The sequence below is a fragment of the Altererythrobacter sp. genome, assembly GCF_050299635.1.
In the GTDB taxonomy this organism is placed as follows: domain Bacteria; phylum Pseudomonadota; class Alphaproteobacteria; order Sphingomonadales; family Sphingomonadaceae; genus Erythrobacter.
The window spans coordinates 1-56,134 of sequence record NZ_JBNKWF010000017.1; the positions used below are offsets into that span (position 1 = coordinate 1).

The 56,134-nt window shown below is 59.7% G+C and carries 55 protein-coding genes, 2 tRNA genes and 1 pseudogene (1 of these 58 cut by a window edge); 37 read left to right on the forward strand and 21 right to left on the reverse strand.

Going from position 1 to position 56,134, the window contains the following annotated elements:
* Positions 1-818 precede the first annotated feature (818 nt).
* The 3 genes from ACQY6C_RS10010 to ACQY6C_RS10020 all read left to right on the forward strand — a co-directional run bounded on the left by ACQY6C_RS10010 (position 819) and on the right by ACQY6C_RS10020 (position 3,933).
* Positions 819-2,039 (forward strand): argininosuccinate synthase, encoded by a 1,221-nt coding sequence (locus tag ACQY6C_RS10010; protein WP_427968327.1) that lies wholly within the window; start codon positions 819-821, stop codon positions 2,037-2,039.
* A gap of 822 nt (positions 2,040-2,861) precedes the next feature.
* Positions 2,862-3,338 (forward strand): septal ring lytic transglycosylase RlpA family protein, encoded by a 477-nt coding sequence (locus ACQY6C_RS10015; protein WP_427968444.1) that lies wholly within the window; start codon positions 2,862-2,864, stop codon positions 3,336-3,338.
* 52 nt (positions 3,339-3,390) lie between these two features.
* Positions 3,391-3,933, forward strand: a complete 543-nt coding sequence (locus ACQY6C_RS10020; protein ID WP_427968329.1) for a MarR family transcriptional regulator — start codon at positions 3,391-3,393, stop codon at positions 3,931-3,933.
* An 11-nt stretch (positions 3,934-3,944) separates the two neighbouring features.
* Here the strand turns inward: ACQY6C_RS10020 and eno are convergent, their stop codons facing one another.
* Positions 3,945-5,225 (reverse strand): phosphopyruvate hydratase, encoded by a 1,281-nt coding sequence (gene eno / locus ACQY6C_RS10025; protein ID WP_427968331.1) that lies wholly within the window; start codon positions 5,223-5,225, stop codon positions 3,945-3,947.
* Positions 5,226-5,399: 174 nt separating this feature from the next.
* Between eno and ACQY6C_RS10030 the strand changes: the two genes are divergently transcribed.
* The 6 genes from ACQY6C_RS10030 to ACQY6C_RS10055 all read left to right on the forward strand — a co-directional run bounded on the left by ACQY6C_RS10030 (position 5,400) and on the right by ACQY6C_RS10055 (position 8,120).
* A complete protein-coding gene (locus ACQY6C_RS10030) occupies positions 5,400-5,969 on the forward strand; it encodes a hypothetical protein (protein WP_427968332.1) in 570 nt (189 codons plus the stop codon).
* A 24-nt stretch (positions 5,970-5,993) separates the two neighbouring features.
* Positions 5,994-6,434 carry a phage holin family protein gene (locus ACQY6C_RS10035; RefSeq protein WP_427968333.1) on the forward strand — a complete coding sequence of 147 codons (441 nt, stop codon included), beginning with the start codon at positions 5,994-5,996 and terminating at the stop codon, positions 6,432-6,434.
* Positions 6,431-6,763 (forward strand): hypothetical protein, encoded by a 333-nt coding sequence (locus ACQY6C_RS10040; RefSeq protein WP_427968334.1) that lies wholly within the window; start codon positions 6,431-6,433, stop codon positions 6,761-6,763. Before ACQY6C_RS10035 ends, ACQY6C_RS10040 begins: the two co-directional genes overlap by 4 nt.
* 45 nt (positions 6,764-6,808) lie before the next feature.
* Complete coding sequence (locus ACQY6C_RS10045) at positions 6,809-7,288, forward strand: hypothetical protein (protein WP_427968335.1); 480 nt, start codon at positions 6,809-6,811, stop codon at positions 7,286-7,288.
* A gap of 104 nt (positions 7,289-7,392) precedes the next feature.
* A complete protein-coding gene (locus ACQY6C_RS10050) occupies positions 7,393-7,623 on the forward strand; it encodes a DUF4170 domain-containing protein (protein ID WP_427968337.1) in 231 nt (76 codons plus the stop codon).
* 29 nt (positions 7,624-7,652) lie between these two features.
* Positions 7,653-8,120, forward strand: a complete 468-nt coding sequence (locus ACQY6C_RS10055; RefSeq protein WP_427968446.1) for an N-acetyltransferase family protein — start codon at positions 7,653-7,655, stop codon at positions 8,118-8,120.
* Between the two features lie 14 nt (positions 8,121-8,134).
* Here the strand turns inward: ACQY6C_RS10055 and greA are convergent, their stop codons facing one another.
* The 4 genes and pseudogenes from greA to carA form a co-directional block, all read right to left on the reverse strand.
* Positions 8,135-8,611, reverse strand: coding sequence for a transcription elongation factor GreA (gene greA, locus ACQY6C_RS10060; protein ID WP_427968339.1), 477 nt, complete (start codon positions 8,609-8,611; stop codon positions 8,135-8,137).
* A gap of 120 nt (positions 8,612-8,731) precedes the next feature.
* Positions 8,732-12,054, reverse strand: a pseudogene (carB, locus tag ACQY6C_RS10065) (carbamoyl-phosphate synthase large subunit).
* Positions 12,054-12,329: a hypothetical protein gene (locus tag ACQY6C_RS10070; protein WP_427968341.1), complete on the reverse strand. Its 276-nt coding sequence runs from the start codon at positions 12,327-12,329 to the stop codon at positions 12,054-12,056. The pseudogene carB and the gene ACQY6C_RS10070 overlap by 1 nt, the downstream one beginning before the upstream one ends.
* 86 nt (positions 12,330-12,415) lie before the next feature.
* On the reverse strand, positions 12,416-13,597 hold the full coding sequence (gene carA, locus ACQY6C_RS10075; protein WP_427968343.1) for a glutamine-hydrolyzing carbamoyl-phosphate synthase small subunit: 1,182 nt from the start codon (positions 13,595-13,597) through the stop codon (positions 12,416-12,418).
* Positions 13,598-13,756: 159 nt separating this feature from the next.
* Between carA and ACQY6C_RS10080 the strand changes: the two genes are divergently transcribed.
* From ACQY6C_RS10080 to ACQY6C_RS10120, 9 genes are all read left to right on the forward strand, one after another.
* On the forward strand, positions 13,757-14,221 hold the full coding sequence (locus ACQY6C_RS10080; protein WP_427968345.1) for a GatB/YqeY domain-containing protein: 465 nt from the start codon (positions 13,757-13,759) through the stop codon (positions 14,219-14,221).
* Positions 14,222-14,286: 65 nt separating this feature from the next.
* Positions 14,287-16,167 carry a DNA primase gene (dnaG, locus tag ACQY6C_RS10085; protein WP_427968347.1) on the forward strand — a complete coding sequence of 627 codons (1,881 nt, stop codon included), beginning with the start codon at positions 14,287-14,289 and terminating at the stop codon, positions 16,165-16,167.
* A 9-nt stretch (positions 16,168-16,176) separates the two neighbouring features.
* Positions 16,177-18,207: an RNA polymerase sigma factor RpoD gene (gene rpoD, locus ACQY6C_RS10090; RefSeq protein WP_427968349.1), complete on the forward strand. Its 2,031-nt coding sequence runs from the start codon at positions 16,177-16,179 to the stop codon at positions 18,205-18,207.
* Positions 18,208-18,280: 73 nt separating this feature from the next.
* A complete protein-coding gene (rpiB, locus tag ACQY6C_RS10095; protein WP_427968350.1) occupies positions 18,281-18,718 on the forward strand; it encodes a ribose 5-phosphate isomerase B in 438 nt (145 codons plus the stop codon).
* A 15-nt stretch (positions 18,719-18,733) separates the two neighbouring features.
* On the forward strand, positions 18,734-20,038 hold the full coding sequence (gene glyA, locus ACQY6C_RS10100; RefSeq protein WP_427968352.1) for a serine hydroxymethyltransferase: 1,305 nt from the start codon (positions 18,734-18,736) through the stop codon (positions 20,036-20,038).
* Positions 20,039-20,049: 11 nt separating this feature from the next.
* On the forward strand, positions 20,050-20,283 hold the full coding sequence (locus tag ACQY6C_RS10105) for a hypothetical protein (RefSeq protein WP_427968354.1): 234 nt from the start codon (positions 20,050-20,052) through the stop codon (positions 20,281-20,283).
* Complete coding sequence (gene nrdR / locus ACQY6C_RS10110) at positions 20,284-20,748, forward strand: transcriptional regulator NrdR (RefSeq protein ID WP_427968356.1); 465 nt, start codon at positions 20,284-20,286, stop codon at positions 20,746-20,748. It begins immediately after the preceding gene.
* A 4-nt stretch (positions 20,749-20,752) separates the two neighbouring features.
* On the forward strand, positions 20,753-21,481 hold the full coding sequence (locus tag ACQY6C_RS10115; RefSeq protein WP_427968358.1) for an RNA methyltransferase: 729 nt from the start codon (positions 20,753-20,755) through the stop codon (positions 21,479-21,481).
* A 71-nt stretch (positions 21,482-21,552) separates the two neighbouring features.
* Positions 21,553-21,897, forward strand: a complete 345-nt coding sequence (locus ACQY6C_RS10120) for a hypothetical protein (RefSeq protein ID WP_427968360.1) — start codon at positions 21,553-21,555, stop codon at positions 21,895-21,897.
* A 21-nt stretch (positions 21,898-21,918) separates the two neighbouring features.
* On the opposite strand, the gene ACQY6C_RS10125 is transcribed toward ACQY6C_RS10120, so the two are convergent.
* A complete protein-coding gene (locus tag ACQY6C_RS10125; RefSeq protein ID WP_427968361.1) occupies positions 21,919-22,230 on the reverse strand; it encodes a chorismate mutase in 312 nt (103 codons plus the stop codon).
* A gap of 207 nt (positions 22,231-22,437) precedes the next feature.
* On the opposite strand from ACQY6C_RS10125, the gene rpsD reads away from it, so the two are divergent.
* Entirely contained in the window at positions 22,438-23,052 is a 615-nt protein-coding gene (rpsD, locus tag ACQY6C_RS10130) for a 30S ribosomal protein S4 (protein ID WP_427968363.1), read from the forward strand.
* A 63-nt stretch (positions 23,053-23,115) separates the two neighbouring features.
* Here the strand turns inward: rpsD and ACQY6C_RS10135 are convergent, their stop codons facing one another.
* The 9 genes from ACQY6C_RS10135 to ACQY6C_RS10175 all read right to left on the reverse strand — a co-directional run bounded on the left by ACQY6C_RS10135 (position 23,116) and on the right by ACQY6C_RS10175 (position 31,983).
* A complete protein-coding gene (locus ACQY6C_RS10135; RefSeq protein ID WP_427968365.1) occupies positions 23,116-24,825 on the reverse strand; it encodes an alpha/beta hydrolase family protein in 1,710 nt (569 codons plus the stop codon).
* A 395-nt stretch (positions 24,826-25,220) separates the two neighbouring features.
* Entirely contained in the window at positions 25,221-26,345 is a 1,125-nt protein-coding gene (tgt, locus tag ACQY6C_RS10140) for a tRNA guanosine(34) transglycosylase Tgt (RefSeq protein ID WP_427968367.1), read from the reverse strand.
* Between the two features lie 20 nt (positions 26,346-26,365).
* A complete protein-coding gene (locus tag ACQY6C_RS10145; protein WP_427968369.1) occupies positions 26,366-27,133 on the reverse strand; it encodes an ABC transporter permease in 768 nt (255 codons plus the stop codon).
* Positions 27,133-28,077 carry an ABC transporter ATP-binding protein gene (locus ACQY6C_RS10150; RefSeq protein WP_427968370.1) on the reverse strand — a complete coding sequence of 315 codons (945 nt, stop codon included), beginning with the start codon at positions 28,075-28,077 and terminating at the stop codon, positions 27,133-27,135. The genes ACQY6C_RS10145 and ACQY6C_RS10150 overlap by 1 nt, the downstream gene beginning before the upstream one ends.
* A gap of 9 nt (positions 28,078-28,086) precedes the next feature.
* Positions 28,087-29,115, reverse strand: coding sequence for a tRNA preQ1(34) S-adenosylmethionine ribosyltransferase-isomerase QueA (queA, locus tag ACQY6C_RS10155; RefSeq protein ID WP_427968372.1), 1,029 nt, complete (start codon positions 29,113-29,115; stop codon positions 28,087-28,089).
* Between the two features lie 40 nt (positions 29,116-29,155).
* Positions 29,156-29,824 (reverse strand): peptidylprolyl isomerase, encoded by a 669-nt coding sequence (locus ACQY6C_RS10160; protein ID WP_427968373.1) that lies wholly within the window; start codon positions 29,822-29,824, stop codon positions 29,156-29,158.
* Positions 29,825-29,925: 101 nt separating this feature from the next.
* A complete protein-coding gene (gene coaD / locus ACQY6C_RS10165) occupies positions 29,926-30,438 on the reverse strand; it encodes a pantetheine-phosphate adenylyltransferase (protein WP_427968448.1) in 513 nt (170 codons plus the stop codon).
* A 382-nt stretch (positions 30,439-30,820) separates the two neighbouring features.
* Positions 30,821-31,726, reverse strand: coding sequence for a polyprenyl synthetase family protein (locus ACQY6C_RS10170; RefSeq protein WP_427968375.1), 906 nt, complete (start codon positions 31,724-31,726; stop codon positions 30,821-30,823).
* Between the two features lie 5 nt (positions 31,727-31,731).
* The gene (locus tag ACQY6C_RS10175; RefSeq protein ID WP_427968377.1) at positions 31,732-31,983 is read right to left on the reverse strand and encodes an exodeoxyribonuclease VII small subunit; all 252 of its coding nucleotides are present in this window, start codon (positions 31,981-31,983) and stop codon (positions 31,732-31,734) included.
* Positions 31,984-32,120: 137 nt separating this feature from the next.
* Between ACQY6C_RS10175 and ACQY6C_RS10180 the strand changes: the two genes are divergently transcribed.
* The 3 genes from ACQY6C_RS10180 to ACQY6C_RS10190 are packed head-to-tail and all read left to right on the forward strand — an operon-like array spanning position 32,121 to position 35,466.
* Positions 32,121-32,801 carry a hypothetical protein gene (locus tag ACQY6C_RS10180; RefSeq protein ID WP_427968379.1) on the forward strand — a complete coding sequence of 227 codons (681 nt, stop codon included), beginning with the start codon at positions 32,121-32,123 and terminating at the stop codon, positions 32,799-32,801.
* Between the two features lie 10 nt (positions 32,802-32,811).
* Positions 32,812-35,058 (forward strand): phosphoribosylformylglycinamidine synthase subunit PurL, encoded by a 2,247-nt coding sequence (gene purL, locus ACQY6C_RS10185; RefSeq protein WP_427968381.1) that lies wholly within the window; start codon positions 32,812-32,814, stop codon positions 35,056-35,058.
* A gap of 3 nt (positions 35,059-35,061) precedes the next feature.
* The gene (locus ACQY6C_RS10190) at positions 35,062-35,466 is read left to right on the forward strand and encodes a hypothetical protein (RefSeq protein WP_427968383.1); all 405 of its coding nucleotides are present in this window, start codon (positions 35,062-35,064) and stop codon (positions 35,464-35,466) included.
* Positions 35,467-35,470: 4 nt separating this feature from the next.
* Here the strand turns inward: ACQY6C_RS10190 and ACQY6C_RS10195 are convergent, their stop codons facing one another.
* Complete coding sequence (locus ACQY6C_RS10195) at positions 35,471-36,265, reverse strand: Coq4 family protein (RefSeq protein ID WP_427968385.1); 795 nt, start codon at positions 36,263-36,265, stop codon at positions 35,471-35,473.
* Between the two features lie 111 nt (positions 36,266-36,376).
* On the opposite strand from ACQY6C_RS10195, the gene ACQY6C_RS10200 reads away from it, so the two are divergent.
* Together ACQY6C_RS10200 and ACQY6C_RS10205 are read left to right on the forward strand one after the other, a co-directional pair.
* A complete protein-coding gene (locus ACQY6C_RS10200) occupies positions 36,377-37,048 on the forward strand; it encodes a nitroreductase family protein (protein ID WP_427968387.1) in 672 nt (223 codons plus the stop codon).
* 30 nt (positions 37,049-37,078) lie between these two features.
* Complete coding sequence (locus tag ACQY6C_RS10205) at positions 37,079-37,669, forward strand: hypothetical protein (RefSeq protein ID WP_427968388.1); 591 nt, start codon at positions 37,079-37,081, stop codon at positions 37,667-37,669.
* On the opposite strand, the gene serB is transcribed toward ACQY6C_RS10205, so the two are convergent.
* Positions 37,666-38,562: a phosphoserine phosphatase SerB gene (serB, locus tag ACQY6C_RS10210; protein WP_427968389.1), complete on the reverse strand. Its 897-nt coding sequence runs from the start codon at positions 38,560-38,562 to the stop codon at positions 37,666-37,668. The genes ACQY6C_RS10205 and serB overlap by 4 nt on opposite strands.
* On the opposite strand from serB, the gene miaA reads away from it, so the two are divergent.
* The 4 genes from miaA to ilvC all read left to right on the forward strand — a co-directional run bounded on the left by miaA (position 38,555) and on the right by ilvC (position 43,067).
* The gene (gene miaA, locus ACQY6C_RS10215; protein ID WP_427968391.1) at positions 38,555-39,517 is read left to right on the forward strand and encodes a tRNA (adenosine(37)-N6)-dimethylallyltransferase MiaA; all 963 of its coding nucleotides are present in this window, start codon (positions 38,555-38,557) and stop codon (positions 39,515-39,517) included. The genes serB and miaA overlap by 8 nt on opposite strands.
* 140 nt (positions 39,518-39,657) lie before the next feature.
* Entirely contained in the window at positions 39,658-41,403 is a 1,746-nt protein-coding gene (locus ACQY6C_RS10220) for an acetolactate synthase 3 large subunit (RefSeq protein ID WP_427968392.1), read from the forward strand.
* A gap of 13 nt (positions 41,404-41,416) precedes the next feature.
* Positions 41,417-41,932, forward strand: coding sequence for an acetolactate synthase small subunit (gene ilvN, locus ACQY6C_RS10225; RefSeq protein WP_427968450.1), 516 nt, complete (start codon positions 41,417-41,419; stop codon positions 41,930-41,932).
* 115 nt (positions 41,933-42,047) lie between these two features.
* Entirely contained in the window at positions 42,048-43,067 is a 1,020-nt protein-coding gene (ilvC, locus tag ACQY6C_RS10230; protein ID WP_427968394.1) for a ketol-acid reductoisomerase, read from the forward strand.
* A 59-nt stretch (positions 43,068-43,126) separates the two neighbouring features.
* Here ilvC and ACQY6C_RS10235 read toward each other — a convergent pair whose 3' ends face one another.
* Positions 43,127-44,110 carry an MBL fold metallo-hydrolase gene (locus tag ACQY6C_RS10235; RefSeq protein ID WP_427968396.1) on the reverse strand — a complete coding sequence of 328 codons (984 nt, stop codon included), beginning with the start codon at positions 44,108-44,110 and terminating at the stop codon, positions 43,127-43,129.
* Between the two features lie 232 nt (positions 44,111-44,342).
* Between ACQY6C_RS10235 and ACQY6C_RS10240 the strand changes: the two genes are divergently transcribed.
* The 4 genes from ACQY6C_RS10240 (at position 44,343) to ACQY6C_RS10255 (ending at position 49,769) form a co-directional block, all read left to right on the forward strand.
* Entirely contained in the window at positions 44,343-45,491 is a 1,149-nt protein-coding gene (locus ACQY6C_RS10240; protein WP_427968398.1) for an alpha-hydroxy acid oxidase, read from the forward strand.
* 222 nt (positions 45,492-45,713) lie between these two features.
* Positions 45,714-47,390, forward strand: coding sequence for a 2-isopropylmalate synthase (gene leuA, locus ACQY6C_RS10245; RefSeq protein WP_427968400.1), 1,677 nt, complete (start codon positions 45,714-45,716; stop codon positions 47,388-47,390).
* A gap of 247 nt (positions 47,391-47,637) precedes the next feature.
* Positions 47,638-48,687: an amidohydrolase family protein gene (locus ACQY6C_RS10250; protein ID WP_427968402.1), complete on the forward strand. Its 1,050-nt coding sequence runs from the start codon at positions 47,638-47,640 to the stop codon at positions 48,685-48,687.
* Positions 48,688-48,782: 95 nt separating this feature from the next.
* The gene (locus ACQY6C_RS10255; RefSeq protein ID WP_427968404.1) at positions 48,783-49,769 is read left to right on the forward strand and encodes an NAD(P)H-dependent flavin oxidoreductase; all 987 of its coding nucleotides are present in this window, start codon (positions 48,783-48,785) and stop codon (positions 49,767-49,769) included.
* Between the two features lie 11 nt (positions 49,770-49,780).
* Here ACQY6C_RS10255 and ACQY6C_RS10260 read toward each other — a convergent pair whose 3' ends face one another.
* From ACQY6C_RS10260 to ACQY6C_RS10270, 3 genes are all read right to left on the reverse strand, one after another.
* Positions 49,781-50,317: an AHH domain-containing protein gene (locus ACQY6C_RS10260; protein ID WP_427968406.1), complete on the reverse strand. Its 537-nt coding sequence runs from the start codon at positions 50,315-50,317 to the stop codon at positions 49,781-49,783.
* A 5-nt stretch (positions 50,318-50,322) separates the two neighbouring features.
* Positions 50,323-51,114, reverse strand: a complete 792-nt coding sequence (locus ACQY6C_RS10265) for a hypothetical protein (protein ID WP_427968408.1) — start codon at positions 51,112-51,114, stop codon at positions 50,323-50,325.
* 144 nt (positions 51,115-51,258) lie between these two features.
* Positions 51,259-51,744 carry a flavodoxin family protein gene (locus tag ACQY6C_RS10270; RefSeq protein WP_427968409.1) on the reverse strand — a complete coding sequence of 162 codons (486 nt, stop codon included), beginning with the start codon at positions 51,742-51,744 and terminating at the stop codon, positions 51,259-51,261.
* Between the two features lie 83 nt (positions 51,745-51,827).
* Here ACQY6C_RS10270 and recJ point away from each other — a divergent pair, with 83 nt between their 5' ends.
* The 5 genes from recJ to pstC form a co-directional block, all read left to right on the forward strand.
* The gene (gene recJ / locus ACQY6C_RS10275; RefSeq protein ID WP_427968411.1) at positions 51,828-53,615 is read left to right on the forward strand and encodes a single-stranded-DNA-specific exonuclease RecJ; all 1,788 of its coding nucleotides are present in this window, start codon (positions 51,828-51,830) and stop codon (positions 53,613-53,615) included.
* A gap of 60 nt (positions 53,616-53,675) precedes the next feature.
* Positions 53,676-53,751, forward strand: a tRNA-Glu gene (locus ACQY6C_RS10280).
* 47 nt (positions 53,752-53,798) lie between these two features.
* A tRNA-Glu gene (locus ACQY6C_RS10285) sits at positions 53,799-53,873 on the forward strand.
* Between the two features lie 53 nt (positions 53,874-53,926).
* Entirely contained in the window at positions 53,927-55,180 is a 1,254-nt protein-coding gene (locus tag ACQY6C_RS10290) for a sensor histidine kinase (protein WP_427968413.1), read from the forward strand.
* Between the two features lie 178 nt (positions 55,181-55,358).
* Positions 55,359-56,134, forward strand: the 5' portion of a protein-coding gene (pstC, locus tag ACQY6C_RS10295) for a phosphate ABC transporter permease subunit PstC (RefSeq protein ID WP_427968415.1). Its footprint extends 610 nt past the window's final position; the window shows 776 of its 1,386 coding nt (coding positions 1-776); it begins with the start codon at positions 55,359-55,361; the stop codon falls past the right edge of the window.

Sequence of the window (56,134 nt, forward strand, 5' to 3'; positions counted from 1 at the left end):
GTTCTAAAGGCGAGTTAGAAGAATGATAACGGTAGCCGAATATGTGCTGATGGCTGCACAATCATATTCCCGGAGTTCCGAGACAAATTACGGTGACCAAATTACGGTGACAGTGCATTTAATTCCTCACGCAAAGGCCTGAGGGGTCTTGCCTGATTTTAGTCTCTCTCAGCGCACTCTGCTTCTCCGCGTTCTCTGCGTGAATCCAATTCGCACCGACTGCGGCACTGGATTGCTTCGTCGCTAACGCGCCTCGCAATGACGGTGTGTTACTTATCTCGCTGGGTTCCCGCTCATCCTGAGCCTGTCGAAGGACGCGGGAATGACGAATGGGGCGGGATTTTCCTACTCGTACACCGCGCGGTAGAAACGGCGGATGAACTTTGATTGCGTCCCCAGCTTTCCAAACCCGCGTCACCCTGAACTAGTTTCAGGGTCCATTCCTCCAAAGGCAATGTTTTCGCTGGCCGAGAAATGGATGCTGAAACAAGTTCAGCATGACGAGATCGAAACTTTCACGCAGCGCCGCCCAAGGCTGACACTGCGCGCGCCGTACAGTCACACATTCGTTCAACAGGGTCACAGTTCCGCCCGCCAGAGTTACACTTTGCGGCAAAGGGTCACAGTTTTCGCACCCAGGTTCACGCAATGGCGGTTTTGCCTTTGGACCCTGTTCCATGTGTTCTATCCTGTAGGATTTCGCGGGGTGATAATCGGCCGCTGAACCGCCATGCCGCTTGGCGCATCCAAAGCGGTTCTTCATTGCAGTGCCGCGCCTGCGCTGATACCGGCGCGCCAGCAATTCCAGGGTAGAAACCATGTCCGATATCAAACGCGTTGTCCTCGCCTATTCCGGCGGCCTCGATACTTCCGTCATCGCCAAATGGCTTGAGGTTGAGCGCGGCTATGAAGTGGTGACCTTCACCGCCGATCTGGGACAGGGCGAAGAGATCGAACCCGCGCGGGCCAAGGCGCGCAATATGGGCATCCCGGACAAGCACATCTTCATCGAGGATCTGCGCGAGGAATTCGTGCGCGACTTCGTCTTCCCGATGATGCGCGCCAATGCGAAATATGAAGGCGACTATCTGCTTGGTACCTCGATCGCGCGTCCGCTGATCTCCAAGCGACTGGTCGAGATCGCGCATGAGACGGGCGCCGATGCGGTTGCCCATGGCGCGACCGGCAAGGGCAATGACCAGGTGCGCTTCGAACTCAGCGCCTATGCGCTCGATCCCGATATCAAGGTGATTGCCCCCTGGCGCGAATGGGACCTCACCTCGCGCACCTCGCTGATCGCCTGGGCTGAAGCGCACCAGATCGCCGTGCCCAAAGACAAGCGCGGCGAAAGCCCCTTCTCCTGCGACGCGAACCTCCTCCACACTTCCTCTGAAGGCAAGGTGCTGGAAGATCCGTGGGAAGAGACGCCCGACTATGTCTATTCGCGCACGGTGAACCCGGAAGACGCGCCGAACGAGCCGGAATATGTCACGATCGACTTTGAAAAGGGCGATGGCGTTGCGCTGAATGGCGAAGCGATGAGCCCGGCTACGCTGCTGACAGCGCTCAACGAGCTGGGTCGCAAGCATGGCATCGGCAGGCTCGACCTGGTCGAGAACCGCTTCGTGGGCATGAAGAGCCGCGGCATGTATGAAACGCCGGGCGGCACGATCTATGTCGCCGCGCATCGGGGCATCGAGCAGATCACGCTCGATCGTGGTGCGGCGCATCTGAAGGACGAGCTGATGCCGCGCTATGCCGAGCTGATCTATAACGGCTTCTGGTTCGCGCCCGAACGCGAGATGCTGCAGGCCGCGATCGACCTCAGTCAGGAAAAGGTTTCAGGCACCGTGCGCATGAAGCTCTACAAGGGGCTGGCCAGCGTGGTCGGCCGCAAGAGCGCGAACTCGCTCTATTCGGAAGCGCATGTGACCTTTGAGGACGATGCCGGCGCCTATGACCAGAAGGATGCCGAAGGCTTCATCAAGCTCAACGCCCTGCGTCTACGCCTTTTGGCGCAGCGCGATTACAGGAAATGACGCGTTTGAAGCTGCTGGCGAAGCGCGATCGGGGCTGAGTTTCTGGGTGCCGCCAAATCTTTGCGACGAGCTGTTGAGTTATCCACTCTCGTCCACAAGCGATTTGGGGAAAAGTGGAAAAGTCGCCCTTGCCAACCTTGAACGACTCACCGTTACGGCGCAGTCTCAAAACATCGGAAGGGACGAAAACCTCCCTGGAAATCTGGCTCTAACGAGTTGATTTTTAAGAGGTTTTAAGAAATTCCGACGCGGTGGAAACTGTCCACGCGGGCTTTGAGACCAGACATGCGGAAAGTTCAGGCTGGAAGCAAGTCGGGTTGTTTGAGGAGAACGCGATAGCATTTCTACCGGAAAGGCTGATCGTTCGGCAGTCGATCGATGGAAGGAAGAGAGCTTCGGTTCAAATCCGTCCGCTTGAGAGAGACAGCCATCATGGATGATTGGTCTCGGTACCGCCGGAAGGAAGGTGCGGCACGGAAGGGCTTCGGCCTGGAAGAGCTGAAACCACCGAAAGACGGAACCGGATGCCGGCGCGAGCGCCGGTGACGAAACCCTCCAACCCGTTTGGAGGTGAGACATCGGACGCCAAGTGCTCCTCGGAAGGTTCGCCAGAAGAGTAGCCCACGCGTTGGTGAGAGTGGGGTCGGCAGCAATGCCGGCCCCATTTGCTTTGCGGTTCACCGCTCAAAAACAACCGCTTGCGCCGTATTTCCCGATTTGCGAGCCGAGACGCATGGCGCGAATTTGCTTCATTAACTTGTCACAGGGTATGAAATCGGGATGGGACGGATTCTGCCCCACCAGCGGCTTTGGCTCCATGCCATCGTGCCGATAGTCCTGCTGACGGGCCCTTCGGCCAGTCTGGCCGAGGATGCCGAAGGCGTTCAGCAACCACGATTCGCGCTGGAGTTCGCGCCCTTCGACGAAGATCCTCCAGCCTATATCCCGGTTGACGGTGCGGTGGATATCACCAGCCTGGAAATCCCGTTCGAGACGGTCGGGCAACAACTCGGTAGCGGTATGGCTTCGTATTATGGGCGCAAGTTCCATGGCCGTCGCACCGCCAGCGGCGAACGGTTCGATATGAATGCGCTTACGGCGGCGCACCGCACCTTGCCTTTCGGCAGTCTGGTCCGAGTAACCAATCCCCGAAATGGTCGGTCCGTGGTCGTCAGGATCAATGATCGCGGACCGTTTGCGCGAGGCCGCATGATCGATCTGAGCCGAGCGGCGGCGGAACAGATCGGCCTGATCCGCAGAGGCCATGGGAAAGTCGAGCTCGCCTTGCTTAAACCCTAGGTAGTTCCCCGGATAGGCAGCAGCTCCATACCGGTGCACTATCCGATCCGAAATGGAGCAGCAGGCGAAACTGAGCGCGATTGCCGAACAATTGGCCCGCCTCGCCATGCAGGTCCGCCAGGCAAGTCTGGAAAGCAGCTCAAGTCCCAACGGTCGCACTTTGGACGGGCATTCGCACCAGGAGCGCTATCTCCAACTCGCCCGGCGCTACTATGACGAGCGCCGCAAGCGCACCGAAATCTTCGAAGATGCGGAGCTGTTTCGGGAGCCCGCATGGGATATCCTGCTCGATCTCTACGTCGCATACGCAAGCGGCAAGACTGTGTCCGTTTCCAGCGCCTGCATAGGCTCGGCCGTAGCCCCGACGACGGCATTGCGTCGATTGGGCGATCTGTATGACCTTGGGCTGATCATCCGGGAGCAGGATTTGTTCGACCAGCGCAGGGTGCTCGTGCGGCTGTCCAGTCGCGGCGTTTCGCAGATGGAAGCCTATTTCGACGCGATCTCACATACGACGGGAGCGGCGTTCAAGGCGCCACAACCGCCTTCCGCCGAAAATGTGATCCAAGTCGGATTCGGCCGGCCCGAAGGCTGAAACCTTGCCCCTTACAAGCGGCCGAAGCAGTCGCATCCGGCATAGCGCGCACTTGCGCCCAGCTCTTCCTCGATACGGATAAGCTGGTTGTACTTCGCCAAACGATCGGACCGGGCGAGCGAGCCAGTCTTGATCTGCCCGCAATTGGTAGCGACCGCCAGATCGGCAATCGTGGAATCCTCGGTTTCGCCCGAACGGTGGCTCATCACCGAGGTGTAGCCCGCCCGATGCGCCATCTCGACCGCAGCCAGCGTCTCGGTCAGCGAACCGATCTGGTTGACCTTGACCAGCAGCGAGTTGGCCAGGCCCTTCTCGATCCCCATCGCGAGCCGTTCAGGGTTGGTCACGAACAGATCGTCACCCACCAGCTGAACCTTGTCACCGATCATGTCTGTCAGGATCTTCCAACCTTCCAGATCGTCTTCACCCATCCCGTCTTCAATCGAGCGGATCGGGTAGCTGGCGCAAAGATCGGCGAGATAGCGAGCCATCTCTTCGCTGGTCAGCGAAGTACCCTCGCCCGCCATGTCATAGCGGCCATCGGCGAAGAATTCTGTCGAGGCGCAATCGAGCGCCAGTGCAACGTCCTCACCCGGCGTGAAACCGGCCTGCTCGATCGAAGCCATGATGAAGTCCAGCGCATCGCGTGTGCTGGCCAGATTGGGCGCGAATCCGCCCTCGTCTCCAACGGATGTGGAAAGGCCCTTGGCCGAAAGACCGCTCTTCAGCGTGTGGAATATCTCGGAACCCCAGCGCACGGCATCGGCAAGGCTTTCGGCCCCGATCGGCATGATCATGAATTCCTGGATATCGATCGGATTGTCGGCATGTTCGCCGCCGTTGATGATGTTCATCATCGGCACCGGCAGGACATGCGCGGCCACCCCGCCAAGGTAGGAATAGAGCGGAAGCCCGCGCGCATTCGCCGCAGCCTTGGCGACCGCCAGGCTGACACCCAGGATCGCATTCGCACCGATCCGGCCCTTGTTGGGCGTTCCGTCGAGATCGATCATCGCCAGATCAATGTCGCGCTGATCCTCGGCGTCGAGACCCAGGATGCAATCCGAAATCTCGCCATTGACCGCATCGACAGCCTTCAGCACGCCCTTGCCCTTGTAGCGGGTCTTGTCGCCGTCGCGCAGCTCGACCGCTTCATGCGCGCCGGTTGACGCGCCAGAAGGAACTGCGGCCCGCCCGAAACTGCCATCTTCCAGTAGCACATCGACTTCCACAGTCGGGTTGCCTCGGCTATCAAGAATTTCTCGGCCGTGGATGTCGATAATCGCGGTCATTTGAAGTGCTCCGGGATCTGGGTGTTGTAATATGTTAAGACACCACCAAATAGGAAGTGTTCGGCGCCCTGTATGCGCCGGAACATTGAGGCGCAAGTTGCGTTGCAACAAAGTGGGCCAAACTTGATGTTTGGCTAGAAGAATACGTAGCCACGGACGGCAAAGGACGAAATTATGGCAAAGGCCGCTACTACCGCCAAGAAGACCGCCAAACCGCGGAAGCCTGCAGCCAAGAAGGAGGCCACCAAGGTGACAGAGACCGTAGACAACAAGGCAGAAGCCAAGAGCCGCTTCAACGCCGCACTCGAAGAAGCCAAGGCTGGTGCAGCCGCATTGAAGGCTGAAGCCGGCGATCGCGCCGGCGCTTATCGTGAACAGGCCCGTAGCAAAGGGGGTGAATTGATGACCGAAGCGAAAGCCTACGGCGCGGAAGCCAAGACCAAGGCTGGTGAGTTGGCTGTCGAAGGCAAGGCCAAGGCAAGCGATGCGATCGCGTCGCTCGGCAAGGTCGTGGCCGATACGGCAGGTGAACTCGATAACCGTTTCGGTGAGCAATATGGCGACTATGCGCGCCGCGCATCGCGTTCGCTGCAGGAAACTTCTGCCAAGCTTGATGCCAAGAGCGTTGAGGAGATTGGCGAGGACGCGCGCGAGTTTGTTCGCAAGAGCCCGGGGACAGCGATCGGTATTGCCGCAATCGTCGGTTTCCTGTTCGCGCGAATGTTCACTGGCAAGCGCGGCTAAGTGAAACCTTCAGGGGGGTAGGCAATGCGGGACGAAGACCTGCCCGATGCACGGCAGGAAAGTGACGACGGGAGCTCGATTGAGCAGCCCGCTGAAGAGAGCGTGCCCGCTACCCCGCCCCCTGGTCTGGCAGACGAAATCGCCGCCTTCGTCGATGACGGCAAGACCTACGCCCAGGCCGAGTTCGCGTTCCAGAAATCGCGCCTGGCCTTTACTGCCGATCGCGGCAAGTCCGCCGCGCTGCTGGGGCTTTTCGCGCTTGGTTTCGTCCATCTTGCTCTGATCGGGCTGGTCGTGGGGGCGCTTTTCGCCCTCACCCCCCATGTAACCGCATGGGGCGCCACAGCTATCGTCACCGGTGTCCTGCTGGCTGGCGCTGCGATCATGCTGCTTTTGATGCGGCGCCATACGCGCGAGATTGGTGACGCGTTCAGAGGTGATGCGTCCAAGGGTGATCGACAATGAGCGATCTGCGGCAGCAAATGCGCGAAGATCGCGCGATACGGAACTCGGCGCGGGCCTTGCTCGAAGCCGATGTCGCGCAGCTCAGGCAGGACTTCACCAGCAAGAGCCTTGGTGAGCGGGTGCTGGGCAATATCGGCGAAGGCGCGAAGGACGTGTTGGAACGCGCCGGCGATACTGCAGACAACAATCGCGGCGTGCTGGCGGCCTTGCTTGGCGCAGTCGTGCTTTGGTTCGCTCGCAATCCTATCCTGTCGCTATTCGCAGCCGATGAGGAGGAATTGATCGAAAGCGATCCTGAGGTTGGCGAAACATACGGGCAGGAAGAATAAGCGGCGGCATCTGACGGTGCAGGTCGCTGGAATAAGGAAGCAAGAATGACCCCCGATGCCAAGCGTGATGAACTACGCGAGAAGATCGAAGCCGGTGAACGCAGGCATGCGGCCCGCGACCTGGCGGAGGCCGCTCGTGATGCCGCCGAAAGCGCGACGGAGTTCGTGAAGAAGCATCCGCTGGCGACGCTGGGCGGCGCAATCGCAATCGGCCTTGTGATTGGAGCCATGACCAAGCCCGGCCGTCAATTGACCAGGCGCGGCGGCAAGCTCGCTACCTTGGTGGCCGATGCAGCGATCGCCTATGGTGTGTCGATGCTGGAGAAAGCTGGAGAGGCAGCAACCCAGGGCCAGGACAAGCTGGAAGACCTGGGCGATGCGCTTGATGACAAGAGGCGCACCGTACGACGCGAGGCCGCCCATCTTGCCAGTACTGCCGCCGACCGGACCCGCTCGGCCAAACGCAGGGTCTCGCGCAAGACAGAGCGTGCCGTTCGCGATCTGCGCACCCATTTTACCAGCTAGCGCGATCCACACTGCGGGCCCCTAATGCACGCCGGGCTTGCCTGTCTGGCCGCAATCTATATGTGCGCGGCAATCTCCTCTCCCCGGACAGAAAGGCCACCTCGATGGAAGAAACCGAAACCAAACAATTGCTCCACCTGGTTATGGGCGGCAGGGTCAAGGACCCGCGCACGCTGGAATTTCTCGACCCGGAAAGCATCCATGTTGTCGGCGTATTCAGCAATTATGAAGAAGCAGTCGATGCCTGGCGCGCCAATGCGCAGCGTACAGTCGACGATGCCGAGATGAAATATGTTGTCGTCCACCTGCACAAGTTGCTGACGCCGGGCAATTGAACGTCAGGGCAGAGGCAGTGATGCGATATGTGTTGCGCCCTTTCCGCGATGCGGATGCCGAAGCCTTGGCTACGGTGATCCGCTCCGCGATTGAAACGATCGGCCCGCATGCCTATTCGCCGGAGCAGGTCGCAGCATGGTCGGCCCGTCACCCGCGTGCTGAGCGATTTCGTGAACGTGCGGCGGACGGCGCGACAATCATTCTGGCGAGCGACGACCATGATGATCCGGTCGCCTATGCGCTGCTTGAGCCTGACGGCCATCTCGACCATCTCTATTGCCACCCCGATCACACACGGCGCGGGCTGGCGGTCCGTTTGCTGGAAGCGGCGGATGCGCACGCACGTTCGAGCGGGATCACCCGTCTCTACACCGAAGCGAGCGAACTGGCGCGGCCTGCGTTCGAGCGCGCCGGATACACGGCTTCACACCGCCGGGACTTCGATCTCGACGGCGTGGCGATCCACAATTACGCGATGGAGAAGGCGCTCACCTGAACGCCTTGCCCGATTCAGATGAACTCGATCTTGTCGACCAGGTAGAACCTGTCGCCTGAGGGAACGGTAACCTCGATCTCGTCGCCTACCTGCTTGCTGATAAGCGCGCGGGCAATCGGCGAATTGTAGGAAATCCGTCCCTTGCCTGCATCAGCTTCGGTCTGACCAACGATCTGGTACTTCACCGGCTTGTCGTCTTCATCAAGCAAAGTGACCGTAGCGCCGAACACTACCTTGTCGCCCGAAAGCGAGGCCGGATCGATGATCTGGGCGCGGCTGACCTTGTCCTCAAGCTCGGCGATCTGCGCTTCGACCTGCCCCTGCCGCTCTTTCGCTGCGTGGTATTCGGCGTTTTCCGAAAGGTCGCCATGCGCGCGAGCTTCCTCGATCGCATCGACAATTTTCGGGCGTTCCGCGCGCAGCACCTTGAGGTCGGCGGTCAACCGCTCGTAACCCTCTGCCAGCATCGGAACCTTTTCCATTGTAGCCATCCTAACCTTCCTTCGGCGCGCCTTCGCTATACCCTCCGGATGGAGGGTCATTTCGATCAGCACCGCATCTGCCGAAGCGGCTTCAGTAGGTCGAAATGTCGGGAAAACGCCAGATCGTGTTCAGCTATAATAGTCCTGCATCGACCGGACTTCAAGCTTACTTGCATTTACTGCACGAATTGCGTTTGCTGCAGCAAGCGAAGCGGCGGCTGTCGTATAGTATGGCACCTTGGCTTCCAGCGCCGATGCGCGGATCGATTTTGAGTCCAGCAGGCTCTGCCAACCCTCCGTGGTGTTGAATATCAACGCGATTTCTCCGTCGATGATCTTGTCCACGATATGCGGCTGCCCTTCGGCCACCTTGTTCACGCGTTCGACCGGCAGGCCTTGCTCGGCCAGATAGGCCTGCGTGCCGCCCGTGGCGATGACTTCGAACCCCTGTTCGACCAGCAGGCGAACGGCCGGGACGATATGCGCCTTGTCGGTATTCTTGACCGAGACGAAGGCTGTTCCACCCTTTGGCAGGAGCATGCCGGCCGCGAGCTGCGCCTTGAAGAATGCGGCGTCGAAATCGCGGTCGATTCCCATCACTTCGCCGGTCGATTTCATCTCGGGCGAAAGTACCGGATCTGAACCGGGGAAGCGGGTGAACGGGAACACTGCTTCCTTCACAGCCATGTAAGGCAAGTCACGCTTGAAGGGTTCGAACGCAGCCAGCTTCTCGCCCGCCATCACCCGCGCGGCAATCTTCGCCACGGGCTGCCCGATAGCCTTGGCGACAAATGGCACCGTGCGGCTTGCACGCGGATTGACCTCGATCAGATAGACCTCCTGCCCGTCCGGCCCCTCTTTCACCGCGAACTGGACGTTCATCAGGCCCACGACATTGAGCGCCTTGGCCAGAGCTTCAGCCTGGCGCTCCATCTCTTCGATCGTGCTCTTCGGCAGCGAATAGGGCGGCAGGGTGCAGGCGCTGTCACCCGAATGGACACCAGCCTCCTCGATATGCTGCATCACGCCGGCGATGCGCACTTCGCTGCCATCGCAAAGCGCATCGACATCGCATTCGATCGCATCGCGGAGATATTGGTCGACCAGCACCGGGCTTTCGCCCGATACATTCACCGCCGTGCGGATATAGTCATCGAGCTGTGCTTCGGAATCGACGATTTCCATCGCCCGGCCACCCAGCACGTAGCTGGGGCGGAGCAGCACCGGATAGCCGATCCGCGCGGCCACGGCGGCGGCCTCGTCGCGGCTATAGGCGATGCCATTGTCCGGCTGCTTGAGCTTGAGCTTGTCCACCAGCTTGGCAAAGCGTTCACGATCTTCCGCAAGGTCGATCGCATCTGGCGAAGTACCAAGAATCGGGATGCCCGCATCTTCCAGCGCCTGTGCCAGCTTGAGCGGGGTCTGCCCGCCGAACTGCACAATCACGCCCACCAACTCGCCGTTTTGCTGTTCGACCCGCAGGATTTCCAACACGTCTTCCGCCGTCAGCGGCTCGAAATAAAGCCGGTCGGACGTATCGTAATCGGTCGATACGGTCTCCGGATTGCAGTTGACCATGATGGTTTCATAGCCAACCTCATCAAGCGCGAAGCAGGCGTGGACGCAGCAATAGTCGAACTCGATGCCCTGCCCGATCCGGTTTGGCCCGCCACCAAGGATCACGATCTTCTTGCGACCGGACGGTGCGGCTTCGCATTCAGGCTCACCGAATGTCGGGGCCTCATAGGTCGAGTACATGTAGGGCGTGATTGCCTCGAACTCGGCGGCGCAGCTGTCGATCCGCTTGAATACCGGGCGGACGCCCAGTTTGGCGCGCAATTCGCGTACTTCATCCTCGCTGGTCGCCCCTGCCATGACCTTGAGCGCATCGTGCAGCAAACCGCTGCGGCGCGCCTGCGTTTCAGCAAGACCACCGGCGACCCCGACCGAACGAACTGCCAGCGTGGCGAGGCGTTTGTCGGAAAAGCCCATCGCCTTGAGCTTGCGCAGCTCGGCCGCGTCATTCGGCAGGCCATGCTCGGAAACCCGCTTTTCCGCTTCGATGATCTGCTCGATCTGGCGCAGGAACCACGGATCGTAACCAGTAATGGGCTGGATTTCCTCGACCGTCAGCCCGGCGCGGAATGCCTGCGCCACCTTCAGCAGACGGTCAGGCGTACGCTTGCTGAGCGCGGCGGTGACAACATCCTTCGCCACCCCTTCCAGCTCGGTCACGCGGTTGAACCCGTCGAGATCAGTTTCCAGCCCGCGCAGTGCCTTTTGCACGCTTTCCTGGAAATTGCGGCCTATCGCCATGACTTCGCCGACGGATTTCATCGCAGTGGCAAGCTCAGCCTTCGCACCCTTGAACTTTTCGAAGGCGAAGCGCGGGATCTTCGTCACGACATAATCGATGGTCGGCTCGAAGCTGGCCGGAGTTGCGCCGGTAATCTCGTTGGTGATCTCGTCGAGCGTGTAGCCGACCGCCAGCTTGGCTGCGACGCGCGCGATGGGGAAGCCGGTGGCCTTGGAGGCCAGCGCCGAACTGCGCGAAACGCGCGGGTTCATCTCGATCACGATCAGGCGGCCGTCCGCCGGATTGACCGCGAATTGCACGTTCGATCCGCCCGTCTCGACGCCGATCTCGCGCAGCACAGCGATGCTGGCATTGCGCATGATCTGGTATTCCTTGTCGGTCAACGTCAGCGCGGGGGCAACGGTGATCGAGTCCCCGGTGTGAACACCCATCGCATCGACATTCTCGATCGAGCAGATGATGATGGCGTTGTCGGCACGATCGCGCACGACCTCCATCTCATATTCTTTCCAACCGAGCAGCGATTCCTCGATCAGCACTTCGGTGGTTGGCGATGCGTCGAGCCCTTCGCGCACGATGCGCTCGAACTCGGCCTTGTTATAGGCGATGCCGCCGCCCGTGCCGCCGAGCGTGAAGCTGGGGCGGATGATCGCGGGCAACCCGGTGCGCTCAAGCACCGCATGTGCTTCGTCGAGGGTGTTGGCGACGCCGCTGCGCGCGCTTTCGAGGCCGATCTTGTCCATCGCCTCGCGGAAACGCTGGCGGTTCTCCGCCTTGTCGATCGCATCCGCATTGGCGCCGATCATGGTCACGCCGAACTTTTCGAGCACGCCCATATTGGCGAGGTCGAGCGCGCAGTTGAGCGCAGTCTGCCCGCCCATCGTCGGCAGCACCGCGTCCGGCCGTTCCTTCTCGATGATCTTGGCGTGATCGGCTCGATATAGGTCGCATCGGCGAACTCGGGATCGGTCATGATCGTTGCCGGGTTCGAGTTCACCAGGATCACCCGGTACCCCTCTTCCTTCAACGCCTTGATCGCCTGTGTGCCGGAATAATCGAACTCGCAGGCCTGGCCGATGATGATCGGGCCAGCGCCAATGACGAGGATCGAGGAGATGTCAGTACGTTTGGGCATTAGTCAGCGTCGCCTTTCGGAGCGCGAGAAAGTTCCCACTTTCCGACCGGAAGTTGGAGTTTCCGATTCAAGAAATGGAGAATTGATTTGATGGGTTCACCGGATTCCGTCTTGTGAAACAGAACAATTGTTTTGCCTCGAAAGTTTGGTGCGGGAGTGCTCTCCACGAACCGCCAGCCTCTTTTCTCAAGTTCCTTCTTGGCCCACTCTACCCGTCGGTTATCGAAACACGCTGACAATTCACCGAGCTCTGGCTCGTCAAATGCTTCGATCATTCTCGAGTTTCTTCGCAAACTCACCATAATTGCCAATGCACCCAATACGACAATAGCGACAGTGATAATGCCTCCAAACAGCGGACTCACCCCAACATCCCCACAAACTTCTCGAACAGGTAGAAGCTGTCCTGCGGGCCGGGGCTGGCTTCGGGGTGGTATTGCACGCCGAAGGCCTGCTTGCCCTTGATGCTGATGCCGCAGTTCGACCCATCGAACAGCGAAACATGCGTCTGCTCGACTTCGGGTGGGAGCGTATCGGCATCGACCGCGAATCCGTGGTTCATGCTGGTAATCTCGACGAGCCCCGTCGTCTCGCCCCAGCCCTCGCCCACGCGTTGCACGGGATGGTTGGCGCCGCGGTGGCCCTGGAACATCTTGACCGTCTTGGCCCCCGCCGCCAGCGCCAACATCTGGTGGCCGAGGCATATTCCGAACAGCGGCACATCGCGTTCAAGAAGCCCCTTGATCACCGGCACGGCATATTCGCCCGTCGCCGCCGGATCGCCCGGCCCGTTCGATAGGAACACGCCCGCCGGCTCCAGCGCCAGCACATCTTCCAGCGAGGTCCTCGCAGGAACCACCGTTACCTTTGCGCCCGCCTTCACGAGATTGCGGAAGATGTTGTCCTTCGCACCATAGTCAATCGCAATGACATGCGGACGGCCATCCTGCCCGGCCTCGCCGTATCCATGCCCGAGTTGCCAATAGCTGCCTGTCCAAGCCTCTTGCGCATCGCGGGTGACGACCTTCGCCAGGTCCATTCCCTCCAGCCCGGGCCAGCCTTGCGCTTTGGCGAGCAGCGTGTCGAGATCGAACTCGCCGCTCGGCTCATGCGCGATCACCGCATTGGGCGCGCCAGAAAGGCGAATACGGCGAGTCAGCGCACGCGTATCGACCCCCGACAGACCGATCTTGCCGTTCTCGACCAGCCATTGAGTGAATGTCTCCTGGCTGCGGAAATTGCTCGCCGCCGTCACTTCCTCGCGCACCACGCATCCCACGGCGCCTTCCACCTGGCTTTCGATATCCTCGGGGTTCGCGCCGACATTGCCGATATGCGGGAAGGTGAAGGTGACGATCTGCCCGGCGTAACTGGGATCCGTCATCACTTCCTGATAGCCGGTCATCGAGGTGTTGAAGCACACCTCGCCCACCGCATCGCCAGTCGCGCCGAATCCCTTACCCCAGATCACCGATCCATCGGCCAGAACAAGGACTCCCGTCGCGCCCTTGGGCTGCGCAGGAGTAGAGGCGGCAGAAGCCATTTTGGCGCTCCGTTCGATTGGGTTTCCAGCAATGTCGCTAAGTCTCAGCCGCTAGCCATCCGACCATGTCCCGTCAACTGCGCGATTACGGAAATATCGACTAATCGGGGCACAATCCCTATCTGACGCGCGAAAGCCAAACCAAGGGATACGTATTCAATGCCCCAAACAGCTCTGCGCGACGAAATCAAAGCCGCCACAATCACTGCCATGAAAGCGGGCGACAAGCCGCGTACCGCAGCGCTTCGCCTGATCGGCGCCAAGATCAAGGACCGCGATATCGAAGCGCGCACTGGCAAGGCGCCGGACAATGACGACGATCTCGTCATCGAGGTGCTGCAGAAGATGGCCAAGCAGCGCCGCGAATCGATCACCATGTATGAAGATGGCGGGCGTCAGGAACTGGCCGACCAGGAAAAGGGCGAGTTGGCGGTTATCGAGGAGTTCCTCCCTCAGATGATGAGTGAGGACGAGACCAGGGCCGCGATCGATGCCGTGAAGGCCGAAATCGGTGCCGATTCGATCAAGGATATGGGCCGCGTCATGGGCGAACTAAAGAAGCGTCACGGCGCCGTGCTCGACATGGGATTGGCCAGCGGGCTGGTAAAAGCGGCTCTGAGCTGAGTTCACGCACAGATTGGTCCACAGCTTCGCTTGAAACGTGCGTCCGTGCGGCGCATTGAAATCACATGGCCCTATCTCCGCAATGGCTGGATGAATTGCGCGCGCGCGTGACGCTTTCGAGCGTCATCATGCGCACGACCAAGCTCCAGCGTGCGGGGCGCGAATGGAAAGCCTGCTGCCCCTTCCACAACGAGAAGACGCCCAGCTTCACCGTCTCTGACGAGAAAGGCTTTTATCACTGCTTCGGCTGCGGCGCGCATGGCGACGTGATCCGCTGGATGACCGACCAGCGCGGTCTGCCCTTCATGGATGCAGTCAAGGAATTGGCCGCCGAAGCGGGGATGGAAGTGCCCCGCCCCGACCCGCGCGAGGCCCAACGCGCGGAAAAGCGTGCATCGCTTGTCGACGTGATGGAGGCGGCGCAAAACTGGTTTGTCGAGAACCTCCATGACGATGGCGGAAACAAGGCACGCGAATATCTTCGAACGCGCGGGTTCAGCCGCAGGATCGTCGAGCAATTCGGCTTCGGCTATGCGCCAGACAGCAAGGTCGCGATGAAGGGCGCTCTGTCCAGTTTCGAAGAGCCGATGCTGGTCGAAGGCGGGCTGCTGATCTCTGTCGATGACAAGGCCCCTTACGACCGTTTCCGCGATCGCTTGATGCTGCCGATCCAGGATGCGCGCGGACGAGTGATCGCCTTTGGCGGCCGTATCCTCGAGAGCCGTGACGGGGTCGCGAAGTATCTCAATTCGCCCGATACGCCATTGTTCGACAAGGGGCGCACGCTCTACAATCTTCATCGCGCCGGACCTGCTAGCCGCCAGACGAACCGCCTTGTTGTGGTCGAAGGCTACATGGACGTGATCGCGCTCGCCAACGCCGGGATCGAAGATGCAGTCGCTCCGCTCGGCACCGCGCTGACCGAGACGCAGATCGAACTGCTGTGGCGGATGGTCGATGCGCCGGTGCTGTGTTTCGATGGCGATAATGCCGGCCAGCGCGCCGCGATGCGTGCGATTGCGCGCGCCCTGCCCATGCTGCGCCCAGGCAAGACCCTCTCGATTGTGCGGCTGCCGGCCGGGCTCGATCCGGACGATCTACTCAAGCAGAAGGGCGTGAAGGCAATGGAGGCTCTGTTGGTTGAGCCTGCTTCGCTCCTCGATACGCTGTGGCAGTTCGAGCGCGACGCACAACCGTTGCGCACACCTGAAGACAAGGCGGGCCTCAAGCAACGGCTGATCGACCATACCGACACGATCCAGCACCCGGATATCCGCGCGCTCTACAAGCGCGAATTGCTCCAGCGATTCTCCGATTTCGCCTTCCCTCCACGCGAAAAGCGCGATTGGAAGCGCGGCGCTCCGCGCGTTGCGCCAATTACGCCGCTGTCTAGCGAGGCAGCGGCAAAGCTCGCCAGGGCCTTGCGAGGCGGCGCGCGCGATGCGTTAACCAGCGCCATAATCCACGGTTTCCTGCGCTTTCCGGAAGAGATTGCGAGGCATTCCGAGACTCTCGGCAGGCTCGCACGACTCGACCCGAAAACCACAGAACTGGTCGAATCTCTGTTTGAGGTGTCGGAAACGCTTGATTCGCGCGAAGGAACAGCCATATCAGTCGCGCAAGGCCTACCTGCCCCACCGGATCGAAATCGCTATGCTTTCCTGAGAGAAGGCTCCAACCCGGTAGATGCGCGCGAGGAATTGGCCGAAGCTGTTTCGCTGCTGGTTGAAAAACCTGCGCTGGAATCCGCTATGGCGGCTGCCACCGCACGTTTCGACGAGGATCCTGAAGGTGCTTTTGCCGAACAGGCACGGCTACGCGAACAGCTCGCCATGATGAACGAACGCCTGAAGACATTCGGGCGACGCAAGGCCGCAACGGCGGCCGAGTTGGAGATTATTCGCACATCGGCTGACGAGCCGGTGTCCGATTTGGAAACGGACTGACGAACGCAGATGGCATCGAAAGCTAAATCGGCCGATAAAGACGACGCACCGCTGATCGACCTCAACGAAGCGTCGATCAAGAAGCTCATCACCAAGGCCAAGAAAAAGGGCTACGTCACTGTTGACGAGCTCAACGAAGCCTTGCCGCAAGACCAGATGTCGAGCGAGCAGATCGAGGATGTAATGTCCGCGATCAGCGAGATGGGCGTGAACATCGTTGAAAACGATGAAGAGGCCGAGGCTGAGGCCGAGCAGGACGCCGAAGTCGAAGAAATGTCGGTTGACGAAGACGACGCCAAAAAAGGCGCCAAGAAAACGACAGCCACCGCCGCGAAGAAGACCACCACTGGTGAGCGCACCGACGATCCCGTGCGCATGTACCTGCGCGAGATGGGCGCTGTCGAACTGCTTAGCCGCGAAGGCGAAATCGCCATCGCCAAGCGTATCGAAGCCGGTCGCGACATGATGATCATGGGCCTGTGCGAAAGCCCGATCACCTTCCACGCCATCATCCAGTGGTCCGAAGCACTCAACAGCGAGGACATGCAGCTGCGCGAGATTCTCGATCTCGACGCCATGCTTTCCAAGGAGCCGCCTGCCGACAAGCTGGCCGAAGGCGCCGAGGATGACGATGACGACGGCGAGATCTCTGAGGAAACCGCCGGTCCCACCATCCGCGATGACGACGAAGTCGAGGACGAGGACGAGAGCGAAGACGAAGACGGCGAAGAGGGTTCTTCGCGTCGCCGCGACGATGACGAAGAAGAAGACAACACCATGTCGCTCGCGCAGATGGAAGCTGCGCTAAAGCCTGACGCGCTCGAGCGGTTCGAACGGATCACCAAGCTGTTCAAGAGTTTCGAGAAGCTTCAGGGCGAACGGGTCGATATTCTCGCCGCAGGCGACGAGTTCCCCTCCGCCAAGGAAAAGAGATACGAGAAGCTGCGCGAAGAGCTGACGGCCGAGGTCGAGAGCGTGCAGTTCCATGCGACCAAGATCGAATTCCTGGTCGACAATCTCTATGCCTTCAACCGCCGACTGACGGCTCTTGGCGGCCAGATGCTGCGCCTCGCCGAGCGGCACAAGGTCAAGCGGATCGATTTCCTCAAGGCCTATGTCGGTAACGAACTGGACGATACCTGGCTCACGGCGAATGCCAAGAAGGACAAGAAGTGGGCCGCCTTCGCAGAGAAGGAAGCCGATGCGATTGAACGCATCCGCGCCGAGATTGCCGACATCGCCAGTCAGACAGGCATGTCCCTGCCTGAATTCCGCCGCATCGTGAACATGGTGCAGAAGGGCGAGCGCGAAGCGCGCATCGCCAAGAAGGAAATGGTGGAGGCAAACCTTCGCCTGGTGATCTCCATCGCCAAGAAATACACCAACCGCGGGTTGCAGTTCCTCGATCTGATCCAGGAAGGCAACATCGGCTTGATGAAGGCGGTCGACAAGTTTGAATACCGCCGCGGCTACAAGTTCAGCACCTATGCCACATGGTGGATCAGGCAGGCGATCACCCGCTCGATCGCCGATCAGGCGCGTACGATCCGTATCCCGGTCCACATGATCGAGACGATCAACAAGCTGGTTCGCACTTCACGCCAGTTCCTGCATGAAGAAGGCCGCGAGCCGACACCGGAAGAAATGGCCGCACGCCTTTCCATGCCGCTCGAAAAAGTGCGCAAGGTGATGAAGATCGCCAAGGAGCCAATCAGCCTGGAAACACCGATTGGCGACGAGGAAGATTCGCATCTGGGCGATTTCATCGAAGACAAGAACGCAATCATTCCGGTAGACGCCGCAATTCAGGCGAATCTCAAGGAAACCGTCACTCGCGTGCTCGCCAGCCTTACGCCGCGCGAGGAACGCGTGTTGCGTATGCGTTTCGGCATCGGCATGAACACCGATCACACGCTGGAGGAAGTGGGCCAGCAGTTCTCGGTCACCCGCGAACGTATCCGCCAGATCGAGGCCAAGGCGCTGCGCAAGCTGAAACACCCAAGCCGCAGCCGCAAGATGCGCTCGTTCCTCGATCAGTAATTCTTGCCATTAGTTTGGTGATTTTTGGGAAGGCTCGCTGGCAATCGGCGGGCCATCTCTTTATGGGGCTCTCATGCGTATTGCCATTGCCTCTGACCATGCCGCGATCGAACTCAAGACCCAGCTGCGCGAGTGGCTGATCGAGGAAGGCCACGAAGTTGCCGACCTCGGCCCCGATAGTCATGACAGCGTCGACTATCCGGACTTCGGTTACAAGCTTGCCAGCGTCGTCGCGGACGGTACGGCTGAACGCGGTATCGCCCTTTGCGGCAGCGGCATTGGAATATCGATCAGCGTCAACCGAAACCCCGCCGTTCGCTGTGCCCTAGTTTCCGAACCGCTTTCGGCCGCGCTTTGCCGCGAGCACAATGACGCGAACTGCATTGCTATGGGCGCGCGCCTGACCGGCGTCGACATGGCAAAGGCTTGCGTCACAGCATTCCTTTCAACCGAGTTCGGCGGCGGTCGCCACCAGCGCCGTGTAGACAAACTTTCCAACCCCAATTTCTGAAAGCACTCACCGATCATGACCACCGATACGCTCGCCGCGCCCATGCAGCGCTTCTGGTCCGACACCCTCGAGGAAGCCGATCCCGAGGTCTTCACCGCCGTCCGCAAGGAACTCAAGCGGCAACAAGACAAGATCGAACTGATCGCGAGCGAGAACATCGCGAGCCGCGCCGTTCTGGAAGCGACTGGCAGCGTCTTCACCAACAAATATGCCGAAGGCTATCCGGGCAAGCGCTATTATGGCGGCTGCGATTATGCCGATGTGGTCGAAACACTGGCAATTGAGCGCGCCAAGCAATTGTTTGGCTGTAACTTTGCCAATGTTCAGCCCAATTCAGGTAGCCAGATGAACCAGGCCGTGTTCCTGGCACTGATGAATCCGGGCGATACCTTCATGGGGCTCGATCTGAACTCCGGCGGGCATCTGACGCATGGGTCGCCAGTCAATATGAGCGGCAAATGGTTCAAGCCGGTCGCCTATGGCGTGCGCAAGGATGACGAGCGCATCGATATGGAGCAGGTCGCGGCCATTGCGCGCGAGCACAAGCCCAAGATCATCATCGCCGGCGGCACGGCCTATTCGCGGGTTTGGGACTTTGCCGCGTTCCGCCGGATCGCGGATGAAGTTGGCGCATACCTGATGGTCGACATGAGCCACATCTCCGGCCTGGTGGCAGGCGGCGCGCACCCCTCGCCCTTCCCGCATGCGCATGTCGTCACCACCACCACGCACAAGAGCCTGCGCGGCCCGCGTTCGGGCGTGATCCTGTGGGATGACGAGGAACTGACCAAGCCGCTCAACATGGCGGTTTTCCCCGGTCTGCAAGGCGGCCCGCTGATGCACGTGATCGCGGCCAAGGCGGTTGCACTGCGCGAAGCCCTGCGTCCCGAATTCAAGACCTATGCCGCCAATGTGGTCGAGAATGCTCGGGCACTTGCCGCCAGTCTTGAGGAAAATGGATTGCGGATCGTATCGGGCGGGACAGACAACCACTCCATGCTTGTCGACCTGACGCCCAAGGACGTGACCGGCAAAGACGCCGAAAAGGGTCTCGATCGGGCTTGGCTCACCTGCAACAAGAATGGTATTCCCTACGACACGCGCAGCCCGTTCGTGACAAGCGGCATCCGCCTCGGCACTCCAGCAGGCACCACACGCGGCTTCGGCACCGAAGAGTTCCGCAAGGTCGGCTCGCTGATCGCCGAAGTGGTTGATGGCATGTCTCGCAACGGCGCCGAAGGTGACGGTCAGGTGGAAGAGAGCGTCCGCCGCCGTGTCAGTGAATTGTGCGCGGATTTCCCGGTCTATCCGGGCATGTAAGGAACAGGACCATGTCTTCGCACGACCCCAACGAGCCGAAACATCAAGACCATCAATTGATTCCGGACGCGACCAACGAGCTGAAGGGAATTGCCTCGGAGGGCATGAAGCACCCTTCGACCAAGCCGGTCTTGGTAGGAGCGGCGGTAGGTGCCGCCGCAGGTTGGATGCTCCCTGTGGTGGGTCCTGTGATCGGCGGTATCGCCGGGGCAGGTGTCATGCTTTACAAGCGGATTCGCCCCTGAATGCGTTGCCCTTTCTGCGCTCATGATGACAGTCAGGTAAAGGACAGCCGCCCGACAGAGGACAACACTGCGATCCGGCGCAGGCGGCAATGTTCGAGCTGCGGTGCCCGTTTCACCACATTCGAACGCGTGCAGCTTCGTGAGATCGTGGTCGTGAAGAGCGACGATCGGCGCGAGTCCTTCGACCGCGCCAAGCTCGAAAAATCAATCAACCTCGCTTGCCGCAAGCGCGGTGTCGATCAGGAGCGTCTCGACCAGCTCATCTCGGGCATTCAGAGGCAGGTCGAAACGGCAGGCGATGTCGAGATTTCGACCGCGCGCATCGGCGGGATGGTGATGGAAGGCCTGCGCCAGATCGACAGCGTTGCCTATATCCGGTTTGCCAGTGTCTATCGCGACTTCAGCGAAGCCCGGGATTTTGAGGAATTCGCCAGCACGGTGCAGGAAGCGGCGAAGGGTCAGTAGGCCTGTGACGAGCGCCAGCCAGCCCATCATCGTCCTTGTTCGTCCGCAATTGGGCGAGAACATCGGCAAGGCCGCACGGGCCATGCTCAATTTCGGACTCACGGAGCTGCGGCTCGTCGCGCCGCGCGATGGCTGGCCCAATCCTTCCGCCGGACCTGCTGCCGCAGGGGCCGATATCGTGCTTGATGAGGCGAAGATTTTTGAGACCACGGCCGAGGCGGTTGCAGATTGTGCGCATGTCTATGCGTCAACCGTCCGCAAGCGAGGTGTGACAAAACCTGTCGTCACGCCTGAGGAAACCGCGCGCGAGATCGCTGGGCAGAACGGGCGCAGCGCAATCCTGTTCGGGCGTGAAGCGTCCGGGCTTGAGACAGAGGACGTCGCCCTTGCCCGTTCCATCGTGACCGTTCCGATCAACCCCGAGTTCGGATCGCTCAATTTGGCCCAAGCGGTGATCCTGTGTGCCTATGAATGGTCAAAGCACGTAGCGCTTGTACAGCCGACCCTGGAAGAACAACTTCCCCCCGCGCCCCAGGAAGAGCTCGACGGGATGATCGAGCATCTTGAGCGGATGCTCGAGCCCAGGGGATATTTCATGCCGGAAGCCCGCGCCGACGCCACGCGCAAGACCTTGCGCACGCTGCTGACACAACCTGGCTGGAATCATCTGCAGGTTCGCACACTCCGCGGCGTGTTGTCATCGCTCGAACGGGAAAGGCGCGACCAGCCTTGAGCAAGATGGACAATTTCCAGAAAGTTTAATATTGTTCCATCAATGAGTTAGAATGATTGGAACTACACCCTATGACCATCCTGATTAACGCACTTGCGGTGCCAGGACTCGTTTCACTTGCGCTAATGTTTCAGGCTGACACTTCAATCGACCCGGCCGTCTCAAGCAAGTCTCCACAGTCAGCAACAAGCGATTCTCAGCAGACTGATTCAACTACTGACCAACTTACGGTTGAAGCCAAGAAGCCCAAGAAGGTCTGCCATATGGAAACACCTACCGGAAGCAATTTCCCACGTAGGGTTTGTCGGACGGTAAGTTCGGATAGTGACGATATCCAGGGCATGGGTACGCTGAGTGATTTGCGCCGCGCGCGTGAAGCGCAACAAGGCACCCAACATGGAGCCAACCCGCGCTAGTCAAATATCGCGAGGTACGCTTCAAGATCGCAAACGATCCCACTGCGCAAGTTCATATTCAATCGAAGTTTCGACCAGAATATCCCAGAATTGCGTAATTTTTTCGCCAGGCAATCCAAGTTGTTCGGCTTCTGCGCAGGCGTTCTCGATAACCTGAGCCTTGCGCGCTTCGTCGCGTACCATGCCCCGCTCCGGCTTGATCCGAGCTGCCGCGCGCATGTATCCAAATCGCCGGTCGAGCAGCGCAATTAGCTCGCGGTCGGTGGCGTCGACGCCGCGGCGGACCTCCGCCATGGTTGTGCAGTCGTTTGGCAATGGGAGTTCGTCGCTCATGCGGGGCCCCTGCCGCCATTGATGCACATTGTCGAGCACCCATCTCTACCCTTGACGCGCGCGGCATTCCTGCTAGTGCGCGCGCTTCGCGAATTGGCCCCGCATCCCGGTGAAGCGGTGGCCGCGTAAGGGAACAGCCCTTGCGGTGCGATGCCGGGTTGAAGCGCCACCAATGGGGTGGCGACAGCAAATTGAAGGATACGACTTATGTCGAAGCGCAAGAGCGCCAAGTACAAACTCGACCGCCGGATGGGCGAAAACATCTGGGGTCGTCCTAACTCTCCGGTCAACAAGCGTTCCTATGGTCCGGGCCAGCATGGCCAGCGCCGCAAGGGCAAGGTGAGCGACTTCGGTCTGCAGCTGCGCGCCAAGCAGAAGCTCAAGGGCTATTACGGCGATGTGACCGAGAAGCAGTTCAAGCGCACCTACACCGATGCCACCCGCATGAAGGGTGATACCGGCCAGAATCTGATCGGCCTGCTCGAGCGTCGCCTGGACATGATCGTCTATCGCGCCAAGTTCGCGCCGACGGTCTTCGCCGCTCGTCAGATCGTGAACCACGGCCACATCTATGTGAATGGTGTGAAGTGCAACATTCCGTCGCGCCGCATCGATGTGGGTGACGTTATCAGCCTGGGCAGCAAGGCAAAGGAAATGGCGCTGGTGATCGAGGCGCAGAGCCTGCCCGAGCGTGACATCCCCGACTATGTCGCAACCGATGGCAACGACAAGGTGACTTTCACTCGCGTTCCGAAGCTGGACGAAGTGCCTTATCCGGTTACCATGGAACCGAATCTGGTCGTCGAGTTCTACTCGCGCTGATCCGGTCCAGAACCGAATACGAAAGGGCGGTCCTGCGGGGCCGCCCTTTTCTTATCAGCTCGATTAATCTGGAAGGTCGAGCGCCTTGCGGATGAAAGCGTTGCTTTCGCTCAGCAACTTCGTGCGCGCCGCCTTGTCATCCAGTGAGTGAGCCAAGTCCTCGAACTCAACGTAACGGACTTGCTTCCCGGCGTTCTGCAGCCGATCCCTCATCAGTCGCGAATGGCCGACAAGGACGTTCGTATCCGCATCGCCATGAAACAGCATTACCGGAACGGCAATTCGATCGGCGTGTTTCGCAGGCGATCCAGCATCAACATGCGGGCCTCGGCCGACGAAATCCTCGACCAATCGGCGGTCGACACTCTGGCTGGCGTCATTGACCAGTCGTTCAAGATCAGTGACGGGGGCCACAGAGACAACTGCCTTATATAGCCCTGGCTCCATTACGGCAGATTGAAGTGCCGCATAACCGCCATATGACCAACCGAAAATGGCAAGCTTGCCAGGCGCTGCAATTCCTTCCTTTTCGAGCCACCTTCCTGCGTCATCAATGTCGCCGATGGCCGTTTCCCAAGACTGGAAGCCGTTCTTCTGAAACCAGTCTGCGCCATAACCGGAAGATCCGCGATAATTGGGCTGCAGGACGGCAAAGCCCTGACTCGCAAAATATTGGACCAGCCAGTCGAAGCCCCATTCATCGCGGGAGCTAGGGCCGCCATGGGGCATCACTATTGCCGGAAGATTCTTGCCGTCACTATCAGCAGGCAGAGTGAGATATCCGGGAATCATCGTGCCGTCAGATGCCGGGAATCGGACGGGTTGCATGTGACCGAACTTGACACCAGCAAGCTCGGGTCGCGCTGGTAGCAGCGGGCTGAGCTGCTTCGTAGAATCGTCAAAGATGTAATAATTGCCGGGATCGACGTCATTCGACGCAAACAGAATCATCTTGTTCTCGTTTGCATCCGCATCGATAATTGCAATCTGCTTGTCGCCTCCCAGAGCCTGCCTGAGCCCTTTGCTCAACTTGGCATACCTTTGATCGAAATAGTCGGCGTGCCGATAGTCGGTGGCATAGCTAACCCCAATGATTCTGCGTGATCGGCCAATCCTTAAGAGGCTGTCGACATCGGCTTCATCCCTGGCAACGACAACTGACTTGGCGTTGCTGCCGTCGAGAGAAACCTGGAAGAGCGCGGTGTGGTCTCCCTGCGTATCGAAACCGTAGGCAACATTCCTGTCGCTATCCACGGCAACTGGCCAGAAGCCGTACGAAACTCCGCCTTCAACAATGACTTTGCTCAGATCATGCCAGTCATTCTCGCCAACGGCGCGATAGAAATAATGGAACTCGTTTCTGCCATATCCGCTCTCGCTTCGCGGCTGGCTCGCCATCACACGGACATTGCCCTTCCCATCACTGATGTATCTATAGGCATCAGGGTTAGGTGGGATAATCTGTTTCCGCTTGGCCTTGTTGACGTTGACCTGTTCGACAAGGAGACCGCTCCCGCGCTTGGCAACGAGCGTACCCGTTCCCATTTCTTCAGGCTTCCAACTCATCACGAGTACCGAGTCCTCGTCCTCGGAATTATAGTCGATGATGCCCCCACCATAATTCGAGCTGTAGTAGGCATTTGACGCAGTTTGCGCTGACAACATTTCAACATCGCTGCCGTCGTTTGAAATCGAAACGAGCCTGGTTGCGCTTTCAGTTTTACGGTTGCTGCCCTGCCGGAAATAGACCTGGCATACGACCCGTTCTTCCAACACGAATACGCATCGCCGCAGTTGCTCTTCGCCACCATTGGCGCTGAAAACGGGATTGGCTCCACCTGTCGCAAGGTCCACGACGATTGCGTTTTCGCCGCCATCGGGCCGAACCATTACCATGACGATCTGCTTGCCTTCCGGCGAAATCGAGATGCTGCGCACCGATTCACGAGCCGCGAACTTGCTAGCCGTCTCGCCCGTACTTTCAGCGGCCTGCAGCATTGTTGCGTGGCCGGCCAATCCCAGAATACACGCAGTCAAACGTAGCGATCCAACCAACTTCATCCTGACCCCCAAGGCAGATTGCAATACGGGCCAATAGTTAAGTCCGTGAAATCCTGAAGGCCAGTACAAATCTGCGGCGATCCAGACAAAAAGACGCTAGCGCCCCCTTAACCCAAATAGTCGCGCCGGAAATCAGCCGCAAATGCTGCAAACCGCCCTTCCCCGATAGCGTCGCGCATGGCCTGCATGAGCTGCTGATAGAATGACAAGTTATGCTCGGTCACCAGCATCGCGCCCAGGATCTCGCCCGACTTTTGCAAATGGTGGAGATAGGCGCGCGAATAGCTGGCGCAGGTGGGGCATGTGCAGCGCTCATCCAGTGGCCCGGTATCCTCGGCATGCCTCGCATTGCGCAGGTTTAGCGGTCCGTTCCAGGTGAAGGCCTGCCCATTGCGCCCCGACCGCGTCGGTAACACGCAGTCGAACATGTCGATCCCTCGCTCGACTGCACCCACCAAATCGTCAGGCTTGCCCACGCCCATCAGATAGCGTGGCCTGTCTTGCGGCAGCATGCCGGGCGCGAAATCGAGCGTGGCGAACATTGCTTCCTGGCCTTCGCCCACCGCGAGTCCGCCGACAGCATATCCATCGAAGCCGATTTCGGTCAGCTTCTCGGCGCTTACGCGACGCAGGTCCTCATCAAGCGCGCCCTGCTGTATGCCGAACAGCGCCGCGCGCGCTGCATGTTCACCGCCCGCGTCGAACCCGTCACGGCTGCGCGTCGCCCAGCGCATGGATAGCTCCATGCTCTCGGCGATCACATCGCGCGGTTGATCGGCGCGCGGGCATTCATCAAAGGCCATCACGATGTCCGAGCCAAGCAGACGCTGGATTTCCATCGAGCGCTCGGGCGTCAGCATGTGCTTCGACCCGTCGAGATGGCTGCGGAACTCGACGCCCTCCTCCGTCAACTTGCGCAGTTCGGAAAGGCTCATCACCTGATAGCCGCCGCTATCGGTCAGGATCGGGCGATCCCAGTTCATGAACTGGTGCAACCCGCCAAGCCGCGCGACCCGCTCTGCACCCGGGCGCAGCATCAGGTGATAGGTATTGCCCAAGATGATGTCCGCGCCGGTCGCCCGAACACTTTCGGGCTTCATCGCCTTGACCGTCGCAGCGGTGCCTACCGGCATGAAGGCAGGCGTTCGGATGCTGCCGCGCAGCATGTCGATGCGGCCGGTGCGCGACTTGCCATCGGTCGCATCGATAGTGAAGGAGAAACGTGTAGCCATTGGCCGCGCCGGTTAGCGCTTTAGTCGCGTAGCCGCCAGCCCGTCTTGAAGATGAAGCCGATCACGGTGACGCAAAGGGCGAGGAAGCCCAGCGTCAGGCCGAGCGAAATGGCAATCGGCACGTCGGACACGCCGTAGAACGTCCAGCGCAAGCCGCTGACAAGGAAAGCGATCGGATTTGCGAGCGCGATCTTGTCCCACGGCTCCGGCAACATGGCGATCGAATAAAAGGTACCGCCAAGGAAGGTGAGCGGCATGAGGATCAGCATGGGGATGATGCCCAGCTTTTCGAAACCGTCCGCCCATATGCCCAGGATAAATCCAAACAGCGAGAAGCTGGCCGAGACCAGAATGATGTAGAACGCCGCAAGAAATGGATGTGCGATGGAGTAGTCGACGAAGAAGGTCGCAGTAACCAGGATGATTGATGCCAGGATCAGGCTCTTGGTTGCAGCCGCACCGACGAAGCCGATCAATGTCTCCGCCACGCCGACTGGCGCGGAGAGCAACTCGTAGATCGTCCCGGTAAACTTGGGCATGTAAATCCCGAAGCTGGCATTGCTGGTGGTTTCACCCAGCAGCGTGAGCATCAGCAGCCCGGGAATGATGAACTGCGCATATTCGATCCCGAGTATCGGAGGCATCCGCCCCCCGATCGCCGACCCGAACACGATGAAATAGAGCGATGTCGTGAGTACCGGCGCCAGAATGGATTGGAACGCAGTGCGGAAAGCGCGCATCAGTTCGCGCACATAGATCGACCAGGCGCCACGGGCATTGAAACGCATCACGCAGCCTCCTGCTGATCGGCCACGAGGCCGACGAAAATGTCCTCCAGCGAACTCTCGCGGACATCTATGCCGACATAGTCGATCCCAGCGCGGGTGAGCGCCTTCGTCACTTCGGCAACCTCTGCCCGCCCTTTCCCGGTGCCGTCTCCGCCACGATAGAGCAATTCCGCCCCGCCTTCGGCCAGTTCGACCGGAAAACCTGCCATTGCAGCCGGCAACTCGCTGAGAGGTTGGGCCAGTCGAATATGCGCCTCGGTCCGCCCAAGCTGCGCCATCATTGCGTCTTTCTCGTCCACCATCAGGATCCGGCCCTTGTTTATGATGCCGACCCGATCGGCCATTTCCTCGGCCTCTTCGATGTAGTGGGTGGTCAGAATTATTGTCGTGCCGCGTTCGCGCATGGCGGCAATCTGCTGCCACATGTCGCGTCGAAGCTCGACATCGACCCCGGCTGTGGGCTCGTCGAGAAACAGCAGGTCGGGCTCATGCGCCAGCGCCTTGGCTATAAGAACGCGCCGTTTCATCCCGCCCGAAAGTGCACGGATCTGTTCATTGCGCTTGTCCCAGAGACTCAGGCCGCGCAAAATCTCCTCGATCCGCGCCTTGTCGGGAGAATGACCGAACAGGCCGCGCGAATAGCTGACCGCATGGACCACCTTTTCGAACATGTCGGTCGCCATCTCTTGAGGGACCAGACCAATTCGCGCGCGCGCCGCACGCCAATCATGAGCAAGATCGAGCCCAAAGGCCTCCATGCCGCCGCCGCTGGGCCTGACCAGGCCACATACAGCGCCGATCAGCGTGGTCTTTCCCGCACCGTTGGGGCCGAGCAGCGCAAAGATTTCACCTTTGCGGATTTCCAGATCGACATTGTCGAGCGCCTTGAGCCCACCGGGATAGACCTTGGTAAGTCCGGATAATTTGAGAATAGGTTCGTTCATGCAACCTATTTAGGGAAGCAGAAGCGAAGAGTCACCATAGGAATAGAACCGATATTCATTTTCAATCGCATGAGCGTAGGCATTCTGCATCCGATCCAGCCCCATCATCGCACTGACCAGCATGAACAGCGTGGACTTGGGCAGATGGAAGTTGGTCATCAACCCATCCACCGCCTTGAAGCGATAACCAGGCGTGATGAATATCGCCGTGTCACCCTCAAACGGTTCGATCACACGATCATCGCGCGCCGCACTCTCCAGAAGACGAAGCGAAGTCGTGCCGACCGCGATGATCCGTCCACCCGCTGCCCGCGCGGTATTGAGCCTTCCAGCGGTCGCCTGGTCGATATAGCCCCATTCGGCATGCATCCGATGGTCTTGAGTATCGTCGGCCTTGACCGGCAGGAAGGTACCCGCCCCGACGTGAAGCGTAAGCGTTTCGCACAACACGCCAGCCTCGTCCAAAGCTGCGATCAGATCAGGCGTGAAATGCAGCGCCGCGGTGGGAGCAGCCACCGCTCCGTCACGCTCGGCAAACATGGTTTGATAGTCGCGGCGATCCTGCTCATCGGTCGCACGCTTGCCTGCAATATAGGGCGGCAAAGGCATCTGCCCTGCCCGCTCCAGCAGCACTTCCACCGGCTCATCACCGCCGAATGCCAGCGTATAGCTGCCGTCTTCATGGCGGCGTTCCGCCACAGCAGTAACCCCGCCGCCAAAGACGAGTTCATCGCCCTCACGAACACGTTTGGCGTTACGGATGAAGGCTTGCCAACGCCGCAGATCGACGCGCTTGTGCAGGGTCGCGCCGATCTTGGCTTCACCCCGCCGCCCTTCAAGCTGAGCCGGAATAACCCGCGTATCGTTGAACACCAGCACATCGCCTGCGCGCAGCATCTGCGGCAGATCGCGCACGCCCATGTCCCGAAACTCGCCCTCGACCGGAACAACCAGCATGCGCGCGCTGTCACGCGGCCGCGCTGGACGCAGCGCTATCCGCTCCGGCGGTAGCTCGAAATCGAACAAATCAACACGCATGGCAGTTGCGCTCTAGGCGCGGTGCATCAGCCTGGAAAGCCTACTCACTGGGAGTGGCGTTGAGCATGTCCGCAGTGATCTCTTCCTCGACACGCGGCGCAGGTTGCGCGGGCACCGGCTTTTGGTCGGCAGCGATCGAAGCCTGGAGGATCCGCGTGGGATTGGCAGGCGGCTCGCCGCGAGTAATCGCATCAACACCCGCCATATTGCCGATTACGCGGCCGAAATTGGTGTAGCGCTTGTCGAGGCTGAAACGAGGATAGAATACGATGAAGAACTGGCTGTTCGCGCTGTTCTCATCCGCTGCGCGAGCCATGGCAACCGATCCGCGCACATGCGGCATCGGGTTGAACTCGGCCTCAAGATCGGGAAGCTGCGAACCGCCCTGCCCTGTCCCCGTGGGATCGCCACCCTGTGCCATGAATCCTTCGATCACGCGGTGGAAGATCGTACCATCGTAGAAACCCTGCCGCGTAAGCTGCTTGATCCGTTCGACATGATGCGGCGCCCATTGGGGCATCAGGCGGATCGCCACACGCTGGCCATTCGAAAGGTCGAGGAGCCAGATATTCTCCGGATCCTCTGCCTGGTCGAAATTGACGGGTGAATAGACGCGCGGCGCGGCCGGAGCCTCGTCTTGCGAGAGTGCCACCTGGGGGGCAGCAAATAGTGCGAGCGAAGCTGCCGCGGCAAAAAACGTCTTGAACATGGAGGCCTTCATGAAATGCTGGCAATAGCTGCGATTGCGGGCGGTCTAGCGAGAGGTGGCTGTCACCGCAATGAATGATCGGACGATGCGCACAGTCATGGTCAATAATCGCCCATACGACCGTTCTGCTCGACTCTGGCGTTCACATCCGTACAAACTTGCGGACTGACAAAGGGTTTGATGTCCCCGCCAAAGATGGCGATCTCCTTGACCAGTTTGGATGCGATCGGCTGTAGCGATACATCGGCCATCAGGAATACCGTTTCGATTGACTGGTCGAGTTGCTGGTTCATCCCCGCCATCTGGTACTCATATTCAAAATCCGCGACTGCGCGCAGTCCGCGGATCAGGACATTGGCACCTTGCTTCTGGGCAAACTTCACCAGCAGCGCGTTGAATCCCACCACCTCGACATTGTCGAGCCCCAGTCCGGCAACCTCACGCTCGACCATCGAGAGCCGTTCTTCCGTCGAGAACATCGGATTTTTTGACGGGTTGGTCGTCACACCGATGATCAGCTTGTCGACCAGCTTGCTGCCGCGCCGGATAATGTCGGCATGACCAAGCGTGATCGGGTCAAAGGTGCCCGGGTATATGCCAATGCGATCGGTCATATCTTGTCTCTCACCCATCGTATTCTTCCTGGTGCGATATAGAGCACCTCTTCGCTGTATCCTTGCCCAAAATCCTTTCGGAAAAAACCTGGCTTATGCTCCACGAAACCCCGATCAGATACAGCCCCCAATGCCGCGACGACACAGGTTTCCGGCAAGGTGATGTCTGTCTCATATCGCCAATCTGACAGAAACAGTCCCCCGTCAGACCTCTTGACCAACTTGGCATTCGCTTCGGGGCAACTATCAACCTCCAGCCTTTCGTAGAACAAACTGAGCTGTTGATCAGAACCTTCCCAACGCCGTTCGTTCAAGATGATGAATAGGGCTGCGAAGAAGACCAATGCTGCACCGGTCACCAGGTAACCAACTCGCCCCGACACTACCGGTCCCTCTCCACAACATAGCGCGCCAAAGCACACAGCATGCGCGCTTCATCGCCGTAAATGGCCAGATGTCCAATGGCCTGTTCGACCAAGGCGTTGGCCTGTTCACGCGCCTTATCGGCGCCCATGAGGCTCACGAAGGTAGCCTTGCCCTGATCTTCATCCTTGCGCAGCGCCTTGCCGGCCTTGTCTTCATCCCCTTCGCAGTCGAGCAGATCGTCGGCGATCTGGAAGGCCAGGCCGATGTCGCGCGCGTAATTGCGCAAATGCCCGCGACCTTCAGGAGGGACGTGTCCCAGGATCGCGCCCATTTCGACCGACGCGGCAAGGAGCGCACCAGTCTTGAGCTGCTGCAGCCGCGTGATGGTGTGGAGGTCGTATTCTTCCCCTTCAGCCATCATGTCCATCATCTGCCCGCCGGCCATGCCGTTCATGCCGCTGGCCCGGGCCAGGCATTCGACAAGCTGAGCCCTAACGAAGGGATCGCCGCTCATCGCCGGATCGGCCAGAATCTCGAATGCCATGGCGTGCAGCGCATCGCCCGCCAGCACCGCCGTTGCTTCGTCGAATTTGAGATGCACCGTCGGCCTGCCATGACGAAGGGCGTCGTCGTCCATGCAGGGCATATCGTCATGGATCAGCGAATAGACGTGGATCGCCTCCACCGCGCAGCCCGCTCTCATCGCGTAGTCACGCCCGACGCCGAACAGCTCCGCTGTACTTACCAGCAACAGCGGTCGAATGCGCTTGCCGCCATCGATCGCGGCATATCGCATCGCTTCCACCAATCGCGAACGCGAATCCTCAGGCACCGAAAGAAACGCATCAAATAGCGAATCCACCTCTTCCTGAACTCGCAGCAGGCCTTCGGCCACTATGTCGCTTTCAATGGCGGTCGGCACCGGAGCTATCCATCCGCGTCGAGCGGTTCGGTTCCGGTCGGATTGCCGGACCTGTCGGTAACGATCCGCTCTATCCTCTGCTGCGCCGCATCAAGGCGCGCCTGGCAGTGTTTTCGCAACGCTTCGCCGCGTTCATACAGCTCGATCGACTTGTCGAGCGGAACGCTGCCGCTTTCGAGTTGCTGCACAATTTCCTCGAGCGCGCAGAGCGCCTGCTCGAAACTCATTTGCGAAATGTCAGACGTTCCCTCATCCATGGGTCGAGCATTGACCGCGACGGGTCACACGGTCAAGGCTGTGCTGAAAACAAACAGAGAGTCGCATGAAGATCGCGCTGCTGCGCTTCTCGGTGACCATCGCCCATTGAATTGTTCCGGAGGTACCCGGCTAAGCCATGTTCATAGGACACTTCGCCCCTGCTTTCGCCGCCGCAGCTGCCAGTTCGCGCGCACCGAAGTTGGGCACGCTGTTTATCGCCGGACAGCTGGTCGACTGGGGTTTCTTCATATTCGCACTGTTCGGTATCGAGAAGATGCGCATCGAACCGGGCGCGACGAAGATGGTGCCCTTCGATCTCTACTACATGCCCTACACACATAGCCTGTTGGGTAGCGCGGTCTGGGCGGCCTTATTCGGCCTCATCATTCTCTACCGCTATCGTGACGGAGTGGCTTCGCTGCTCGCTTCGATCGTGGTGCTTTCGCATTGGGGGCTCGACTGGTTGACGCACAGGCCCGATCTTACGCTCGCGGGTGGAACGAAGGTTTACGGCCTCGGCATGTGGAACTCCCCATGGCTGGCGATGTCGCTCGAGCTGATCATCACGCTGCTGGCCTACTCATGGTTCATGCGCCGGACCAAGGGCCCCGTGGGGCCGCCTATCATCCTGATGGCGGTGCTGCTGCTGTTTCAGGCAATCAACTGGTTCGGCCCAGCGCCGGAAACCGCCGGCCCGATGCTCTACTTCACGGCCTTGATCAGTTACGCAATTGTCACGGCGCTTGCCTATTGGGTCGCGGACACACGTTGGCATAAACGCGAAACTGGACTGGCGGCGCCAAGATTGCGCCGCTAAGGGCGCAGGCATGCCAAACACCGCCGACTCGATCACGCCTGAAATCGTCGAATCACACGGGCTTTCGCCGGAAGAATACGAGCGCGTCCTGCACGCGCTGGGCCGCGAACCCAACCTTGTGGAACTGGGCATTTTCTCGGTGATGTGGAGCGAGCATTGCTCTTACAAGAGCTCGCGCCTGCATCTCAAGAAACTGCCGACCGAAGCGCCCTGGGTGATCTGCGGTCCGGGCGAAAACGCCGGTGTGATCGACATCGGCGATGGACAGGCCGCCATCTTCAAGATGGAGAGCCACAATCACCCCAGCTACATCGAACCCTACCAGGGCGCTGCGACAGGCGTAGGCGGCATCTTGCGCGACGTATTCACCATGGGCGCGCGACCGGTGGCGAACGCCAATGCACTACGCTTCGGGCGGCCCGAGCATCCGAAGATGCAGCATCTGGTCAGAGGTGTGGTTGCGGGGATCGGCGGTTACGGCAACTGCGTCGGCGTGCCGACCGTGTGCGGCGAGACCAATTTCCATCAGGCGTATGATGGGAACATTCTGGTCAATGCGATGACGGTGGGCGTCGCCGATACCGACAAGATTTTCTACTCCGCCGCCACCGGAGTTGGCAATCCGATCGTCTATGTCGGTTCCAAGACCGGGCGCGACGGCATCCACGGTGCGACCATGGCGAGCGCCGATTTCGAAGAAGACGCAGAAGCAAAGCGTCCTACCGTGCAAGTGGGTGACCCCTTCACCGAGAAGCTGTTGATCGAGGCTTGTCTTGAGCTGATGGCAACTGACGCGATTGTCGCGATCCAGGATATGGGCGCGGCAGGCCTGACATCTTCCAGCGTCGAAATGGCAACCAACGGCAAGGCCGGAATCCGGCTCGATATGAACAAGGTGCCTTGCCGCGAAGAAGGCATGACGCCCTACGAGATGATGCTGAGCGAAAGCCAGGAGCGGATGCTCATGGTGCTGAAGCCCGGCAAGGAAGAGATGGCAGCAGCCATTTTCGAGAAGTGGGAACTCGATTTCGCAGTGATCGGTGAAGTCACCGATACTCAGCATATGGTGCTGGAATTCGATGGCGAGGTGGTTTGTGACATCCCGCTTGGCCCACTCGCAGCCGACGCCCCAGAATACGACCGGCCCTATCTCTCGAAAGAGGAATACAGGGCCTGGGCGCAGATCAAGCCTTTGAGCGAGCTGCCCGAAAGCAACGACATCGGCGCTGATCTGCTCAAGTTGATGGCCAGCCCTGCCCTTGGCTCGCGCCGCTGGATTTCGGAACAGTATGACAGCCAGGTCATGGGTGACACGCTGCAAACCGGGGGCGACGCCGGCGTTGTGCGTGTGCACGGCACCAAGAAGGCACTGGCAATCACCACCGATTGCACGCCGCGCTATGTCTATGCCGACCCTTATGAAGGTGGAAAGCAGGCCATCGCCGAGGCATACCGCAACCTCTGCGCGGTCGGTGCGCGCCCGCTCGCGGTGACCAACTGCCTCAATTTCGCCAATCCGCAGCGTCCCGAGATCATGAGCCAGTTCGTCCATGCATTGGAAGGCATGGGCGATGCCTGCCGCACGCTCGACTTCCCGATCGTGAGCGGCAATGTCAGCCTCTACAACGAAAGCAAGGCGACGGGCGGCGGCTCGGCCATCCTGCCTACCCCGGCCATTGGCGGTGTCGGCATCATCGAGGATTACTCCAGGATGATGACGATGGGCTTCAAGAATGAAGGCGACACGCTTTATCTTGTCGGCCCCGAATTCTGGGCCAAACCCGATCCTACCCGGTCGCACCTTGGCAAGTCGCTGTGGCTCAACGTCGTGCATGGTCGTGACGATGGCCGTACGCCGCCAACTGACCTCACCATCGAACGCAATGCTGGCGAGATCGTCCGCGAATTGATCGCAGACGGCCTTGTAAACGCCGTGCACGATCTTTCCGACGGGGGACTGGCAGTGGCGCTTGCCGAAATGGCATTGGCAAGCGGTATCGGTGCCGAAGTCGAGGGCAATCCCGAATATACAGCCGCACAATGGTGGTTCGGTGAAGATCAGGGCCGCTATATCATCGCCGTGCCCGATACGCAGGCGCTGAACCTGCGGTTGTCCAAGGGGACGCAAAATGCCGAAACCGCGCAGATCGGTTTCCGGCGGATCGGTAGCGTCGGCGGTGACCATCTGCTTGGTGTGTCACTCGCGGATTTGCGCGCGGCTCACGAAAGCTTTTTCCGCGACTGGATGGAAAGCTAGGTCATGGCTGCGGCAGGCTATTCCGGCACGCCGCTTGCTAAAAAACTCTCGCTTAAGCCGGGTCAAACGGCCTGGTTTCATGACATGCCCGAATCCGTTCGCGTCGAGATCGGCGATATCGAGATCCTGCAACTTCCCGGGCCGATCAAGGGCCTCGACGTAGCGCATATCTTCACCAAAGAACGCGCCGAGCTTGAGCACTTGCTCACTGAACTGCGTCACACCATTGCGCCAACCGGTTTGGTATGGGTGAGCTGGCCCAAGAAGGCCTCAAAGGTGCCAACCGACATCACCGAAGATACGATCCGGGAAGTGGCGCTGCCATTGGGCTTCGTCGACGTGAAAGTATGCGCGGTGGATCAGGTCTGGTCGGGTCTGAAGCTGATGATCCGCAAGGAATTGCGCTAGCCGGCTAGGCCGCCTGCGCCTGCTGCGGCGCCATCAGCTCTTGCGCTGAATTGCCCTCCGCCTCTAGGATTTCTAGACAGTGGCAGTAGATTTCCGGTCGGCCGAGATTGAGCCGTGCCCTCGCCTCATCAATGTCTTCATGCATCAACGATTCGACTTCCTGATGGGCGAGCTGCGCAGCTTCACGGCCCAGCCTGCGCCCTTCGCGCAATGCATCAAGCACAGGCGCCTTGGTCTTCGTCGCCTTGCGCAGCTCGCGATTGCCGGCATAGGCGATGAATAGCACGCCCGGGCTAGGGTTCTGCTCATAGCTGAAGCCCAGCAGACAGCCCTCTCCCAGAGCATCGCGGCCATAGCCAGTCAGCACATGGAACAGGTCATGCGTGTCGCGCAGCCGCTCGAAATACCATTCGAGCTGGTCGTTCGGGCGTTCGCTGGCGGGTTTGAACTTGTTCGATTCCTCGACCAGTCCGGCAGCGCTCAGCCCTTCGCGCTTCATAAAACGGATGTAGTTTTGCGCCACACTGTTGGGCGGTAGGTCTGCCCAACGCGCATGATCGTCAAGCATTCCAGGAAGGTCATTGCCGCGCTGGATCAGCGCCTGGCCCGCATCCGATTTCACGAAGTCGAGCGCCTTGTTGTAGCTCTTGCGGCCCTTGAGCGCCTCGATAATGTGGAAGACCTGTTCGGTGTCTTCCTTGTCGGCGATCAGCTTACGGAAATGCCTCCACGCCTTGAATGGGCGGAAGCCGGAAAGTTTTCGATCCGGATGAACAAGCGGGCGATCGATCACGGCCATTGCAGTTTCCCTGAAAGAGCAATTGGTAGCTCGTAACAACTTACAGCAATGTAAATTGCCTGTCCACGTAACGCCTTCCCATCCCACTGCGAAACAGGGATAGGAGAGACCATGCAAGAACATGAAAGAGTATCCTATTCGCTTCCCGCGCTCGATCCAGAAGCGAGTATCGCGAATGCCCGTGCGTTCAGTGCCAGGATCAGGCAGCGGCGCACCTGCCGATATTTCTCGGAAGAACCGGTACCGCGTGAGGTGATCGAAGCGGCCATAGAGGCAGCAGGTAGCGCACCGAGTGGCGCCAATCACCAGCCCTGGCATTTCGCCGTGGTTTCGTCACCCGACAAGAAGCGCGCGATCCGTGAAGCGGCAGAAGCGGAGGAACGCGCATTCTACGAAAGCAAGGCGAGTGAGGAATGGCTCAAGGCGCTCGCCCCGCTGGGCACCGATGCCGACAAGCCGTTTCTCGAAGCGGCGCCCTGGCTGATTGTGGTGTTCGCGCAGCGCAAGGGCGGGATCGATGAGGATGGCGAGACGCGGAACTATTACGTGACCGAAAGCGTGGGTATCGCCTGTGGCCTGTTGCTCGCGGCCCTGCACGAAGCCGGTTGCGCGACGCTCACGCATACGCCTTCACCGATGGGATTCCTGCGCGAAATTTGCGACCGGCCCGAGTACGAGAAGCCGCTGATGGTGGTTGTGGTTGGCCATCCGGCCGAGAATGCAACCGTGCCGTCCTACGCTCTGAGAAAAAAGCCGCTGGAACAGATAGCTAGCTGGCTGTAGCCTACTGCATCCAATTTGGGGGACGGGATCATGCCGAAATACTGGCCGATATTGTTGGCGATCCTGGTAGCTGCGCTGGCACTCTACGCCGGATTGCAAACCGATGGCGAAGATTTCGAACGCTGGCAAATTGCCACCCGCTGGACCGCCCGCGCAGGCTTTCCCTTCTTCATCCTCGCATTCGTGGCTTCGTCACTGGTAAAGCTCTGGCCCGGCGAGACGACGCGTGCCCTGCTCCGCAACCGCAAATGGTGGGGCTTGGCCTTTGCATCGGCACACACGCTCCATCTCTACGCGCTGATCCATTTCCTGGGCATAACGCCGGAGCCGAGGAGCCTCGTAAGCCTGCTGCCGGGCTTTGCGATCTATGTGGTGATCTACTCTATGGTCGCGACTTCGTGGCCCTGGGCCTACAAGGCGCTCGGTCGCATTTGGAAGCGGCTCCACAAGAGCGGAATGTACATCGTCTGGGGAGTGTTCACTCTCGCATATTTCGGCAAGGCAATGGATCCGGAGCTGCGCCCTGCGGGTGCGATCCTGCTGGCTATTGCACTTGCCGCATTCGCGCTTCGGATAATTGCCTGGCGCAAGGGCAAGGTGGCAACAAGGGCCGCGGCCTAGGCGCCACTCCATTCGCTGGAGGGAATTCCAAGCAGTTTCAGCACCGAAGTGAGATTGCCGCAATCGATGATACCGTTCGCAGCCAGCTTGGCCTTGGGCTTGGCGTGATAGGCGATGCCATAGTGCGCCGCTTCAAGCATCGGAATGTCGTTAGCCCCGTCGCCGGTGGCCAGAGCGATCGCTCCATCGCCCAGTTTCGACAATTCTTCGATCAAAGTAGCGCGTTTGACGCCCGAATCGGTGATCGGTCCAGCGAGGCCGCCAGTCAGCTTGCCGTCCACAACTTCGAGCCGGTTTGCCACCACAAGGTCGAAACCTAGCGTCTCGGCGACGGGATCCGCAAAGTGGTGAAAGCCGCCAGTGACCAGCACCGTCTTGCAACCCTTGGACTTGAGCGTTTGCACCAACGCGCGCGCGCCTTCCATCGGGCGGATGCGCTCGTCCAGGCAGCGGGTGATTTCGCTCTCGCCCAACCCGGCGAGCAGAGCGACGCGTTCTTTGAGCGCACTGACGAAATCGAGCTCGCCCTGCATGGCACGCTCGGTGATTTCGGCGATCTGTGGCTTGATCCCGGCATAATCCGCCAGCTCGTCAATGCACTCCTGGCCGATCATGGTAGAATCCATGTCGGAAACGAAGAGGTGAGGTGTTGCGATGTCCGCATCGGAGATCAGCAAGTCACACGGCGCGAACAGCTCCTCGAGCGTCTGACCAAGTGCCCCCGCGTCACCTTCAGGCAAGGCAAGCTGCAGCACATCGCCCGCATGATCGAGCATATGCGCCATCGCCACCGGCATGCCGCGCTTGGCCAGCGCGTCCATTGCCGCATCAAGGCGTGCTTGCAGCCCAATTCCGTTCTGGGCCGGGTCTGCTATCAGCCGGGCAATGAGCAAGCGAGAATCTCCTAACACGCGCGATCCCCAATCGGGGCCGGTGGCGCTCATTGCAGGGCCGACCGCCAGCGGCAAGAGCGATCTGGCAGTGAACCTCGCTTTGATGCTGGAGAAGCAGGGAAGGCGTGCTGTGGTAATCAACGCCGACAGCGCACAGGTCTATTCCGATTTGCAGCTGTTGAGCGCGCGGCCCTCAAGCGATGAAATGCGCGGGATCGAGCATCGACTGTTTGGCGAGTGGGATGGCGCTCAGCACTGCTCTGCAGCGGACTGGGCTGCGGCAGCCAAGCGTGAGATTGCCGCTTTGCATAGCGAAGATGCCGTCCCGATCCTGTGCGGCGGGACCGGGCTCTATATGAAGACCTTGCTCGAAGGCATCGCACCAATCCCGGAAATCGATCCGGCCGTTCGAGAGTTGGTCCGCAGCTTGCCGGTTGAAGAAGCCTATTGTGCGCTTCAGCGTGAAGACCCCGAACGTGCAGCGATCCTCAAGCCAGGAGACAGCCAGCGCATTGCCCGCGCACTCGAAGTCGTCCGTTCGACTGGCAAGACGCTCGGCCAATGGCAAGCCGAGAAGTCGGGCGGCATTGCAGACGTGATTGAACTTCATCCCCTGATCCTGCTGCCTGATCGGGAATGGCTGTATGAGCGATGCGACCGGCGGTTCGAACTGATGCTCGAACATGGTGCTATTGAAGAGGTCGAGCGCCTGCTCGCCCGGCAGCTCTCGTCCGATCTGCCGGTGATGCGCGCTATCGGAGTGCCGGAAATCGCGGCTTTCCTGCGAGGGGACACCTCAAGAAATGAGATGATCGCGGCTGGACAGCAGGCAACACGAAACTACGCAAAACGCCAGTACACCTGGTTCAGGCGCCAGCCTCCTGAGGATTGGCTGCGCCATGAGTCACATAATTGCGATATAGATTTCATATTCGCATCATTATTACGCAATTAGTGGTTGACACGATATATTTGAACGCATAGCAGGCCGCGCATGGCTCGCCGCATTTTCACTGCGTCGGGCCGCATTTTTTGTTAAGCGCGGCGCACAAGTGGGCGGCACGCAAACTTAGAGCAGTAAGGAAGGAATAGATCGTGTCACAGGAGCGCAGCGGTGCAGCAATCCTGGTCGATTGTCTGGTCGAACAGGGGGTCGAATTCGTTTTCGGCTATCCCGGCGGCGCGGTACTTCCGATCTATGACGAATTGTTCGGTGACGATCGGATTCGCCATATTCTGGTTCGGCACGAGGCCGGCGCGGCCCACGCGGCGGAAGGCTATGCCCGCTCCACCGGCAAGCCCGGTGTTGTGCTCGTCACCAGCGGCCCTGGCGCAACCAATGCCGTCACCGGCATTGCCGACGCTTTTCTCGATTCAATCCCTCTGGTCGTCATAACCGGCCAGGTCCCCACTCCGCTGATAGGAACGGACGCCTTTCAGGAGGCTGATACCGTTGGCATCACGCGGCACTGCTCGAAGCACAATTACCTTGTGAAGGAGCCTGCCGACCTCAAGCCGACGATCGAGGAAGCCTTCCGCATTGCCACAACGGGTCGCCCCGGTCCGGTCGTGGTCGACATTCCCAAGGATGTGCAGATCGCCGTCCCTTCGTTCAGCCGCGAGTCCAATGGCTCTGCGACGCATCGCTATCAGCCACAGATGCTCGGTTCGATTGAAGAGATCGCCGATGCGGTCGATCTACTGGCCAAGGCGGAACGGCCGGTCTTCTACACCGGCGGCGGTGTCATCAATTCCGGCCCGCGCGCGACGGAAATGCTGCGCAAGCTGCAGGATATGACCGGCGCCCCGCTCACCAGCACGCTGATGGGACTCGGTGCCTTCCCGTCCGATCATCCCGATTGGCTGGGAATGCTCGGCATGCACGGCACTTACGAAGCCAATATGGCGATGAACAAGTGCGACCTGATGATCTGCGTCGGCGCAAGGTTCGACGACCGTGTAACCGGCCGGCTCGACGCGTTCAGCCCTGATTCGACCAAGATCCACATCGATATCGACCGAAGTTCGATCAACAAGACTGTGGCGGTTGACCTGCCGATCGTGGGCGACTGCGCGCATGTTCTCGAACAGCTCATCTCCGCTTGGGGCGATCGCAAGCCTCGCGATCTCGGCGAATGGAAGGCGCGCATCGCGGGCTGGCGCGCGCGCGAATGCCTCGCATATCCGGAGAAGTCGGACGCGATCATGCCGCAGAAGGCCGTGGAGCGGCTCTATGCGCTGACGAAACACCGCAATCCGATCATCTCGACCGAGGTTGGCCAGCATCAGATGTGGGCGGCGCAGTATTTCGGTTTTTCCGATCCCAACAAATGGCTCACATCGGGCGGGCTTGGCACGATGGGTTACGGCTTGCCTGCGGCCATCGGCGCGCAGCTTGGCAATCCTGACGATCTGGTGATCGACATTGCCGGTGAAGCCTCGATCCAGATGAATATTCAGGAACTTGGCACTGCCAGCCAGTTCCGCCTGCCGGTCAAGGTGTTCATTCTCAACAACGAGTACATGGGCATGGTCCGCCAGTGGCAGGAACTGACCTATGAAAGCCGCTATTCGAACTCCTACTCGGATAGCCTGCCCGATTTCGTGAAGCTGGCCGAAAGCTATGGCTGGACCGGCATCCGCATACATGACGAGAGCGAACTCGACGCCGGTATTCAGGCGATGCTCGATGCCGATGGCCCGGTGATCGTCGATTGCCTCGTCGCAAAGGACGCGAACTGCTTCCCGATGATCCCCAGCGGCGCGGCACACACCGAAATGCTGCTCTATGGCGATCAGGTCGAAGGCACGATGGACGACGAAGCGAAAGCGCTGGTCTGAGGACACGATGATGATGAAAATCGCACAAGAAGCCGCCGAGCGGCATGTCCTCACTGTCACGGTCGATAATGAATCGGGCATCCTGGCGAAGATCGCCGGGCTGTTCACCGCGCGCGGATATAATATCGACAGCCTTACCGTGGCTGACATTTCCGAAAATCACGCGGTAAGCCGGATCACCATCGTCACCAACGGCCCGCGCCTGGTGATCGACCAGATTGAAGCTCAGCTCGAACGGCTTGTACCGGTCCACAAGGTGACCGACCTGACCGAGGCGGGCCCGCATGTCGAACGCGAACTGGCGCTCATCAAGGTCCGGGGAACGGGCGAAGCGCGGGTCGAAGCCTTGCGGATTGCCGACGTCTTCCGCGCCAGTGTAATAGACACGACGACCGAAAGCTTCGTCTTCGAACTGACGGGGGCGCCGGACAAGATCGACAGCTTCATCACGCTGATGCGCGAACTCGGACTGGTCGAAGTCAGCCGCAGTGGCGTTGTGGGCATGATGCGCGGGGCAGAAGGCGCTTGACCCGCACGTAGAAAAATCTCGTCGCTCCTGCGAAGGCAGGAGCCTATCTAACCTCTCGCAAACTTGCGAGTTCATCTGGACCCCTGCCAACGCAGGGGTGACGTAGGAAGAAGACATGAAAGTTTATTACGACGCCGATGCGGACCTGAACCTCATCAAGGACAAGAAGATCGCCGTGCTCGGCTATGGCAGCCAGGGCCACGCCCATGCGCAGAACCTGCGCGACAGTGGTGTGAACAACGTTGCGATTGCGCTTCGTGCCGGTTCCGCCACCGCCAAGAAGGCTGAAGCAGCCGGCTTCAAGGTGCTGACCAACAGCGAAGCGGCCGAATGGGCCGACATCCTGATGATTCTGGCACCCGACGAACACCAGGCCGCAATCTGGGACAATGATCTGGCCGGCAAGATGAAGCCGGGCAGCGCGCTTGCCTTCGCCCACGGCCTCAACGTTCATTTCGGCCTGATCGAACCGCCTGCGGATATCGATGTCATCATGATCGCGCCCAAGGGCCCCGGCCACACCGTGCGCAGCGAATATCAGCGCGGCGGCGGCGTACCTTGCTTGATCGCGGTGCATCAGGATGCCAGCGGCGCGGCGCATGACATCGCCCTCGCCTATGCATCGGGCGTCGGCGGTGGCCGTTCGGGCATCATCGAGACGAACTTCAAGGAGGAATGCGAAACCGACCTGTTCGGCGAGCAGGCCGTTCTGTGCGGCGGCATTACCCACCTGATCCAGGCCGGGTTCGAAACGCTGGTCGAGGCCGGCTATGCACCCGAAATGGCCTATTTCGAATGCTTGCACGAGACCAAACTGATCGTCGATCTGCTCTATGAAGGCGGCATCGCCAACATGCGCTATTCGATCAGCAATACCGCCGAGTATGGCGACATCACCACCGGCCCGCGTATCATCACCGATGAGACCAAGGCTGAAATGAAGCGCGTGCTGGCGGACATCACTTCGGGCCGCTTCGTGAAGAACTTTGTGCTCGACAACCGCGCGGGTCAGCCCGAGCTCAAGGCGAGCCGCAAGGCAGCCGAAGCGCATCCGATCGAAAAGACCGGGGCCGAACTGCGCGCCATGATGCCGTGGATCAGCGCCAATAAGCTGGTCGACAAGGCGAAGAACTAAGTTCTTTCACATTGGCCAAAGATAAAGGCCCGCGCGTCCATGGTGACGTGCGGGCTTTTTCATGTCGGATCTGCGGCTTCCGCATCTGGCTTTGAGCTTCCGTCATCGCTTGCCTTCACGTCGTGACCGATCTCAATCACGCTCCCCAATCCAGCATAGAGATAGCGACTGCCGAAGCGCTTGTTCAGTATTTCGAACGCAGGTTCGCCGGTGCAGTGGACCGGCGCGATCCATTGGACATGATAGCGCTCAAGCAGAGCCGTCGCGATCCGCTCGATCTCCGGTTGCTTCGCAGGGAGCAGGTGCGTCCCGCCAATGACAAGGCGGATCGGTTTGTCGCTTAGTGCGCTAGCCGCTTCGACGATCCTTTCGAGCGTGGGATGGCTGCATCCAACCACCAATACAATCCCTTCGGGCGTGTCGATCGCCAGCGAAATCTCCATTGCGTCGAGGTCGACACCCCAGGTTCCCTTTTGCATGATGAGGTGGAAGCCCGGAGCAATTTCAGTTGTCTCGGTGATCCAGTTGAAATTGGCGTCCGGCCATGGGCTGCCGAAATGGAGCCTTTCCGGCGGGCTCCCGTCAAAATAGCGCATGTCAGGCGGTAGCGCTTCATCGCGTGGGTAGAAGCTGCCCGGCAATGCAGCCCCGAATACGCCAAAATTCTCTTTCGGTACGTAGATCGGGACATCCGGATTGACCTGGAGCAAGTAATTGAGTCCGCTTGTATGGTCGCCGTGACGATGCGAGACGATTACGAAGTCCAGATCAGCCAGGTCGACGCCCTTCGCCGCGATATTGTGTGCGAAGATTTCCGCGTTGTTGCCAGTGTCGAACAGGATGCGCTTGCCGCCATATTCGATGAGCGCGGAATAGCCCCAGTCCTTGACCATGGCAGAGGGCTTGCCAAAAGCGTCATAGAGCGAAGTAATCCTTGCAGGAGCAGGTTCGGCCCGCGCCATTCCTGCCCCTGATGCAAGAACCAGAAGAGTCAGGGCTGTCGCCCAGCCTCGAGCTATCTTGTGCAGAAAATCGATCGACATTGTGCCTCTCCCCAAGGTTGAGAGCACAACGGCGGAACGACATGCAACTGGCGCAACACCTCCCCAACTGCCCAGGCCGGCAGCAAACGGCTCCGCCATCTTGCTCCAGCGGGAGGCTGTAACGCTGTAAACCCTGCTCAGCGCCGCCGCCATCCATACTTTCGCACAATCTTGGCTAGGCGCAGGCAATAAGCTGGTCGACAAACTGAGAAACAGGCGCAAGAAGGCCCAAATGCACCTCTCAGACTGCCACAATATCGATGACTTCCGGAAACTGGCCAAGGCGAGGCTACCCTGGCCGGTTTTCGACTATATCGACGGCGCTGCCGATGACGAGCTAACCAAGGCGCGCAACACCGCCGCCTTCGATAGCGCCGATCTGGTACCAGACGTGTTGGCAGGCGTAGCGGAGATCGACACAAGCTGCACGATCATGGGCCGCAAGAGCGCACTGCCCCTGGTGCTCAGCCCCACCGCGCTCCAGCGCGTGTTCCACTGGCAGGGTGAAGGCGCGGTGGCCCGTGCGGCGGACAAATACGGCCTGTGGTTCGGCATCTCCAGCCTCGCCACCTATTCGATCGAGGATATTGCCGCGCTCACCAGCGGTCCCAAGCTGTTCCAGCTCTATGTCCACAAGGACGAGGGGTTGAATCGCTCTATGATCCAGCGCTGCCAGGAATCGAAGTTCGACGCGATCGCGCTGACCGTCGACACGATCGTTTCGGGCAAGCGCGAACGCTGCATGCGCTCAGGCTTCACCACCCCGCCCCGTTTCAGCCCCAGCGCCTTGTGGAGCTATGCCACCAGGCCGCGCTGGGCGATGGACTATGTCTTTCGCGAAAAGTTCCGCCTGCCCAATCTCGACACGCATGTCAGCGAAGGCACAGGCAAGGCGGTGAGCATCGCAGACTATTTCAATAGCATGCTCGACACATCGATGGATTGGGACACGGCGGCGCGCATTCGGCAGGACTGGGGCGGCACCTTTTGCCTCAAGGGTGTGATGAGCGCGAATGACGCGCGGCGCGCTGTGCAGATCGGCGCCGACGCGATCATGATTTCCAATCATGGCGGCCGCCAGCTCGACGGCAGCCGCTCCCCCTTCGACCAGTTGCGCGAGATCGTCGATGCCGTGGGCGGAGAGATCGAGATTATCTGCGACGGCGGTGTGCGGCGCGGTACGCATGTCCTGAAATCGCTTTGCGCGGGCGCCACGTCGGCCAGCGGCGGGCGGCTCTATCTCTATGCGCTGGCGGCGGCGGGTCAGCCCGGTGTCGAGCGCGCAATCGGCATCCTGAAGGACGAGATCGAGCGCGGAATGCGGCTGATGGGCGTGACCTCGGTAGAGCAATTGACGTCCGAACGCCTGCGCTGGCGCTGACCAGATGACCTGCGGGGTGATTTTCGCAGCAATGCATCTTCTCGCTTGAAACCGGCGCAATTTTCGGCAATGCACAATCGCATGACACGTAACGGATCGCTGCTGCTACGACTTATCCGCCCTTGGGCGTGAGTTGACGCGTGCTCTATCGGGGTGCGCACGGCGCCCAAGGGAGCACAATCCGAACCAGCCAAACAAATATTCCGTTACGAGTTTTTCGACATGTCCATGATGCCCGAACCAAGCCGAAAATACCGGCCCTTCCCGCAGGTTAACCTGCCCGATCGCCAATGGCCCAGCCGTACGATCACCGCTCCGCCGCGCTGGCTTTCGACCGATTTGCGCGATGGCAACCAGGCGATTGTCGATCCGATGGATGCGGTGAAGAAGAACCGCTTCTTCGATCTGCTTGTCGAAATCGGCGTTAAGGAGATCGAGATCGGCTTTCCTGCAGCAGGAGCCACCGAATTCGACTTCATTCAGGGCCTGGTTGGGTCGGGAAGAATCCCCGACGATGTGATCGTGCAGGTCCTGACGCAGAGCCGTGAAGATCTGATCCGCACAAGCTTCGAGAGCCTCGACGGCGCCAAACAGGCGATCGTGCATCTCTACAACGCCGTCTCGCCCGCCTGGCGCGATATCGTGTTCCGCATGAGCAAGGACGAAGTGCGCGAAATCGCGGTGCAAGGCGCCAAGGTCATGCGTGACGAAGCATCCAAGCGCCCCGACACAGACTGGCACTTCCAGTATTCGCCGGAAACCTTCTCGACCGCCGAGCTCGATTTCTCGATCGAGGTTTGCGAAGCGGTGATGGAAGTGCTGGCACCCACACCGGAGCGCCCGATCATCCTCAACCTGCCGGCAACGGTGGAGGCGGCGACGCCCAATATCTACGCCGACCAGATCGAATATTTCTGTCGCAATTTGCCCAACAGGGATTCAGCAGCGATCAGCCTGCACACGCATAACGATCGTGGAACAGGCGTTGCAGCGGCCGAACTGGGCATGATGGCAGGTGCAGACCGCGTGGAAGGCTGCCTGTTCGGCAATGGCGAGCGGACCGGCAATTGCTGCCTCGTGACCGTCGCGCTCAACATGTACACGCAAGGTGTCGATCCGGGGCTGGATTTCTCCGACATCGATCGCGTGATCGAGACGGTCGAATATTGCAACGAGCTGCCCGTGCACCAGCGCCACCCCTATGGCGGCGAACTGGTCTTCACGGCATTCTCTGGCAGTCATCAGGATGCGATCAAGAAGGGCTTCGAAGCCAACGAGAAGCAGAATGACGAGCAATGGCGTGTCCCCTATCTGCCGATCGACCCCGCCGATCTGGGCCGCAATTACGAAGCGGTCATTCGCGTCAATTCGCAGTCCGGCAAAGGCGGCTTCGCCTGGGTTCTGGAGCAGGACCAGGGCATCAAACTGCCCAAGAAAATGCAGGCGGATTTCTCGAAACACGTCCAGCATATGGCCGACGAGCTTGGTCGCGAGCTGAACGCCACCGACATCTGGGACGCCTTCCGCAAGGCCTATCACGTCAAGATCCATCCCAAGCATTTTCAGCTGGTCGACTATGAGGAAAGCCGCGCGCCCGATGGCACGCGGATCTTCGCAGGTTCGATCGAAGTCGATGGCAAGGCACAGCGCGTTTCGGGGCGCGGAAACGGGTTAATTTCGTCGGTCGTGGGCACGATCCGCGACAGCTTCGGCGTCGAGCTGGAAATTTGCGATTATACCGAACACGCGCTGGGCACCGGCACCGATGCTCGCGCGGCCGCCTATCTCGAATGCCGCGGGAAGGATGGAAACACCATCTGGGGCTGCGGGATCGACGAGGACGTCGCCACCGCCAGCGTGCGCGCTGTACTGAGCGCAGCGAATAGCGCTGTGGGATAGGGTTAGAGTTCCCTCATTCGTCATCCCGGCCTCCGGGCCGGAGTGACGGAATTTGGATCGTCAACATCCACCCCCCTTGCCTCCGCATTTCCTACCCAGTGATGCGCCGATAAGATCGCTCAATGGCTATTTGGCACACCATTCAAGTACGGCCTTTCTTGCCGAACGATCCCATCTCCGGTTTCCTTTCCTTGAACAGTGTTCCATGTGTTCCATCCTGTAGGAATTGCCGAGGTGGGAACAAGCGATGAACGAAGAAATCCTCGAACCCGATTTGCCGATCATCGATCCGCATCACCACCTGTGGGACTTGCGCCCGCTGATGGGCGCATTCCCCGAGCCGCGGCACGACTTTCTCGAAGCTTTGATCGACAATGCCTATTACACATTCGATCAGATCCATGCGCATGCGACGAGCGGGCACAATGTGATCGGCACCGTGTTCATGGAATGCGGCGCATTCTACCGCGCCGATGCAGACGACGCGATGAAGGTCGTGGGCGAAGTCGAGTTCGTCAACGGCGTTGCTGCCCAGAGCGCCAGCGGGCTCTACGGCGATCTGCGCCTCTGTGCAGCGATCATCGGCCATGCTGACTTACTGGCGGGCGAGAAGGCCGCCCCTGTTCTGGAAGCGCTGGGCGATGCCTCCCCCGACCGTTTCAAGGGTATCCGACACCAGGGCGCATGGGACGCAGATCCAAACGTTCTGGGCGCTCCCTTTCATGCACCCGAAGGGCTCTATCGCGACGCATCGTTCCGCGAAGGTTTCAAACAGCTCGGCAGGCAGGGCCTGACCTTCGACGCCTGGGTGCTCGAGCCGCAATTGCCCGATGTCATCGACCTGGCCCGCGCCTTTCCGGATCAGCCGATCTGCCTCGATCATTGCGGAACGCCGCTCAATATCGCGAGCTATCGCGGCAAGCTGCACGAACGCTTCGATATCTGGCGCCACAACATCCACGAACTGGCCAAGTGCGAAAATGTGACGATCAAGCTGGGCGGACTCGCCATGGCCTTCTGCGGATTGCCCGAAAAGGGCCCCGCTGCAGGCACCAGTTCGGAAGATCTTGCGGCGATGTGGCGGCCCTATATCCAGACCTGCATCGAAGCCTTCGGAACCGATCGTGCGATGTTCGAAAGCAACTATCCGGTCGACTATTGGGGCGCCGAATATCCGGTGCTGTGGAACGCATTCAAACGCATCACGCAGGGTGCCAGCGCCGACGAGAAACATGCACTCTACGCAGGCAATGCAGCGCGATTCTATGGCATTGAGCACATACTTCCGAAACGCTGACGTTACGGCATTGCCGGGCCTCCAACAGGTGCCTCGACAGGCGGCAGGTCAGTGCGTAATCGAGAGATGAGTTTTCAATCAAAACGGAGAACCCGATGTCGCTGCCTGCCCCGTTCAACCGCCTGCGTCTGCCGCTGATCGGATCGCCGCTGTTCATCGTATCAGGGCCGGAACTTGTGATCGCGCAATGCAAGGCAGGCATCATCGGCAGCTTTCCGGCGCTCAACGCCAGGCCGCAAACGCTGCTCGACGAATGGCTTCACCAGATCACCGAGGAACTGGCCAAGCACAATCGCGAGAATCCCGATCGGCCCGCCGCTCCCTTCGCAGTCAACCAGATCGTCCACCGTTCAAACGACCGGCTGGAGCAGGACATGGCGACTTGCGCCAAGTGGCAAGTGCCGATGGTCATCACGTCGCTGGGCGCACGTGAGGAGATCTTCAACGCGGTGCGCGGATGGGGCGGCATCACCATGCATGACGTGATCAACAACCGCTTCGCGCGCAAGGCAATCGAGAAAGGCGCCGATGGACTGATCCCGGTTGCGGCCGGTGCGGGAGGGCATGCGGGCACGCAATCGCCTTTCGCACTGATGCAGGAAATCCGCGAATGGTTTGACGGGCTGGTCGCGCTCTCGGGCTCGATCGCCAACGGCTATTCGATCCTTGCAGCGCAGGCCCTACGCGCGGACTTTGCCTATATGGGCAGCGCTTTCATCGCGACCGAGGAAGCCAATGCCAGCGCCGATTACAAGCGAGGCATTGTCGAAGGCAGCGCAGAAGGCATCGTCTACACCAACCTGTTCACAGGCGTGCACGGCAACTACCTGCGATCCTCGATCGAGGCTTCAGGTCTCGATCCCGACAACCTGCCGCAAAGCGATCCCTCGAAGATGAACTTCGGCAGCGGCGGCAACACCAAGGCCAAGGCATGGAAGGACATCTGGGGCTCCGGCCAGGGCGTGGGCTCGGTCAAGTCGGTCGGCACGGTTGAGGAGATGGTATCGCGACTTGAGCGGGAATATCATGCAGCCCGCGAAGCCTTGATCGCCAATTCCGATTTCGCCGCCTGGAACAGTTAGGCGTTCGGACGTCAGGTTGCGCGCCACAGCGCTTCGGCCATGGCATCGAGCTCGGCGAAATCGAATCCGGTGCCGAGCGGATCCTTGCGGTTGAGGATCAGCCTTCTGCGCTCATAAAGCAGGCGCTTGCGCAGCGCGGACTGCAACAGCGAAAGGCGAAAATGCGCATCACGCTGCGCGGAAGCCGGATCGTGGGCACTGATCCTTGACCAATTCGCTTCGATTTGTCCGACACGCTCGATCACCATGGCATTGTATTGCCGATGGGGACCGCGGTGCAGCGGCAAGCCAATCCGCAAGGTCGCTTCTTCGCTCGAAGGCAGCAGAAGCCCATTGGCGCGAAAATCGTCAAATCCGATTTTGCGGCAATCCAGGGAATCGAACATCTTTCCGAAACAATGGGTTGAAAGCAGCTGGAGCGGGAGCAGATGGTGGCGTTGCAGGTTCGGGTCGTAGCCAACCTGACCCTTTCGATTGACCGTCCGGAACGGAATCACCTGCCGCCGGGCAAATACCGACCCTGCCACGAAACGGCTGCTCTCTCCCATTCAATCTATTCGCCGCGAACCCTGATTGTCGTTCCATCCGTCGAGGGCGAAACCAGCAACCGCCGGCCATCGGGAGAGGTCACATATTCGGCCTCGTGGATTCCTCCCATGATCACGAACTGATTGATCAGCCTGATGCCCAACCTCGTCGCAGCAACCTTGTCGCCAACCAATGAGTGGTCGAGCAAGAGTTCCTGCCCAATCAAGAAATCGAGCCCCACGCTCTCAAGCCCGCCGTCATCGGTTTCGCGAAATGCAGTCAGTCCAAGCGCTGGAAAGGCGCCGCCCTCCAGCCATGCAGTAACTGTCGAATCGAAGAAGCGACGCCCGATCAGGCTGCGGGACGGTGGCCAGACGGCAGCTTCGGCTTCTTCAAAATGCTGCATAAGGTCGCGCGCGAGACCGAACAGTGCTCGCATGACCGGCATGCTACGCTCGCCACCGGAAAGATGGCTACCCGGAACAAGCCGCAATGCTTCCATTCCAACTGCAGCCGGAATGTCTTCAAAGTCGAAACTGTATTCGATCTTCGGCAATTTCATGCCGCCCGATGGCGTCAGACCCTGCAGATCGAAGGTCAATCCGGCACTGAGCAGTTCGAGCCAATGCGGATCGCCATTGTGCGCATCGGGCAAGCCGGGCTCATTCGCAGTAGGATCGACCACTCGCAGAGCCGGCGCATCGGCAGGATCGAAGGTTATCGAAACTGCCGGTTGCCGCTCGACAAAATCGCGAATCGCCCTGCGGTCCGGCCGCTTGCCAGCGCCGAATATCAGGAAAAGCCCATGACCATGCACGGGTCCATTATCGTCAAGATCAAACGACGCTGCGATCGTGAGCTCCCCCGAGCTTCAATCGGGCCCCCTGTATATCTGTCACGATCTGCAAGTCACTCCAGACCTTACAACCGAAAAATCAAAAATCGAGAAACTCAAGTATATTCAATAAATACCTAAAGATATACCCTCTGCGATTGCTTCTCCCAACATGCGACAGCGTTCGATTTCTTCCTTAGGCACAGTCTTCCTTGCCAAAATTTCTTGCGGCGTTTGCGCGTCCAGGTTCACGATGATCGGATCCGCCACACGTTTTAGACGCCAGCCCGTCGCAATCCGGTCAATTTGTCGCTGAGCGCCCTCCCCGTCCGAACCCGCGGCAATCATGGTGGCGTATGCGCGCCCTTCGATCTGGCCCAATACCGGATAATAACAGCGATCAAACATCTCTTTCATCAGACCGCTCATGCTCGCCAAATTCTCAGGGCAAGCGAAGATATAGGCCGCCGCTTCCAGCAAATCCTGAGCTTGAACCTCGTCCGCTCGGAGAATTCTGGCGCGATCGCCCGCTCCTTCAAACGCCGCATGCGCCATCTGTTCGCTCGCGCTGGTGCGGCTGTGCCAGGCGATCAAAAGACAGGAATCTCTCATCGCTGAGAACAAAGCGCTGCAGACTGTAGATTGTCAATCTTGGGCATCTGTTCGCCCGATCCAATGCAGGTTAAAACCCTGCAATGGCCTCCCGTTCAATTGCTCTCGCTCTCGGCGTCGAAAACTCGCTGGTTGGCCGGGCATGGCATTGGCGTGGCGGCAATATGGCACTGGGCGCCGATGCCGCCAGTCTCCAGAACGATATTCTCACGCAATTGCTTCTGACCAGAGGTGTCGATCCGCAAGATGTGGCGAGGCACGCGAAACCCACATTGCGCGATTTTCTGCCCGATCCGTCCGAATTCCGCGACATGGACGCTGCAGCCGAACGCATTGCCCAGGCGGTTCTGAGCGACGAAACGATCACCATCTATGGTGACTACGATGTCGATGGAGCGACGAGCGCAGCCCTGCTGGTCGATCTGCTGCGCAACCTTGGTGCCCGCGCAAACTATTATATCCCCGACCGCCTGCTCGAAGGTTATGGCCCCAGCGGCGAAGCGCTTGTCCGCCTCGCTGAGGAAGGCTCCAGCCTGATCGTGACGGTCGATTGCGGAGCCATGGCTCACGAAGCGCTTGGCCAGGCCCGCGACGCCGGAGTCGACGTGATCGTGGTCGACCACCACAAATGTTCGCCGGAGCTTCCTCCTGCCGCTGCCCTGGTCAATCCCAATCGGCTTGATGAAAGCGATCTTGCTGCCGCACATGGCCATCTTGCAGCCGTAGGCGTCGCGTTTCTGCTCGCCATCGCTTTGATTCGCACTCTCCGTGATCGCGGATATTTCGACGATCGGGAAGAACCCAACCTGATGGCTTTGCTCGATCTCGTGGCTCTGGGAACTGTGGCTGATGTTGCCGCGCTGCACGGGCTCAACCGCGCCTTCGTGGCACAGGGGCTCAAGGTGATGGCCCGGCGCGAGCGGATCGGCATGTCGGCGCTGATCGATGCAAGCCGGCTCAAGCGCGCACCGCAATGCAGCGACCTGGGATTTGCTCTTGGCCCGCGCATCAATGCAGGCGGGCGGGTCGGCGAATCGACGCTGGGTGTGAGATTGCTGACCACCAGCGACGCAGACGAGGCTCGCGAAATCGCCGAACAGCTTTCAGCGCTCAATGAAGACCGCCGGGCGATCGAGGCCGAAGTCCAGCAAGCGGCAGAAGCCCTGTTGGCGGGACAGCACAATCGCGCCGTTCAGGTCTTGTCTGGAGCGGGCTGGCATCCCGGTGTGATCGGAATCGTAGCCGGGCGTATCAAGGAGAAGACGGGCAAGCCTGCCATCGTTATCGCGCTGGAAGACGATAGCGGTGTGGGCAAAGGTTCGGGAAGGTCGATCTCGGGCGTGGACCTTGGCGCTGCGATCATCGCCGCGCGCGAATCGGGACTGTTGGTTGCCGGTGGAGGTCATGCGATGGCGGCGGGCCTCACTATAGAAAGGTCAATGCTGGAGGATTTCGCAGCGTTCCTTGACGAAAGGCTTGCGAGGGACGTCGACCGGGCGCGGCAAAATCAGGTGATGCAGCTCGACCTCGCCGTGGCTCCTGGTGGGCTGACGCCATCGCTGGTCGAAACGCTGGAGCAGGCCGGACCGTATGGTGTGGGCTGGCCGGGACCGAGGGTGGCTGTAGGCCCAGTGCGCATCGTCAAGGCGGACATCGTAGGCAAGGATCATTTGCGTGTGATTGCTGCTGGCGAGGACGGGCGATCACTGAAGGCGATCGCCTTTCGCGCCGCCGAGAGCGAGATGGCGCAAACGCTGATGCACCGCTCTGCAGGGCGCCGGTTTCATCTCGCGGGCCGAGCCAGGATCGACGATTGGGGCAGCCGTCCGCAAGCGGAATTACACCTCGAAGACGCGGCATTTGCAGATTGAGAGCTGGCGGGGCTTGACCCGCCATGATCGCACCCCTAAAGGCGCGCTCTCCACCGCTTCGGCCCCTTCGTCTAGCGGTCTAGGACGCCGCCCTTTCACGGCGGAAACACGGGTTCGAGTCCCGTAGGGGTCACCACCACCGCCATGCTTCAGGCATGGCCGGGTGAATTGGAAAAATGGCAAGGCCCCTTCGTCTAGCGGTTAGGACGCGGCCCTCTCACGGCTGAAACACGGGTTCGAGTCCCGTAGGGGTCACCACCGGAAATCGATATCCTTTCAATTGCCGCTGGGCCGCAGCGCAACTGTTCGAAATGAATCGCATCGGGCCGCTTTTCTTGCGTGATGCATCTGGTTATGGCGGCTGTGCGATGAGCCTGCCCAAGTCCTTCCCGGTTTCCGGCACACTGCTTGCGCTGTTCGCGTTCGTGATGATGCTGGCCTTCGGAATTGATTTTCTACTCGCACTGGCAGTGCTTGTGGTTTGGTTGGGGTCGCTTCTGCTCGCTGTGTCGCAGCCACCCGAATCGCCGATCCTTGCTCGCGAGCAGCCCTTCACTCGCGACAATATGCGCGACCTGATCGAATATGCCGCGACGCCATTGCTGGTTGCCGAGCGTAGCCGCATCACAATTGCAAACCGCGCGGCGCGCCGCCTGCTTGGTGCGCATGTCATCAACCAGGATTTGCGTGTTGCATTTCGTCAACCGGCAGCGATCAAGCTGCTATCCAAGGAGGTTGATGGTTCGGCGGTAGTGCGCGGCCTGGCCCGGCGGCGCGACATCTGGCGAATCAATCGGCAAGGCATTGGAGACGATCTGGCCGTCATCGAATTGATCAACCACACCGTAGAAGCCGATATCAGCCGCGCGCATACCGACTTCGTTGCAAATGCAAGCCACGAACTGCGTACTCCCTTGTCGTCCATCATTGGCTATGTCGAAACCCTGCGTGAGGATTCGGGCACGCTCGACGAAGCGACCGAGACAAAGTTCCTCGATACGATTCTGGCGGAAGCAAAACGCCTTCAGGCGCTTGTCAGTGACCTTATGTCGCTTTCACGCGTGGAGGCCGAAAAGCACGACGTGCCGGAGACGCAAGTTGATCTCGGGTCGCTGGTGGAAACCGCTGCCCGCGATGCGGCAGGCCCGGAACGGGTGAAACGGTTGCAGCTATCCCTCACTCCATCCCTCATGATTCGGGGCGATGCGCAGCAGCTTGAACAATTGGTGCGCAATCTGGTCGATAACGCCTTTAAATATGGGCATCCGGACACGCCAGTCGATGTCGTCCTGGAAAGGTTTGAAAATGGACAGGCGCGCCTTTCTGTTGAGGATCACGGCGAAGGCATTGCGCCGGAGCACATCCCTCACCTCACCAGGCGTTTCTATCGGACCGATCCCGGTCGCAGCCGTGCCTCGGGCGGGACCGGACTGGGCCTGGCGATCGTCAAGCATATTGTTGAACGCCACCGCGGGCGGCTCGACATTGCCAGCGAAGTAGGCAAAGGCACGAGGATCAGTGTGAGAATTCCGCTTATCCAGAGCGAGCCGGCGGAGTTGTCATGAAATTGTCATCTTTCTTGAACATCGCGCTCGGCAGACGCTCGACCGCATGACTCGAAGACACTAAACGGGGGCCGACGAAAACATGGTCAGTTTCGAGCCATCATTTGCGTCTGACCGCTTACCGCCCGTCCGGGGCAGCCGACGAATCGACCTCACCCGCACAGTGGCCTCCTAATTCATGTCCCTTATCACCATCATTCTGATTGCGATTGGTCTGGGCCTGGCCGGATGGCTGGCGGCCCGCGCTCGCGCCTGGAGTTTCCAGAAGGAAGAGCCAGCCACGCGTCTGGTAGCTCGGCCCAATTATCACGGGTGGTATGTGGCGCTGTGGATTGCCGTGCCGATCCTGGTGTTCGGAACGGTTTGGTCGCTGGTCGCGCCGCAGCTCGTCATGCAGTCGGTTCTGGCAGATCCTGCCGCCTCCAACCTGCCTGCGTTCGGCTTCACCCGCGATGCAGTTCTGTCGGAAGCGCGCGCGGTTGCCACCGGCGGCGCCCAATCTGTCTTCAACCCTGAGGCTGAAGCACTGGTCGAACCATTTCGCGCGGCAATTTCGCGGTACAACTGGATCGGCATTGTGGTCACCGTATTGATTGCTTTCGCTGCGGGCACATACTCGTTCCTGCGGATCAAGCCGGATTTCAAGGCGCGCACACGCGTCGAGCGCATGGTGATGCTGCTGTTGCTGCTTGCGTCACTGGTCGCGATCCTCACCACATTCGGGATCTTCGCCAGTCTGGTGTTCGAGACTGTCCGTTTCTTCGGCATGGTCAGCCCGGTCGATTTCCTGTTCGGGACTTTCTGGGGTCCGGACCCGATGAGCAATCCGCTCAGCCCGGATCCATCGCGTTACGGTGCGATCCCGCTTTTCTGGGGCACGATCTACATTGGTGCGATCATTGCCATGATCGTCGCAATTCCGCTGGGATTGATGAGTGCGATCTACCTCACACA

Excerpts from the sequence above, each read along its gene's own strand:
- rpiB (WP_427968350.1), top strand. The coding sequence starts at position 18,281 with ATGCGTATTGCCATTGCCTCTGACCATGCCGCGATCGAACTCAAGACC.
- ACQY6C_RS10175 (WP_427968377.1), bottom strand. The coding sequence starts at position 31,983 with ATGGATGAGGGAACGTCTGACATTTCGCAAATGAGTTTCGAGCAGGCG.
- dnaG (WP_427968347.1), top strand. The coding sequence starts at position 14,287 with ATGGCCCTATCTCCGCAATGGCTGGATGAATTGCGCGCGCGCGTGACG.
- greA (WP_427968339.1), bottom strand. The coding sequence starts at position 8,611 with ATGGCTACAATGGAAAAGGTTCCGATGCTGGCAGAGGGTTACGAGCGG.
- ACQY6C_RS10205 (WP_427968388.1), top strand. The coding sequence starts at position 37,079 with ATGCCGAAATACTGGCCGATATTGTTGGCGATCCTGGTAGCTGCGCTG.
- ACQY6C_RS10255 (WP_427968404.1), top strand. The coding sequence starts at position 48,783 with ATGTCGCTGCCTGCCCCGTTCAACCGCCTGCGTCTGCCGCTGATCGGA.
- glyA (WP_427968352.1), top strand. The coding sequence starts at position 18,734 with ATGACCACCGATACGCTCGCCGCGCCCATGCAGCGCTTCTGGTCCGAC.
- ACQY6C_RS10040 (WP_427968334.1), top strand. The coding sequence starts at position 6,431 with ATGAGCGATCTGCGGCAGCAAATGCGCGAAGATCGCGCGATACGGAAC.
- recJ (WP_427968411.1), top strand. The coding sequence starts at position 51,828 with ATGGCCTCCCGTTCAATTGCTCTCGCTCTCGGCGTCGAAAACTCGCTG.
- ACQY6C_RS10180 (WP_427968379.1), top strand. The coding sequence starts at position 32,121 with ATGTTCATAGGACACTTCGCCCCTGCTTTCGCCGCCGCAGCTGCCAGT.
- ACQY6C_RS10080 (WP_427968345.1), top strand. The coding sequence starts at position 13,757 with ATGCCCCAAACAGCTCTGCGCGACGAAATCAAAGCCGCCACAATCACT.
- nrdR (WP_427968356.1), top strand. The coding sequence starts at position 20,284 with ATGCGTTGCCCTTTCTGCGCTCATGATGACAGTCAGGTAAAGGACAGC.
- ACQY6C_RS10030 (WP_427968332.1), top strand. The coding sequence starts at position 5,400 with ATGGCAAAGGCCGCTACTACCGCCAAGAAGACCGCCAAACCGCGGAAG.
- purL (WP_427968381.1), top strand. The coding sequence starts at position 32,812 with ATGCCAAACACCGCCGACTCGATCACGCCTGAAATCGTCGAATCACAC.
- ACQY6C_RS10020 (WP_427968329.1), top strand. The coding sequence starts at position 3,391 with ATGGAGCAGCAGGCGAAACTGAGCGCGATTGCCGAACAATTGGCCCGC.
- ACQY6C_RS10160 (WP_427968373.1), bottom strand. The coding sequence starts at position 29,824 with ATGTTCAAGACGTTTTTTGCCGCGGCAGCTTCGCTCGCACTATTTGCT.
- ACQY6C_RS10050 (WP_427968337.1), top strand. The coding sequence starts at position 7,393 with ATGGAAGAAACCGAAACCAAACAATTGCTCCACCTGGTTATGGGCGGC.
- rpoD (WP_427968349.1), top strand. The coding sequence starts at position 16,177 with ATGGCATCGAAAGCTAAATCGGCCGATAAAGACGACGCACCGCTGATC.
- miaA (WP_427968391.1), top strand. The coding sequence starts at position 38,555 with ATGAGCAAGCGAGAATCTCCTAACACGCGCGATCCCCAATCGGGGCCG.
- eno (WP_427968331.1), bottom strand. The coding sequence starts at position 5,225 with ATGACCGCGATTATCGACATCCACGGCCGAGAAATTCTTGATAGCCGA.
- ACQY6C_RS10010 (WP_427968327.1), top strand. The coding sequence starts at position 819 with ATGTCCGATATCAAACGCGTTGTCCTCGCCTATTCCGGCGGCCTCGAT.
- ACQY6C_RS10045 (WP_427968335.1), top strand. The coding sequence starts at position 6,809 with ATGACCCCCGATGCCAAGCGTGATGAACTACGCGAGAAGATCGAAGCC.
- ACQY6C_RS10240 (WP_427968398.1), top strand. The coding sequence starts at position 44,343 with ATGCACCTCTCAGACTGCCACAATATCGATGACTTCCGGAAACTGGCC.
- queA (WP_427968372.1), bottom strand. The coding sequence starts at position 29,115 with ATGCGTGTTGATTTGTTCGATTTCGAGCTACCGCCGGAGCGGATAGCG.
- tgt (WP_427968367.1), bottom strand. The coding sequence starts at position 26,345 with ATGGCTACACGTTTCTCCTTCACTATCGATGCGACCGATGGCAAGTCG.
- ilvC (WP_427968394.1), top strand. The coding sequence starts at position 42,048 with ATGAAAGTTTATTACGACGCCGATGCGGACCTGAACCTCATCAAGGAC.
- ACQY6C_RS10150 (WP_427968370.1), bottom strand. The coding sequence starts at position 28,077 with ATGAACGAACCTATTCTCAAATTATCCGGACTTACCAAGGTCTATCCC.
- ACQY6C_RS10260 (WP_427968406.1), bottom strand. The coding sequence starts at position 50,317 with ATGGGAGAGAGCAGCCGTTTCGTGGCAGGGTCGGTATTTGCCCGGCGG.
- ACQY6C_RS10035 (WP_427968333.1), top strand. The coding sequence starts at position 5,994 with ATGCGGGACGAAGACCTGCCCGATGCACGGCAGGAAAGTGACGACGGG.
- ACQY6C_RS10145 (WP_427968369.1), bottom strand. The coding sequence starts at position 27,133 with ATGCGTTTCAATGCCCGTGGCGCCTGGTCGATCTATGTGCGCGAACTG.
- ACQY6C_RS10250 (WP_427968402.1), top strand. The coding sequence starts at position 47,638 with ATGAACGAAGAAATCCTCGAACCCGATTTGCCGATCATCGATCCGCAT.
- ACQY6C_RS10200 (WP_427968387.1), top strand. The coding sequence starts at position 36,377 with ATGCAAGAACATGAAAGAGTATCCTATTCGCTTCCCGCGCTCGATCCA.
- ACQY6C_RS10190 (WP_427968383.1), top strand. The coding sequence starts at position 35,062 with ATGGCTGCGGCAGGCTATTCCGGCACGCCGCTTGCTAAAAAACTCTCG.
- ACQY6C_RS10125 (WP_427968361.1), bottom strand. The coding sequence starts at position 22,230 with ATGAGCGACGAACTCCCATTGCCAAACGACTGCACAACCATGGCGGAG.
- ACQY6C_RS10070 (WP_427968341.1), bottom strand. The coding sequence starts at position 12,329 with ATGATCGAAGCATTTGACGAGCCAGAGCTCGGTGAATTGTCAGCGTGT.
- rpsD (WP_427968363.1), top strand. The coding sequence starts at position 22,438 with ATGTCGAAGCGCAAGAGCGCCAAGTACAAACTCGACCGCCGGATGGGC.
- ilvN (WP_427968450.1), top strand. The coding sequence starts at position 41,417 with ATGAAAATCGCACAAGAAGCCGCCGAGCGGCATGTCCTCACTGTCACG.
- ACQY6C_RS10235 (WP_427968396.1), bottom strand. The coding sequence starts at position 44,110 with ATGTCGATCGATTTTCTGCACAAGATAGCTCGAGGCTGGGCGACAGCC.
- ACQY6C_RS10120 (WP_427968360.1), top strand. The coding sequence starts at position 21,553 with ATGACCATCCTGATTAACGCACTTGCGGTGCCAGGACTCGTTTCACTT.
- ACQY6C_RS10105 (WP_427968354.1), top strand. The coding sequence starts at position 20,050 with ATGTCTTCGCACGACCCCAACGAGCCGAAACATCAAGACCATCAATTG.
- coaD (WP_427968448.1), bottom strand. The coding sequence starts at position 30,438 with ATGACCGATCGCATTGGCATATACCCGGGCACCTTTGACCCGATCACG.
- carA (WP_427968343.1), bottom strand. The coding sequence starts at position 13,597 with ATGGCTTCTGCCGCCTCTACTCCTGCGCAGCCCAAGGGCGCGACGGGA.
- ACQY6C_RS10290 (WP_427968413.1), top strand. The coding sequence starts at position 53,927 with ATGAATCGCATCGGGCCGCTTTTCTTGCGTGATGCATCTGGTTATGGC.
- ACQY6C_RS10270 (WP_427968409.1), bottom strand. The coding sequence starts at position 51,744 with ATGAGAGATTCCTGTCTTTTGATCGCCTGGCACAGCCGCACCAGCGCG.
- leuA (WP_427968400.1), top strand. The coding sequence starts at position 45,714 with ATGTCCATGATGCCCGAACCAAGCCGAAAATACCGGCCCTTCCCGCAG.
- ACQY6C_RS10195 (WP_427968385.1), bottom strand. The coding sequence starts at position 36,265 with ATGGCCGTGATCGATCGCCCGCTTGTTCATCCGGATCGAAAACTTTCC.